We start from the raw sequence: 57,671 nt of genomic DNA on the forward strand, positions 1-57,671 counted from the left end.
CTGGGGGCGGCGTTCGGCCGGGAAGACGTGCATCAGGATGGACATGGTCGCGGGCATGATCAGCGCGGCGCCCGCGCCGGAGATACCGCGACCGGCGATCAGCGTGGCGGAGTTGGTGGCCAGCGCGCTGACCGCGGCCCCGGCGGCGAACACGCCGAGCCCGGCGAGCAGCGCGCCCTTGCGGCCGTAGCGGTCGCCGAGCGCGCCGGCGGGAATCAGCAGGCCGGCGAAGACGATCACGTACGCGTCGACGATCCACAGGATGCTGTCGGCGGACGGATGCAGCCGGGACGCGGCCAGTTGCGGAATGGCCAGGTTGATCGCGGCGACCATGCTCTGCGCGACCAGCACACAGGCGCACATCGCGAGGAGCACGGCGCGCGAGGAGCCGGCGCGTTCGGTTTCGGCACCGTCGGCGCGCCGCGCCGACGTGCCCAGGACGGGCGTGGACATGGGTCCCCCAGGAACTGACTGTCTGCGAAGGAAGGGAGGCACGGGTGGTGCGGGGAACTGCGTGTCCGGACTCCTTCACCGTAGGCTGAGGCGTCGATTTACTCCAATGCATGCATTGCATGGAAAGGATGCGCGTGACGCAATCCGGAATGGACCTCAACCTGCTCGTCGCGCTCGACGCGCTCCTGGAGGAGTGCAGCGTCTCCGGCGCGGCACAGCGGATGCACCTGTCCGAGCCGGCCATGAGCCGCACCCTGGGTCGGATCCGCAAGGCGCTGGGCGACCCGGTCCTGGTCCGGGCCGGGCGGACGATGGTACCCACGCCGCACGCGCTGGCCATCCGATCCGAGGTGCGGGTCGTGCTGGAGCGCGCCCGGACGTTGTTCACCGCGGCCGGCGAGGTGGACCTGCGGACGATGTCCCGCACCTTCACCGTGCTGTCGCACGACGCGTTCACCGCCGCCTGTGCCGCGGAGTTGTTCGCGCGCGCGGCGCGGGAGGCCCCCGGGGTCCGGCTGAAGTTCCTGGCCGAGAGTCACACCGACACCCAGGCGCTCCGCGACGGGATCGCCGACCTGGAGGTGGGCGTGATCGACGCCACCGCGCCGGAGGTGCTGACCGAGCATCTGTTCGATGACCGCATGGTCGGCTGCGTCCGGGCCGGCCACCCGCTCCTGCACGGTCGGTGTACGCCGGAGCGATTCGCCGCCGCCGAGCATCTGATCGTGTCCCGGCGCGGCAAGCTGCACGGCCCGGTCGACACCGCGCTGGCCGAACTCGGGCTCACCCGGCGGGTGGTGGGCGCCGTGCCGACCTACCCGTCCTCGCTGTTCATCCTGCTCGAAGGCGACCTGGTCGGCCTGGTCGCGGCGCAGTTGATCGGTTTGACCGAGTCCCGGGGGTTGCGCACCTTCGAGGTTCCGCTGGCGTTGCCGCCGCTGCCGATGGGGCTGGCCTGGCATCCGCGCCACGACGCCGATCCGGGGCACGCGTGGTTGCGGGAGTGTGTGCGCGACGTGTTGACGGCCGGCCGGATGTGACGGGGCGCTCGCGGCCCCGACCCCGACCGGCCCGCAGCGCGCACCGGTCAGCCGTCGAGGCGCATCAGTTCGATCCGGGTGCCGTCCGGGTCGGCCAGGAACACCAGTTCGGTCGATCCGGTCTCGCTCGGCAGGCTCGCCCGGGTCCCGGTCAGCAGCGTGCCGCCGTGTTCGACCAGCCGGGCGGCGGCCGCGTCCACGTCCTCGACCAGGAAGGACAGGTGGGTCAGGCCGAGCTGATTGCGCCGCCGCGACGGTTCGCCGCACGGTTCGGGCGAGGCGTAACAAAGCAGCTCGACGACCATGCCCTCCTTGGCGATCAGCTGGGAGACCAGGCGTACGTCGCCCTCGACCTCCAGGGTGTGTGCGACCTCGTTGCCCACGTCGTAGCGGGCCACGGGGGCGAAGCCCAGGCCGTCGCGATAGAACCGCAGCGCCCGATCCAGGTCGAAGACGCACACGCCGAGGTGGGACGGGGTGTAGCTGACGGCGTCGGACACGGCGCGACTCCCGGGGTTGCTGACGGTGCGTCAGATCCAGTGGTGCCCGCACGCTAGCAACGACGGGCGCAATGATCCACCACCGCGTCGGGCGGAGAACCCCGCCGCTCGCCCCCGGCTCAGTCGGCGATCAGGTCGCCTTCGAGCACGGTGACCGCCGCGCCGGACAGCCGCACCCGGTCGCCGACCAACTCCACCCCGACCGTGCCGCCGCGCGCCGACAGCTGCCCGCCGGTCATCCGGCGGCGATCCAGACGCGGGGCCCAGTAGGGGCCGAGCACACAGTGCGCCGATCCGGTGACCGGGTCCTCGGCGACGCCGACCGACGGTGCGAACACCCGCGAGACGAAGTCGACCCGCCCCTCCCCCGCGGCGGTGACGATCACCGCCCGATACGGCAGCGTGGCCAGCGACTCCAGATCCGGCGCCACCGTACGCACCGCCGCCGCCGACGCCACCTCCACCAGCAGGTCGTCACCACCGGCGGCCACCAGGATCGGCTCCAGCCCGAGCGCCGCACCCAGTTCGGTCGGGATCGGCACCTCGCGCGGCGGCAGCGCCGGGAAGTCCAGAATGACGCCGGCGCTGTCGAGCGTCGCGGTCAGCACTCCGCTGCGGGTGGCGAAGCGGATCCGCGACGCCGGCGCCGACCCCTGCCCGAACAACACGTGCGCGGTGGCCAGCGTCGCGTGCCCGCACAGGTCCACCTCGGTCTGCGGGGTGAACCAGCGCAGCCCGAAGTCCGTCTCGCCGCCCGTGGCCGGCACCGCGAACGCGGTCTCCGAGTAGCCCAGTTCGGCCGCCACCGACTGCATCCAGGCGACGTCGTCGGCATGCGCCGCGTCGGGCAGGCACACCCCCGCCGGATTGCCCCGGAACGGCCGGTCGGTGAACGCGTCCACGACGTAAATGCGCATGCCCCTCACCGTACCCAACGACGTCGAACACGTGGGCGTACCCAGGACCATCCGAACCACGTCACCCCCGCGACGGCGAGCGTGCCCAGGCCCGCGAGCAGCCACGGCCACCAGCTCACGTCCACCCGCTCGTCGCCTCGGTAGAGCAGTTCCTCGCCCGCGACGTCCGAGCGCGGCGCGAGCCGGGCGTCGGGGAGTTGCTCCTTGATCGTCTCGGCCAGCGGGCTGCGCACCTCCCCCACCACGCGCGCCCGCGCGTCGTAGTGACCGGCGTCCGCCCACATACCGTCGGTGCGATGGGTACGCGCGGCCAGATTGACCGAGAAGTACACCGGCTGCCCGGGAGCCAGCAGCGGCGCGCCGTCCTTGAGGCCGACCACCCCCACGCCGTCCACCCGCAACCGGGTCACCTGGAGCGGCACCCGGGTGGTGTCGGCCACCAGGCGCAGGCACATCTCGCGCCCCGAGGACAGATCGAGTCGCCGGTCCGGCGGAACCGGCCGAAAGGCACGGCAGTCCACCGCGTCCGGCTGCTCCGGGGGCGGCATCAGCCAGGTCGCCCGCACACCCTTGTCCCGGTCCGCGTCGACGAACCGGGCCGCGTGCCGCAGGTACAGCGCGGTCCGGGTCTGGGTCAGCGCGATGCCCGGGTCGGCCGGATCGTCGCGCAGCACCCGCGTGTTCGGCAACACCCGCTGCAGAGCCGGCCCCGCGCTGCTGTCACTGGCCAGCGGGACCGCGAACCCGGCCACCGCGCGGCCCTCCTCGCCGAGCCGGTCGAAGTCCTTGCGCAGGTCCGGGCCCACCGCGTCGCGGGCCGCGTCCGAGATCAGCACGACCCCGTTCACCGAGTCCGCCGTGGAGGTGCGCAACACCACCAGCGCCCGCTCCAGGGCCGCGTGCACATCGCTCGGCGCCTCGGCCCCGGCGGGCGGCGCGCCGGCCGCCGGGCTCCCGTCGGCCGGCTCGCTCGGGCGCGGGAGGGGCAGGCGCGCGGCCATCGCCGCCGGGTCGGTGACCGGTTCCAGGCCGTTGCCGTGCTCGGTCGCCACACCGTCGAAGGTGACCAGCGCGACCCGGTCGCGCGCGGACAGCCGGGCCAGGAACGCGGTCAGCGCGGACCTGGCCGCGGCATAGCGCCCGGTGCGCCGCATCGAGGCCGAGGCGTCCACCAGGATCACGTAGTTCACCCGCTCCCGGTCCGCGCCCAGGGTGGTGATCAGCCGCTCGGCGCCATAGGGGTCGGGCGGTTCGGTGGTCGCGGCCGCGGGCCGCGCGGCCGCGGCTCCGCCCGGCGGCACCGCGGCCAAGAGGGCGATCAGCGCGAGGATCGCCGGTATCGCCAGCACCCGCAGCGCGTCGCCGTGCTTGAGCGCGGCCCGCAACTGCTTCAGGTGGCGGCGGAACGTCTCGAACTCCTCCTGCTCGCGTTCGACGATCGACGACGCGGCGTCCGGCCCCCACGCGTGCGCGGCGATCGACAACCGGATCGCCCGCAGTTCCTCCCGGGCCTGCGCCGGGGTGCCGCCGCGCACGATCAACTCCCGTTCCAGGCTCGGCAGCAGCAGATCGCGTTCGCGATCGGGCGCGGCGTGCCACCAGCGGCCGACCTCGTGCACGTACAGATCGCGCCGCGGGCGGGCCGCGCCGTCCACGATCTCGCCCGCCCACACCCCGGCCGCCGCCCGCGCGTCCACCCCGCGCAGCGCGTTGCGGAACCAACCGCTCGCGGCGCGTCCGGCCAACTCCGGGCGGGCCCGGGCGATCGCCGCCCACCACGCGTCGTCCAGGCCGGGCAACTCGGCGAGCCGCGCGTCGGCGAGCACCGCGTCCGCGATCGCGGCGGTGACCGCCGGGTCGCCGGCGCGCACCAGCTCGCCGAGCAGTTCGGGGGTGACCGCCACCGCCCGCAACAGTGCCGCGATCCACCCGGCGAACCGCCCCTCGGCGACCGGCTCGTGGCGCAGCGCCAGCAGATCGGCCGCCACATAGGGCCCGTCCGTCGGCGCACCGCCGAGCGCCAGCCGCAGGACGTCGGCCCGCACCCGCGCGGCGACCGGTGCCCCGGAGCCCAGCGGCTTCTCCAGGAGCGCCGCCAGTCCGCGCGCGGCGGGGTCGGCGCGCCGCTCGGTGAGCGGGACCAGGGTCGGCCACAGGTCGTGCAGCACCGCGGCGATCGTGGCGGTGTCGGTGTGTCCGGCCACGCGCAGGGTGAACACCGCCTCGGCGGGCGGGATCTCCGCCGGTCGCAACCGTTCGCCCGCAAGCAGCGCGTACGGCGCCAGCCACTCCGGCGCCCGGTCGTCCCAGGGTCGGATCACCTCCAACCACGCGCCCAGGTCGCCGCCCGCGGTGTCCAGAAGGCGGCGCAGCACCACGGGATGGTTCCACAGCGCGTCGTAGAGCGCGGGCACCTCGGTGGTCGGAGTGGGCCCGAGCAGTCGGCACAGGTCGGCGACCAGCGCCTCCGGCGAGACCACGTCGGCGTCGGCCTTCGCCACGCCGTTGACCGAGGGTTCGGGCACCCGCACGGCCCGCACGTCCAGGCCGGCGGGCGGGGTGGAGCCGGCCAGGAGCGGCGGCACCGGGCCGAGCAGGACGTGCACGAGCCGATCCCCGCGCCCGGCCGCCACCGCCGTGTCCCAGCCCAGCGCCAGACTCGCCGGGCGGGCGCGCAGCGCGGCGGCCATGTCCCGGGTCACCTCGTCGCCGTCCTCCGCCCGCCAGCGCTCGGCGATCGGCGCGGCCAGTGCGACGTCGCCGCCGAGCAGCCGCTCCAGCGGCGACGGGGGCGACGCCGGAGACGGGGGCGGCGGCGACGGGCGCGACGGGGCCGGGGGCGACGGGCGGGCCGGCGCCGGCCCCGCCTCGACGCCCGGCGCGCGCGAACTCGGCCCCACCGGGTCGCCGGCGGCGAATCGGGCGGCCGCACGGCCCGGTTCGGGCCCCGGGGCCGGCCCGACCCGCACGCCCGATCCGCCGCCGACCCCCGCCCCCGCGCCCGGTCCGGATCCGGCACCCGCCTCGGCTAGCAGCCCGAGCAGGCGGTCCCCCGCCACCGGTGTGCCCGCCTCGCGCAGCGTCGCGAGCGCGGCCACCAGCGGGTCGAGCCCGATGCGGCGGCGCAGCATGGTCAGTTCGCCCAGGTAGGCGCGGGCGGCGGGGAGGTCGGGCACGGCCGGCACGCCGTCCAGGGCGACCCGGACCGTCCCCGGCGTGGGCACCCGGCCGAAGGCGAGTCGGGGGCGCAGCCGGCCGGTGGGGCCGAGCGAGGTGGCGAAGCGCAGTCCGGCGCGGCAGCCGTACGGGAGCAACGCGGCGATCCGGTCCAGGAGTTCGAGCCGGGCCCGGCTGTCCAGGCGGTCGGCGCCGGTGATCACCACGGGGCCGGCCAGGACCGCCGCGGCGACCCCCGCGAGCCATTCGAAGTCGGCCGGGTGCGGCCCGACGGTCGGCGGCGGCCCCGGCAGCCGCACCCGAAGCGGCCGTTCCCGGTCGGTGGGCAGGTCGATTCCGCGAAAGGCCAGCCACAGCGCGGTGTACGTGGCGCCGGCGGCGGCGATCTCGGCGTAGGGCGCGGTGAAGTAGCGCACCCCCTCCGGATCGCGCAGCGTCATCGCGACGAACGAGTCCTCGCGCCCGGCGCCGGTCACCCCGACCCAGCCGGGCGGCGCGTACTCGTCCAGTGTGGGTCGCACCAACCGCTCGAAATGCTCCCGCCGTTCGGGTCCCGCGCTGCACGCCGGCACCGCGCCGTCGTGGTACCAGGCCCAATGCGCCCGCAAGGTGCCCGCGGTCTCGCGGGGGCGGTCGTGTCGGTCGGTCGCGTCCACGTGAACCTTTCCGTGCGGGATGCCGGTCGAGGTCGGGCCCGGTGCCCGCACACACGATGTCAGCGAGGCGGCCGGGGCGTCGGGGTCGGGGGGATCAATCCTGCCGGTGCTACCGGTGTGTGTTGTTCCCCGGGATCGGGCCGGGTGATCCCCGAGTACCGGCCGTTCTGCGCGGGAGCGTCGATCGGGGCCGGCTCCGCGGTGGTCGACGCCGGGTCGGCGCCGCCGGGCCGCGGTGTCGGCGGCCGGCGCAACACCCGGGCGCGGACGCCGTACAGCATGGTGGCGTCGTCCACGCTCAGCCGCCGTCGGGAGGTGTGGATGCGACCGTCCCGCTCGTGGCGCGCGGTCAACGTCACACCGCGCCCGGAGCGCGGCCGGCGGCCCCGGGCCAGGAAGGACGTGATCGCGCCGGCCGCCGGATCGTGCTCGTGGGTCCAGCGGTGACGCATCCCCAGGGCCGGGTGTGCCGTGCTCTCGGGGAACTCCGATCGTTTCTCCTCCATGCTCAGTTCGATGTACACACCGGCCGGGAACCAGCGCCACGCCGCCGTTCCCCCCGCCGCGACCAGTGCCATCGCCGCAACCAGGAGCGCCCACACCGACCACATGACCGATCCGCGCACCCGGCCCGTGTAGGCCAGTCGGCCGTCGCGCAGGCCGGCGTCGGCGTACGGGCCCTCCACCCGCAGCAGATCGGCGAACTCGCCGGCCCGGGTGGCCGTCACGGTGCCCCGCACCGTCGTCGACGCGGCGTAGCTGCGCGACCGGGCGAACAGGTCGGAGCGGGTGCGCTCGTGCGCCCGCACCTCGATCGGGAAGTGTCGCGGCACCCCGGGTGCCAGGGTGATCGGGTCGCGCGGCAGCGCCCGATCGATCGCCGGATCGCCGGTGTGCAGGTCGGCGACGGTCAACCGGATGCGGTGCGCCGTGGAGACCAGGGTCAGGCAGAGCGTGCCGCGGGTGGACAGGTCGATCGGGTCGACCGGCGGCTCGACGCCGGCGCAGTCGGCTTCGGTGGGGCGGGCGCCGCGCGGGTGTGCGGGCGCCGGGGCGAACCGGGCCCGGACCGTCGCGTCCCGGTCCGCCCGCACCACCGCGGCCCCCTTGCGCACGCGCGCGTCCTGTTCGAGGGCGCGCACCCGGGCCGCCTGCTCGGCGACCGAGCCGCTGAGCGTCTCGGCCCTGGGCAACACCTTCGCGATCAGGTTGACGCCGCGCCCGTTGTCGCCGAGCGGCATCGCGTACGCGGAGATCGGGCCGTGTTCGGCGACCGCCTTCGCGTACTCCAGGCGCAACGCCTCCCACCCCGGCGCCGATTCGTCGGCGAAGCGCGGGTTGTTCGGCGCGTACAGGTCGGCGTCGGTGAGCACCACGATCACGGTGGGCGGCCGATATCCGTCCGCCGACGGGTGGGCCGCGGCGACGATCCCGGACACCGACACCATCGCCGCGCCGAAGTCGCTCTCCACGTCGTTCGGCTTGGGCAACCCCGCGAGGAACGCGGAGACCGCGGCCTCGCCCCGGGGCGCCGCGTCCAGTGGCCGAAAGACGGTGGTGGTCGCGCCGAATCGGATCACCGAGATCCGGTCCCGGGGCTGCATCGCGGTCAACAGGGTGCGCAGCGCCGTCTTCGCCTCGTCGTAGCCGCCGTTCTCCCGCATCGACGTCGACACGTCGAGCACCATGTAGAAGTCGGCCGGCTGGGCGTCGGCGCCCAACTCGTCCAGCAGTCGTGCGGTCGCGTCGGCGGGCGGTTCCCCGTCGGCCCGGCCGACGCCGTGCGCCGGGGACGCGGACGCGCACAGTGCCAGGATCAGCAGCAACACGGGGACCACGAGCCGGGCCCGGGCCCGGGGCCGGTGGGGGTTCGGGGCGATTCGGGACATCGGTCATCCCCTCTTCGCGATGCGCACCGCGCGCATGCCGAGAATGGGTTCCAGCACACCCTGGGGGTGGGGCGGTCCGTCGAGGCGGTTCCCGTGCGGGTCGACGTTGCGGCAACTCTCCGGGTCGATCCGGCCCGCAGAGCGGCGAAAGCCCGCCGCCGAGGTCGCGTAGTAGCGGATCCGGCCGAAACGCCGCTCCAGGATGCCCGGCAATTCGGCGGCGGCCCGGTTCGGGCAGGGCCCGTCGCGCTCGCACAACCGGCGGAAGTACGCCTCGGGGTCGCGCACCCGGACCCGGCCGTCGCGGCCCAACTCGGCCCAGGCACCCAGGCGGGCCTCCCGATACAGCGTCATGTCGTCGATCTTGGTGACGCACACGGCCGGTTCGAAGGGCAACAGGCCGCGGGGGTCGGTGCGCGGTTGGAGGTCGGCGGCGGCTTCGGTGAGCAGGCGCTCCAGCGCGCGTACCGCGTCCTCGCCCGCGCCGCTCGCGTCGGTGGGATCGAACAGCACGATCAGGCCAGTGCAGTCGGCCAGGGTCCGCTTGACCGCGTCGCGCCGGGTGCTCGGGTCCGGCAACTCGGTGATCGTGGCCACGAATCGGGAGTGGTCGGTGAGCCGGTGCAGCGACGCGACGCGCGGGTCGCGCCGGAAGAGGAAGCGGTATCGCGTCGGCTCGGCGGTATCGCGCGTGTCGGGCCCGCCCGGGAACCGGTGTTCGCGCAGCAGCGCGTCGTCGGTGTGCCGAAGGAAGCGCTGGGTGGCGTCGTCCGTTCCGAACACCTTCCACCGGGGCGGGTGGTCTCGGCCGGTGCCGCCGTGCCCGAGTCCGCGTGCGCGCTCCTCGGCGGCCTCGGGGACCATCGCGACGAACGTGGTGCGGCCCGATCCCGGCGCGCCCCACAGGGCAATCCGCTTCTCCAGGACCGCGCCGCCGGTCGGCTCGCCGTCCCCGATCCCGTACGGCCGCGTCATCGGCGCACCCCTTTCCCGCCCGACTCGGCGGCCGACGGCCCGGTGTTCACGTCGAGCAGCAGCGGCGCGCCGGTGGTGCCCGTCAGCGCGGCGTGGCCGAACCGCAGCAGGTCGGCGGGCGTGGTGCGGTCGAGTGTGAAACACCCGTCGGCGCCCAGCAGTCGCCACGCCTTCAGGGTGCGATCGTGCACCCGGGGGTCCGCCGCGCCCGGGTACCCGGGGTCGTCGGTCACCAGCAGGTGGCGATCGCCCGGCCGGGCCGCCCGTCGGGCCGTCAGGTCCGCGTCCCATCGGCCGCCGCCGTACGCCTGCGCCGGGTCGAGGCCCTGCACATAGGGGTGCGGGCCGCGCAGGCCGACGGTCACCACGAGGGTGTGCCGACTCGTCCGCCGACCGAGCGGGTCGGTGCGCAGCAGCGCGCACACCCGCTCCAGAGGTGCGGCGTACGGGTCCACCGCGGGTGTCCCGACCCAGTCGGCGATCGCCGCCCGCGTCGTGTCGGGCGGGGCGAAGTCGACCCGGCGCAGCGGGTCGTGACGGCTGCGCCGGGGACGGGGGTGGTCGTCGTAGCCGAGCACGGCGGCCTGCTCCCAGCGTGTCGACCGGTCCGCGCGGGCCGCCTCGGCGAGCAGCGCGCGGACGAGGGCGAGCCGGGCGGCGGTCTGTTCGGGGGTGCCGCCCAACTCGACCACGCAGAGGAGGTCGTGGGCGGTCGGCGGGGCCGGCTGCCAGAAGGGACGGGGCAGCGCGGCGACGGTGGTCGGCCGCCCCGCCGGCCGAACGTCGGTTCGACCGGCCCCCAGCACCCAGGCGGCCCCGCCGGAGGGGGTGATGTCCACCCGTCCCGGCCCGATCATCCGCACGGTGAGCCGGACTTCGCCGGGCGGCGCGAACACGGTGATCCGTTCCAGTTCGGACCACTCGGCGGGGTCGGCCGTGTCGGCGACCGCCACCGCGACGTCGTGCCCGTCCGGGCCTTCGCCGCGCAGGCCGAGGGTGATCTCGGCGAGCGGGGGGCCGTCGGCCGCACCCGGCGTCGCGCCTCGATCGAGGAGCACGGTCGGGTGGTCCCGGGTCGCGTCCCCCGGTCCCGGGTCGACGCCGACCAGGTGGAGCGGGTGGCGGGCGGGCACGTCGAGGGCCAACAGTTCGATCAGGGCGGGGAGTTCGATGCTCTCGTCCTCGAGGCAACCGCCGCCGAGCACGGCGGCCGGCGGCAACTGCTCCCGCACCACCTCGGTCGCGAGCGCGCACCAGGCCCACGCCGGGCGGCGTTCCACCAGCACCAGGGCCCAGGCCCGCTCCCAGGGGTGGTCCGGCAGCGCGCGCCAGCCGCTCGTGTCGGCCCAGTTCCTCCGCAACGTCGACCGGGCCCGGGCGGCCAGCGCCTCGGGAGCCTCGGCCGTGCCCACGGCGGGTCGTCGACCCACCCCGCCGGCCAGGGTCAGGTCACGGGCCGCGTCGTCCTCGGGCAGCCAGGGCACCACCTCGCGCCAGTCGTGGCGGGTCCGGTTGGCCGAGGGCGCGCTGACGAAGCCGCGTTCGTCGAGCGTCACCCACTGCGCGGCCAGGTACCGGGTCCCGATGTCCACGAACAGCACCAGGTCCAGTTCGCCGGCGGTCAGCGCGGTGAGCAGGGTGAGCGCCGCGGCCCGTCCGGTCCCCGGGACCGGTTCGACGGCGGCCGACGGAGCCTCGACGACCACCGGGCCGAACCTGACCAGATCGGCCAGCGCACGGGGCACCTCGGTCAACCCGCGCGCCGACGCCACCCGGAGCACCGCCGCGTGATCGAAGGCCCGCGCGGCGTCCCGGTAGGCGGTGGGCCCGGGATCGGCCGGCGGCCACGCGCAGGTCCGGCAAGCGCCCACGACCGGAGCCGGACCCCAGCAGACGGGGCACACCGCCTCCGGGAGCGAGTACTCGTCGCCCGGCGCGCGCGGACCCGTCGACGCCGTGCTCACCGGTCACCGGCCCGTCGCTGAACTCCCGGCACGAATCCCCCCGTTCGTCCCTTCCGGAGCGCCCCGCCGACGCCTCACCGGTCGTGGAGCCCCGGGTGCGTCGACACCGCGGGTCGACGAACGACCCTGCGCGCGGTGACGACCACTTACCCGCAGTGGCCGATCGTAGTCCCGCGCATGGCCGAGTCGAAGCGTTTCCCATGGGTTGTGATCAGTCGTCCGCCGGCCCGTGATCCGACCGATGGTCAGTCGACCACCACCGGTCCTTCCAGCGACGTCACCGTGCCGTCGAGCCCGGCGAGGATCAGTCGCCCCCGCGCGGCGACCGCCACGGACACCCCCACCTCGGAACGGATTTCGGCCAGCCGACGACCGGTGGCCAGGTCGTAGGTACGGATGCCCCCGGCCGCGCCGGCCACATGGACCAGCCCGTCCGCCAGGGTCACCCGCAGCCCGGGTTGCGGCACGTCGACGGTGCGCCATGCCCGACGTCCCGACTCGGCGTCGAACGCGTGCAGGAGACCGTCGGTGCTCACCGCCACCACCGACCCGGCGCCGATCCCGGGCGTGCTCAACACCCCGCCCGGCAGTCGCGCCCGCCAGGCGATCCCTCCATCGGCCCAGCGCAGCGCCGCGATCCCGGCGGTGGCGAGCGGGACGTACACGTGCCGTTCGTCGGCCACCGGGGCGGCGTGCACGGCTTCGGACAAGTCCCGCGACCACGAGGCGAATTCCGAGCGCGCACGCCACGCCCTGGCCCGGCCCGCCCGATCCACCACCGCGGTCCGATCCCCCGAGACACACAGTCCGGCCGGTATGCCCGAGCCCGTCCCCGCGAGCTCCGTCGTGGCGTTCGCGCCGTCGAGCCACACGACGCGGCCGTCCAGAGTGACGACGAACAGCCCGTCCGCACCGACCGGCCCCGGCACCAGCGCCACCACGGCGGCGGTGCCGACCCGCACCACCGCGTCCGGCGCGGACCTCCTCGTCGGGTCGTACCGATAGAGCCCACCGTCGTCGTGCCCCGCCCACACCCGCCCCGACGCCACCACCGGCGCACACCGCGACGGCGTGCCCGGGTGAACCGTCCATCGAGCCATCCCCGTCAGCGGATCGAGGACCATCAGCGTCCCCGCCACGTCCTGCACCACGATCAGCCCGTCCGTGACCACCGGCCGTGCCCGGATCCAGTGGCCCATCCGCGCGGTCCACGCCCGGGTCAGCTCGCGCCGGCGCAACATCGGACCGTTCGCCCGGGCCTCCAGGCGTCGGGCCCGGGGCCGGTAGTCGGGTCCGAGGCGATCCAGCAGCGTCGCGCCGACCCGGGCGAGCGGGCGGCTGTGCGGGCCCAGCAGGCCGACCGCGGCGGGCTCGCGCGCGGTGAGCAGGTCCCGGAAGTCGAACTCGGCGTGGCCGTTGCGCTCGTGCAGGAAGTCGGCGACCCGGAAGTACACCTCCAGGGCCGACCGTCGGCTCATCGCGGTCAGCAACGTCTCCCGGACCTGCTCGTCCAGGTCGTACACGACGTCGTCCGGTCGCGCCGCCTCGTCCCGGTCCGGCGACTCGACCAGCAGGCCGCTCAGCATCACCTCGGCGGCGAACGCGGGGTCCTCCTGCGCGAGTACCGCCGATTGCACGACGCGCATCGTGGCCGGGCTGATCGGCGCGGCGGCGAGTTTCCCGAGCAGTTCGACGGCGTCCGGGGAGGCGCCGGCGCGGAATTCGGCGAGCCGTACCGCAGGTGTGCGCCGGTCCTCGGCCGGCACCGGGGTCGGCGCGGGCCCGGCCGCCGGCCCGCGCGGATCGAGCACCCACGCGGGGCCGGCGAACTCGCGACCACGCTCGTCGGTGATCATCCGGGCCCAGCGGGAGAGTTCGCTCCACCGACCGGCTCGGCGATCGGCCGGGTCGTCCGCCCACAGGCCCTCGGGGTGCAGGCCGATCAGCGGGACGGCGACCCGCTCGGGCGGGCCCGTCCAGCGGGTGGTGTGCCGGATCCGAAAGGCCGATCGGCGGGCGGCGCCCGCGCCTCGGCTGCGGAAGACCACCGGGGTGGACGGGATCCGCGCGCGATCCCACCAACGTTTGGGCAGCAGGTTCAGCAGCACCACGGGACACTGCTTCGCCCACGAGGCGAGCATGGCCGAGGTCTGCGGGTGGGACCAGGCGCGGCCGACCCCGTCGGTGATCACCATGATGATCCGCCGTCCGGTGGGGCCGACCGGTGCGGCGGGTTGGGCCGGGGTGCCGAACGGTGTGCGCAGTACCGCACGGCCGGGTACGTCGGTGTCGAGGGACCAGGAACGCACCGCGCGAAACGTGCCGTTCCCGCCCACGAGTCGGGTGAACTCGGCGAGCAATCGTCGCCACGGGGCGATCGAGGGCGCGGTGTCCACGACGAGGGCGAGTTCGAACCAGCGTTCCCGGGCCGGGTCGAGCACCGGCACGATCAGGTCGGTCAGCGCCGCGTGTTCCGCGGTGGCCTCCTCGTCCAGGACCACCGCGTCGGGCGCGGCGCCGTGGTGGCGCAACCTGCGCAGCAGGCCGGCGAGTTCGAGCCGGTCGGGCAGGACCGAGGCGGCCGGCGGCCGGGCCTCGCCGAGCCATGCGGGCAGGCGCGGTGCGGCCGTGCCCGCCGGGCCGGCGCCGATCCGCTCGATCGACTCGACGGAGTCGGGCACGGCGGTGAAGGCGAGGGAGGTCTCCGGGCGGGGGCCGCGCACCGCCGGCGGCGGGCGGCGCGCGATCGGCGCGGGCGGGGACTCCGGTCCGGCCGGGGGCTCCGGTCCGGGCGGGACCGGCGGCGCGGGCCCGGGAGCCGGGGGCGCCGGGCCGGCCGGTGCCGCGGTGTCGGCCGCCGCACCGGGCGGGCTGGCTCTCGTACCGATCACGGCGTTCAACCACGCCCAGTCCAGGACCGCGTCGACGGTGACCCCGGCGGGGTCCTCCTCCGCCATCGCTCATCCCCCGTCCAGGTCGTGGAACAGGAGGGTGGCCAGTGTGTCGTTGGTGGGCAGGTGGTCGGCGGGCTCGACGCGCTCCCGGATCCGGTCGCGGAACTGCATCGCGTTGAGCAGTTGGTCCGGGGAGAGCAGCGGCCCGTCGACGCCGTTCGCCAACTCCAGGTAGTGGTCGAGCAACGACTCGTCGAGGGGCACTCCCTCGGGCAGTCGGCTGCGCACGATGCGCTTGAGCACGTCGCGGTCCGGCGCGCGCAGTTCCAGCGGCACGCAGCGCCGCCGAAACGCGGCCGGGAAGGCGCGTTCGCCGTTGCTGGTGAGGATGACGATCGGGAACGCGGCGCAGCGCACGGTGCCGTCGCGCACCTCGACCCGGTCGCCGAAGTCGCCGTCGTACGGTGTCACCCGCGCGCTGCGCAGCCGGGCCCGGCGCAGTTCGGGGATCTCGAAGCCGCCGGTCTCGAATACGTGCAGCAGGTCGTTGGGCAGGTCGACGTCGCTCTTGTCGATCTCGTCGATCAGCAGCACCCTCGGGTGCGGGCGGCGCAGCAGCGCGTCGCCGAGCGGGCCGAGGGTGATGTAGGCGCCGATGTCGTCGACGTCGGCGCCGACCGGGCCCGCCGCGCCCTTGGCGCGCAGGTTCATGTCGTGCAGGCGGGCCAGCACGTCGTACCCGTACAGCCCCTCGCGCAGGGTGGAGCGGCTGGTGATGCCCCAGTGCAGCACGGGGCCCAGCCGCAGCCGGGTCGCGATGCTGCGGGCCAGGGTGGTCTTGCCGGTGCCGGGGCGGCCGGTGACCAGGAGCGGCCGGCGCAGATAGATCGCGGCGTTGACGAGGTCGTAGACGTGGCGGGTGCCGTGGAACTCGCCCGAGTACGGCTCGCCGGCGCGTTCGCCGGGCAGCGCGGCGGGCGCCGGCACGTGGTCCCCGACGTCGTCGGTGCCGAACAGCCGCCACGGCGGCGGAGTCGGGAGTTCGACCGGGCCGGTCCCGGCGGGGGTCCCGGTCGCGCCGCCGTCGCCGCGGTAGATCCACCACGGCGCGGCGGGCTCCCCCGTGTCGTGGTCCCCGACGGTGCCCGTCGTGGCCTGGCTCATCGCCCGTCCCCCCTGCCCTCCGGGGCGCCGCGCAGCAGTCCCGCCCCCTGCCACGGACGCCAACCGGGATCGTCGAACAACAGCACGACCCGCTCCGGCGGCGTGGCCCTGCGCCCCAGGGTGCGCCGCAGGAGGGTCACGGCGGAAGGCAATTGGGTCAGGTTTCGGTTCTTTCGCTCCAGCATCCGGTACAGGTCCCGCCCCACCGCGGCACCGGAGCAGCCGCCGTGCGCGCCGTTCGTGCCGGCGCACGCGTCGGTACAGGTGGTCCCGTGCGTCCATACCAGGGCCCAGTCGCCGCGGCCGACCGCGGTCTCGACCGTGCCGGGGCGGCCGGGTCGGTACTCCCACCGGTAGTCCTGGAGGAAGCCGACGGCCTCGTCGTCGCAGTCGTGCCCGCCGCCGCCGCACAGGTGCCGATTCAGGTGCCGCACCGCCGGGTTGGCGCGCAGGTTCGCGGATGCGGCCCAGGTGTCGTAGTGCATCGGCCGGGCCACGCCGTGCCGCACGATCGGCCGCAGCACCACCTCGTGGTGTTCGCCGAGCACGATGTGGTCGTCGGCGCCGCCGATCCGGACCGCCTCGAAGGGCTCGTTGAACAGCTCGGTCGGCAGCACCAGTTGCACCCGGGCCTTGGCCAGCGAGGTCCAGCCGGTGCGGATCGTGAGGTAGAAGTCGGCGAGGTGGTCGTCGAGTCGCTCCCGGGGCAGGCCGTTGCCCGAGGGCAGGCCCGGGGGTGCCTCGAAACGTTCGAGGCCGACGTAGAACCGCGGTTCGGCGTCGTAGCGCACCCGGCCCGGCCGGTCGGGCGAGTGTTCGTTCTCCCGAATGAACACCACGAGCGTCAGCGGCTGCCGTTCGCGCACCTCGGTCGGGCGGAACGCGTCGATGTGTCCGGCTTCGCGCAACTGCTCGGCCCATTCGGCGACATGCGTCTGGTGGCATCCGGTGTACAGCCACTCCAGCAGGTGGCGGATCGGATGCCGGCCCGGCGGCCCCGGCAGCGACATCAGCGCCTCTCCCCAGGCGAGGAGGTCGGCGCCGGCGAAGACCCACTCGGGCACGCCCCGTTCGCGCAGGTAGGTGCGCAGCACGGCGGGTTCGCCCGCGCCGATCTCCAGGTCGGCGAGAAGCGCGAGCAGGCGGTGTCGGTACAGGCCGAACTGGTTCTCGGGATCGCGCTCGCCCTCGCGCCAGTCGGCGGCGCCGGGGCCGCGATACATCGGTGACTGGCGCAGCGGCCGGCCCCCGGGGCCGCTCGCCGCGAGTCGGGCGTCGATCTCGTCGAACATCTCGCGAAAGGCCGGCACGGTCAGCGCGTCCGGCCCCCGCAGGGTCAGGTGTTCGATCAGCGCCGTGGTGAACGCGGGCCGCTGCGCCGGGCGGTAGGCGAACTGGCCGTCGTCGGCGGCGAAGACGGCGGAGATCCGGGCCTTGGCCGACTTGTCGCCCGGGCCGGGCGCGGTCAGGTTCAGCGCGATGGCCCCGGACCCACCCCGGCGGTCGGCGCAGGTCTCGAAGACCAGGAACTGGTCGACCCGGCGCGGCACCTCGCCGCATCGGGCCAGGAGTTCGTCGACGCCGATCTCCCGGACCGAGAGCCGGGAGTCGCCCGCCAGGTGGAACGCGGGCAACTCCAGCCACCGCCCACGCGCGTCCAGCCGGCCGTGGCCGGTCCAGTGCAGCAGGAACCGGTCGCCGTCCCGCCAGTTCTCCCCGAGCCCGCCGATCACCCGCTCGAAGTCGACGTGTTGCAGCTCACCGGGGCCGGCCCCCGGCCCGACCAGGATCGAATCCGCCGCGATCAGCTCGCGCAGCCGCTCGGCGGTCGGCTTCGACGCGGCCCGCACCGACGCGAGCACGGTGATCCGCTCGGCACCGGCGGCGCCGCTCGTGTGCAGCCACTCGACCAGTTCCAGGGTCTGCGCGAGCGCGCCCGGCAGATCCCCCGGCCCGTGCTCGTGCGCCGGATAGTGCTCGACGCAGACGAACAGGGCGTGCACCGTCACCGAGCGCCCTCCACCGCGCGCACGATCTCGTCGTAGAGCTCCGGGCAGCGCCAGTAGGCGCCGTGGGACCGGGGGAAGGGTCGGCGCACCCGGATCTCGACGTCGCGCACCGCGGCCCCGAAGACCGGCGCGGCGCGGAACGACAACCAGTCGCGGGCGTTCCACACGTTGGTCCACGGAATCGGCAACCGGCTCGGCGGGTCCGCCTGCGCCGGGTGGGTCGCGAGCGCGCCGACCGCGCCGAGGTAGCCGATCTGCGAGCCGACGGTGATCAGCGCCCGCACGCCCGGGAGCGGATGGCGCCGCCGCTCGGGGATGTCCGGTCCGGCCGTCTCGACCAGCGTCTCGAACGAGGCGATCCCGCCCAGGGAGTGCGCGAGCAGCACCACGGGCCCCTCGATCCGGGCGATCCGCGCCGCGAGGTAGGCGCGCAGCGTCGCGCCGTGCGCCTGGTAGTGGAGGATGTCGCCGATCGCGGGCACGCTGCCGCCCAGGGTGCCGCCGCGCAGCGTGTTCTGCAGCGGCCAACTCGCGTACATCAGGCCGCTCTTGAAGGTCCGGCCGACCCAGGTGCCGCCGGCGGTGGTGCCGCCGCACGCGTCGCGCACGGCGGCGACGAGGGTGTCGCGCCACTCCGGCGACCACGCGCTCGGCGCCCCGGGCCGGGCGGCGAGTGCCTGCTCGAAGCCGGCCACCACGGCCCGGCCGATCACGTCGTAGTCGGCACCGGCGGCCAACGCCTCGACCGCGCCGGTGAATTCGGCCGAGTCGGCGACGTCCCGCGCCGCCGCGGCGAAGACGTCCGGCCACTCGGGCGGCGCGCCGGGCAACACCGCGGCGAGGTCGATCCCGACCACGTCGTGCTCCACCGCCCAGCGCAGGTCCTCGGCCGCCTCGGTCCGCCGCCCGCCGGGCGCCGCTCCCGCGGCCACTTCGAGCAGTTCGTGGCGGGGGTGTCGTTCCAACACCGCCCACAACCGCAGTTCGGCCTCCTCGGGGTCGACCTCGGCGGCCGGTCCGTGCTCGGCGGGGTCGGCGATCCCGATCAGCGCACGCAGTTCGGGCGAGACCTCGACGCCGAACGCCGCGCCCCAGTCCACCGGTTCCACCCGCACCCCCGGCAGCCGCGCGGCGACCCTGGCGGTGATGGTGCGGACCGCGGCCGAGTCGGTCACGTCGCGCACGCCGGTTCCGTGCACGAAGACGAGCGTGGTCATGGGCTCTCCCCCCGGAGTCGATCTCGATCCGCCCCGCCCGCCGTACGCTAGTGATCCAACCGACCCGATGGAGTGCGTTCCGAAGCGCCCCCGCGATCGCTCAACTCGTGCAGGCGGGGATCTGTTTGCTCACGTCGCCGCCGGTGTCCAGGAATATCGCGGGCACGAACCCGGTCCTGCCCTCCGCGTCGATCTGCGCCCAGGTCTTGCTGGAGGAGCCCGCGTAGTAGGCGATCGAGCCCTCCGTGTGGCAGTTCGCGCGCACCTCGCTGCCGGTCTTGATCTGCGCGACCTTCTCCGACTGGTACGACGTGCCCTTGTACATCACCAGCCGGCCGCCGGTGTGCACGGTGGCCGCGACCGAGCCCGGCTTGGGCCCCGCCGCGCTCTGCCCGGGCGCGGTCGTGGCCTTGCCCGTACCGGACTTGCTCGGACTCGGCGAGCCCGACGAACTCTTGTCGCCGGTGGCGTCCGCCGACTTCTTCTTGTCGCCCGAGCCGCCGCCGTCCACCGTGAGCAGCGCCACGAAGAAGACGATCACCAGCAGGATCAGTCCGCCGGCCACCATCAGGATCCGGACCGGGTGTCGACTCAGCGCGTTCAACCCGAACCGCCCGCGCGGCGGCCCGCCGATGGGGTTCGGTGTGGAGAAGAACTCCGCTCGCTTCCGGTTGTCCATACGACCCCCTGCGTCCCCGCGTCGCCCGATATGCGCCTGTCCGCCGGCGAACCCCGCTCGATGGAGGTCTGCCCACAATGCCCATCAGACACCAACGACGCCCACAAGACGTACCCACGAGTCCACAAATCGATCGTCGCGGCCGACCACGACCACGCCGCACGGCCCCGGAATCGGGCCGGCCCGGCCGCCGCTACGCCGTCGGCAGCCAGTCCACCCGGCCGGCCAGCAGCACGTATCCCACGAACGCCACGATGTCGATCAGCGCGTGCGCCACGAGCAGCGGCATCACCCGTCCCCAGCGCCGGTAGAGCAGGCAGAACAGCACGCCCATCACCACGTTGCCGAAGAACCCGCCGATGCCCTGGTACAGGTGGTAGGAGCCGCGTACCACGGAGCTGATCGCCACCGCCTTGACCCACGGCACCCCCAACCGGTCGAGCCGGCACAGCAGATAGCCGAGGACGATCACCTCCTCCAGGGCCGCGTTCTGGATCGCGGACAGGATCAGGACCGGGATCCGCCACCACACGTCGGGCAGCGTGGTGGGCACCACGGTCAGGTTCGCCCCGGCCGCGTGCGCGCCCAGGTACAGCGCCAGGCCGGACCCGCCGATCGCCGCCGCGACCGCCGTCCCGCGCCCCAGGTCCCACCACGGTCGGGTGCGGTCCACCCCGAGTACGCGCAACGAGGAACCCTCGCGCATCAGCAGGTGCGCGACCAGGAAGACCGGCACCAGGGCGGTGGCGATCCCGAACAGCTGCCAGGCCAGGTCCAACCAGGGCCGATCCACCGCGCGCGAGCCGTTCAGCACCGCGGCCTTGTGGCCGAGCCCGCCCGGCGCGGTCAGCGAGCCCAGGAAGGAGATCAGCGAGGAGACCCCGGACGCCCCCAGGGACAGGGCCAGCACCAGCACCACCTCGGAGCGCAGGACGCGGCGCCGGGGCTCGGTGGGCGTCTCGACGGTCTCGGACGCGGGCTCGGTGATCACAGGCACACGGTATCGAGCGCGGATAAACCCGCCGTCAGCCCACGGGCCACGTGTGCACGGGGTCCCCGCCGCGCATGTGCTCGGCGTAGCGCAGGGTCATCGCGCGCAGCGCCTCCAGCCGGTCCATCCCCTTGGCGTCGCGGTAGTGGTGGTACTGCGCGCTCTGCCAGCCGGCCCCGTTGACCCGCAACAGGCAGCGCTGCTCGATGATGCCCAGGTACTCGTCCCGCTCGCGCGGATCGATGCCCCACCGGTCCAGCCCCTCGTACGCGCGCGGCAGCAGGTCGTCCAGGACCAGGCGGGTGACCGGGACGGTGCCGTGGCCGGGCCAGTTCAACTCGGCGTCGATGCCGAAGCGCGCGCCCGCGTGGAAGTTCTCGGTGGCCACCTCGAACGGCATCCGTGCCCACACCGGGTGCTCGTCGTCCACCAGCGAGCGCACCAGGCCGTAGTAGAACGCCGCGTTCGCCATGATGTCGACCACGGTCGGTCCGGCCGGCAACACCCGGTTCTCCACGCGCAGATGCGGTTTTCCGCGCGCGACGTCGTAGACCGGGCGGTTCCACCGGTAGATGGTGCCGTTGTGCAGCTTGAGTTCGCGCAGATGCGGTACGTCGCCCCGATCCAGCGCCTCGATCGGATCCTCGTCGTCGCAGATCGGCAACAACGACGGGAAATACCGCAGGTTCTCCTCGAACAGGTCGACCACCGAATCGATCCAGCGTTCGCCGAACCAGGTCAGCGGCCGAACACCCTGCGCGATCAATTCCTCCGGCCGGGTGTCGCACGCCTGCTCGAACAGGATCGGCCGGGTCTCGCACCACAACTCGCGACCGAACAGGAACGGCGAGTTCGCGCCGATGCCGCACTGCACCCCGGTGATCGACTGTGCCGCGTTCCACAGCGGGGCGAAATTGCGCGGCGTGACCTGGAGATGGAACTGCACGGATGTGCACGCGGCCTCGGAGACGATCGTGGTGGAGGTGGTGTCCAGCCGCTCCACGCCGTCGATGCGCAGCCGGATGTCCTCGCCCCGGGCGTTCAGGATCTGGTCGTTGAGCAGCGTGTAGCGCGCGTTGTCGGATATCGTCTCGAACGCCATGTGCGCGTCGGTGAGGGTCGGCAGAATTCCGATCATGACGATCCGCGCGTCGAGTTCGGCGGCCTTGCGATCCGCGTAGTCCAGACTCGTGCGCAGTTCCTCCACCAATTCGGAGAACACCGGTCCGGTCAGCCGGTGCGGCGGAATGTTGACCTCGATGTTGAAGAGGCCGAGCTCGGTCTGGAAATCGGGGCTGGCTATCCGCCGCAGTACTTCGGCATTGCTCATCCGGGGTCGCCCCGCGGCATCGGCCAGATTGAGTTCGATCTCGACACCCATGAGCTTTCGAGCGCTCTCGAACCGGTTCTCGTCGAGCATGCGCCGGAGTGTTTCCAGACAGCGACGCAATTTGTGCCGGTAACGTTGCCGATCGGACCGGCCGAACTCGGTGACCTCGACCTTTTCGCCCATGAATGCCCCTCACCAGGAACCCGACTCCGGTACGGAGCCGGTCGAGTGGTCGCAATCCGGTACCTGTCGGATCGGGACGTTCCGAACGTTCCCGCCGACGTTCCCCCCAACCGATGCATCGGGCCGACATTGGGAACATTACCGATCGACCGTGACGAATCACAGGGGAACCACGAGGCCGACAACCACGTCACTGATCACATCGAGGAAGCATCCGGTGGTCGATCTTCAAGCCTTGTCGGCGATCACCTAGGGTGGCCTCTTCCCAAGGCGCCGAAGCGAGATCTTTTTGGGGGTTGTCGTGCGGGGGTTGATTCGGGCACTGCCGATACAGGGTCTGCGATTCCAGGCAGTGGTCACGGTCATCGCGATCCTCGTCTGTGGCGCACTCGTGTGGAATGTCGCCGGCGACGGTCGCTGGTCGACGGCCTCGGCCTCGGCCAGGGCCGGCGACGCGCCCAAGGAGATACAGGCTCCGCTGCAGCCGGGCAGTCCGAACGCGCAGGAGCCTGCCACGCCGCCGGCCGCGCAGCAGCCGCCGGTGGACTCCACTCTGGTGAGCAAGGTCAAGGGCGAGGGCAAGGTGGTCGCCCTGACCCTGGACGACGGGCCGTGGCCGGAGTGGACCGACAAGGCCCTGTCGATCCTCGCCCGCAACGACGTCAAGGCCACCTTCTGCATGGTCGGCCAGCAGGCCAAGGACCATCCGGACCTGGTCCGCAAGGTGGTCGCGGCCGGCCACACGCTGTGCAACCACAGCATGACGCACGACATCAACCTGAAGAAGCGCACGCCGCAGGAGATGCACGGTCAGATGCAGGAGACGCTGGACTGGATCCACAAGGCCTCCCCCGGCACGCCCGTGCGCTGGTTCCGCGCGCCGGGCGGCAACTGGTCCGAGGAGGTCCGCCAGACCGCCGCGTCGCTGGGCATGGGCTCACTGCACTGGACGGTGGACACCAACGACTGGCAGAAGGCCGGCGTCCCCAAGATGCTCCAGAACGTCCACGGCCAACTCGGCCCCCGAGGCATCATCCTGTGCCACGACGGCGGCGGCGAACGCAGCCAAACCATGGCCATGCTCGAACAGGTAATCCCCGAACTGAAGTCCAACGGCTACACCTTCGTAACCCCCTGACCCACCCCGTCCCCCATTCGAGCACAACACCCAGCCGCAGCCCACGCGTCCACAACACACACCCGCAACCCCCACACACGCCACCACCAACTCCAGCCCGTCCGGCGCTCAAGCACAACACCAAGCCGCAACCTCCACACACGGCGCCACCAATCCAGCCCGTCCGGCGTTTGAGGACAACACCCAGCCGCAACCCCCACGCACGGCGCCACCAATCCAGCCCGTCCGGCGTTTGAGGACAACACCCAGCCGCAACCTCCACACACGGCGCCACCAACTCCAGCCCGTCCGGCGCTTGAGGACAACACCCAGCCCCAACCTCCACGCACGGCGCCACCAATCCAGCCCGTCCGGCGTTTGAGGACAAGGCCCCCGGATGGGCGGCCGAACGCATACTCCCGCGCCCACCGGGCACGAGCGCACGAGCGCACCAGCACGCGCTCGCTCCCCCGGAGGCCCCCATCGACACCCCCCTCGCCATCGGCCTCCTCCTCGTCCTCATCGCCGGCAACGGCATGTTCGTCGCCGCCGAGTTCTCCCTCGTCACCGTCGAGCGCAGCGACGTCGCCGCCCGAGCCGAAGCCGGCGACCGCGGCGCCCGTCGCGTACTCCACGGCCTGCGCACCCTGTCCTTCCAACTCTCCGGCGCCCAACTCGGCATCACGCTGACCTCGCTGATCGCCGGCTACCTCGCCGAGGCCGCGTTCCGCCTCCCCAGGTTCGCCGCCCTCGTACTGGCCTCCGCGTTGCAGATGGTGCTCGGCGAACTCGTGCCCAAGAACGCCGCGATCGCCCGTCCCCTGGGCGTCGCCCGCGTCGCCGGCCCGTTCCAGATCGGCTTCTCCCGGCTCTGCCGCCCGCTGATCGTCTTCCTCAACGGCTCCGCCAACGTCCTCGTGCGGGGGCTCGGGCTCGAGCCGCAGGAGGAACTCGGCTCGGCCCGCTCCCCCGACGAACTGGCCCAACTGGTCCGGCATTCGGCCCGCGCCGGCGCGCTGCCCGTCGGCACCGCGCGGATCCTGAACCGCGCCCTGCGCTTCGCCGGCAAGCAGGCCGCCGAGGCGATGACCCCGCGCACCGAACTGGTCACCCTGCCCGCGACCGCGTCGGTGACCGAACTCCTCGACACCGCCCACGCGTGCGGCCACAGCCGGATCCCGGTGCGCGGTCAGGACCTGGACGAGATCGTCGGCGTGGCCGTCGTCCGCGACGCGCTGCGGGTGCCCGCCGCGGAGCGCCCGCACACCCCGCTCACCCGGATCGCCCGCGACCCGGTCCTGGTGCCCACCTCGCTCGACCTCCAACGCGCGGTCGAGCGCCTGCGCGAGGGCCGCACCCAGCTGGCCGTCGTGGTCGACGAGTACGGCGGCACCGCCGGCGTCCTGACCGCCGAGGACCTGGCCGAGGAACTGGTCGGCGACCTCGCCGACGAACACGACCCGGCGGACGAGCCGGACGCGCCGCCGCAGCGCCCCCCGAGCACCCACGTGCTGCGCCTGTCCGGTCTGCTGCGCGCCGACGAGGTCGAGGAGGCCTGCGGCTGGCGCATGCCGGTCGGCGACTACAACACGCTGGCCGGCCTGGTCCTGGCGCACCTGGGCCGGCTGCCCCGGGTGGGCGACCACGTGGACGTGGCCGGCAGGCGGCTCACCGTGGTCCGCATGGACCGGCACCGGATCGACGAGGTGGAACTGCGGACGGAGCCCGACGCGTGACGGGCGACCTGCTGCTGTCGCTGGTCCTGCTCGCGGCCAACGCGTTCTTCGTCGGCGCCGAGTTCTCGGTGATCTCCGCCCGCCGGACCCGGATCGCGCCCCGGGCCGAGGCCGGCTCGCGCCGGGCGACGATGGTGCTCACCGCGATGGGCCGGCTGTCCACCATGCTCGCCGCCGCCCAACTCGGCATCACGGTGGCCTCGCTCGGCCTGGGCGCGGTGGCCGAACCGGCGCTCGCGCACCTGCTCGGCGCCCCGATCGAGGCCCTTGGCCTGCCCGCCGGCGCGGTGCACCCGATCGCCTTCGTGGTGGGCCTGGCGGTGGTGGTGTTCTGCCACATGGTGCTCGGCGAGATGGTGCCCAAGAACATCGCGCTGGCCGGGCCCGAGGAGTGCGCGATGTGGCTGACCCCGCCGCTGCTGGTGTTCGCCCGGGCGACCGCGCCGATCCTGTGGCTGTTCAACCACATCGCCAACCTCTGCCTGCGCGTCTTCGGGGTGCGGCAGGTGGACGAGGTGCGCAGCGTGTTCACGGCCGAGGAACTTCCGGCGCTGCTCGCCGAGTCGCGCGAGCACGACCTTCTCGACGTGGACGAGCACGACCGGCTCGCCGGGGCGCTCGCGTTGCACTCCGGTACCGCCGCCGAGGTGCTCCGCCCGTGGTCCGACGTGGTGGCGCTGCCCGCTCCGGTGTCGGCGGCGGCCCTCGAAGAGGTCGCGGTGCGCACCGGCCTGTCCCGCTTTCCCGTCCTGGACCCGGCCGGGCACCCCCAGGGCTACGTCCACGTGCTCGACGTACTGGCGCCCGAAACGGACGGTTCGGTACCGGTCTATCCGCTTGTCACCGTCACCCCCGACACCGCGCTGACCGGCCTGTTGGCCCGCATGCGCGGCTCCCGCGCCCATCTGGCCCTGGTACTGGCGCCGGACTCCGCGCCGCTGGGCCTGGTCACCCTCGACGACGTGATGTCCTCACTTTTCCCCTGATCGAGAGTGTTCCAAAAGGTCTTCAAACGGGTGTCAGTTCGCAATACACCGTTACTTTTCGCAGCCGTTTCGGTACAATGCGCTGACCGGCCCTGCCGGGTCCCTCTGTACGCCGCCGGGTCGTCCCCCGGTCGGATACCCGGTTCCCCACAGCACAGCGCCGCTTTCCCCTCCCCGGATTTTCCGGGTTTCTTGGACTCTGCATCGAAATGAGGCGGTCTCATGGTCCTGCGTGTGCCCGAGGCTCCCGAATCGGCCCGACGAGCGGCGCGAGCCGTGCTCGATTCCCGTGAATCGCTGCCCGCCGACTGCCGCACCGATCAAGCCGCGCTCACGGCCGGATTCCCGCACCGCGTCTTCGAGATCGACCTGCTCGACCTGGTCTCCGAGCGCGGTGTCCGCAGCGCTCGGCAGGTGGGTTGGCGCTGGCTCATGTGGTCCGGCGACACGGTCGTCGGCGGCATCGAGGTCCGCACCGGCCCGACCGGCCACGGCGTCGGCCGATTCGTCGAGGGCCCGTTCACCGTCGCCACCGCGCCCGCCGCCGCAGCGGCCCGCGCGCTGCCGCAGACCCTGCTGCGCCGCGACGAGGCGCGCCTGCTGAACGTCCCCGGGATGTACATGGTCGCGCTCTGGCTGGCGGACGAGGCGGGCGGTGTCGACCTGCTCATCCCGCTCGCCCCGGCGCCCTGCGGGGTGCAGGCGCTGCACGGATACACCGCGGCCGAGTTGGCCGAAGTCCTGGCCGCGCGTACCCGCCGGCCGGCCGCCGTGGGGGCTCCGGACAGCTGATCACACCCCGCCGTTCACACGTGTGGTCACATCTTGGGCGCAGTCGGGTGAGAACCGCGATAAGTCCTGCGCGAGGCGGTTTCAAGGCGGAGACTGTGATCTGCCGGGCAATGGGGCCCGGCGCGCTCCGCGCAGACAGAGAAGGTACGAGGATGTGCCAGCACCGACCGCATTGCCCCCCGGCGGACAGCCCCGATCGTGAGGCCGCCGTCGTCGTGGCCGCTCATTTCGAACAGGGATGGAGCCTGCTGTGCAACGGCGTCGTCCTGTTCGAGGACACGGGCGAACTGCTGCCGGACGGACGCACCATCGCCCCGCACCGACCCCGGGTGGGGTTGGTTTCGGCGGCCTGAACCGTTCGCACGGCCCTGACGAGCCGGAGGTCCCTCGGAACGACCTCCGGCTCTCGTCTGCCCGGAACCCGATCCGACGGCGGCTCGTGACCGGCCCCCGGGTCGACCCGGGGGCCTCGCGCTCGCGGTCCCGATACAGTCCGAGCGGCACCGGCCGCGCGCGACGACTCGGAGTTTTGTCCCCATGGGCATCGGCGACACTGGCGACACCCCTCGGCCCGGTCGCCCGCGCGACCCGCGCACCGACGAGCTGATCCTGGCCGCGGCCCGCGAACTGGTCGCCGAGCAGGGGTACAACCGGGTCAGTATCGACGCGGTCGCCCGCCGCGCGGGGGTGACCAGGCCGACCGTGTACCGCCGCTGGCCCTCGAAGGCGCACCTGGTGCACGAGGCGGTCTATCCGGCCCGCGAGATGAGCTTCCGGCCGCTGCCGCACGAGGACTTCGCCACCGGCGTGTCGCGCTTCGCCGAGGCCGCGCTCGACTCCTTCCGTCGCCCGGAGACCGCGGCCGCGGTGCCGGGGCTGCTCGCCGAGTACCGCGACCAGCCCGAGCTGAAGGATCTGCTCGTGGCCCGGATGGATCCGGTCCGGGCGATCTTCCGGGCCTTCGTCGCGGACGCGATCGCGCGTGGTCAGGCCCGCCCGGACCTGGACGCGGATCTGCTGTTCGAATCGCTCAGCGGCGCGTTGATGTTCGGTGTCCTGGGCAGCGACCTGGCCGCCGAGCCCGGCTTCGCCGCCTCGGTGGCCCGGCTGCTGACACACGGCGCGGCCCGCCCCTGAGCGGTGGCTCGGGGACGGGCCGCGCGGGTCCGCGGATCAGTTGGCGCCGTACGCCTCGATCGGCGGGCACGAGCAGACCAGGTTGCGGTCGCCCTGGGCGCCGTCGATCCGACGCACCGGCGGCCAGTACTTCTCGGCCGGCACCACGCCGGCGGGGAAGACCGCCTCCTCGCGCGTGTAGGCGTGCGCCCACTCGCCGGCCAGCAGCGCGGCGGTGTGCGGAGCGTTGGCCAGCGGGTTGTCGTCGGCCGGCAGATCACCCGAGGCGACCCGGTCGATCTCGCCCTTGATCGCGATCATCGCGTCGCAGAACCGGTCGATCTCGTGCAGGTTCTCGCTCTCGGTCGGCTCGATCATCAGCGTGCCCGGCACCGGGAAGGACATCGTCGGCGCGTGGAACCCGTAGTCGATCAGCCGCTTGGCCACGTCGTCCACGCTGACGCCGGTGGCCTTGGTGATCCCGCGCAGGTCGATGATGCACTCGTGGGCGACCAGGTCGTTCGGGCCGGTGTAGAGCACCGGGAAGTGCGGCGCGAGCCGCTTGGCGATGTAGTTGGCGCCGAGCACGGCCACCTGGGTGGCCTCCTTGAGCCCCTCCGGGCCCATCAGGCGCAGGTAGGTCCACGGGATCGGCAGGATCGCCGCGGAGCCCCACGGGGCCGCCGAGATCGGTCCCACGCCCGTCTCCGGGCCCGCGGTGGGCTGGAGCGGGTGGTTGGGCAGGTACGGCGCCAGGTGCGCGCGCACCGCGACCGGGCCGACGCCCGGACCGCCGCCGCCGTGCGGGATGCAGAAGGTCTTGTGCAGGTTCAGGTGCGACACGTCGGCGCCGATCGCGCCGCCGGGCTGGGCCAGGCCGACCAGCGCGTTCAGGTTCGCCCCGTCCACGTACACCTGGCCGCCGGCCTCGTGGATCGCCGCGCACACCTGCTCGATCCCCTCCTCGAACACGCCGTGCGTGGACGGGTAGGTCACCATCAGCACCGCGAGGGTGTCCCGGTACTGCTCGATCCTCGCGTGCAGGTCCGCCAGGTCCACGTCGCCGTTCTCACCGGTCTTGACCACCACCACGCGCATCCCCGCCATCACCGCGCTGGCCGCGTTGGTGCCGTGCGCGGAGGAGGGGATCAGGCACACGTCGCGCGCGGTGTCGCCGTTGGCGTGGTGGTAGGCGCGCACCGCCAGCAGCCCGGCGAGTTCGCCCTGGGAGCCGGCGTTGGGCTGGAGCGAGACCTTGGCGTAGCCGGTGATCCGGGCCAGCGAGTCGGCCAGGCCGTCGATCAACTCCAGGTAGCCCGCCGCCTGGTCGACCGGCGCGAAGGGGTGCATGTTCGCGAACTCGGGCCAGGTGATCGGCTCCATCTCGACCGTGGCGTTGAGCTTCATCGTGCACGAGCCGAGCGGGATCATGCCCCGGTCGAGCGCGTAGTCCTTGTCCGCGAGCCGGCGCAGGTAGCGCAGCATGTCGGTCTCGGAGCGGTGCGTGTGGAAGACCGGGTGGGTCAGGAACTCGGTGTCGCGCAGCAGCCCCGAGGGCAGCGCGTCGGCGGTCTCGGCGTCGAGCGCGGCCACGTCGCCGCTCACCCCGAACGCGCCCCAGACCGCCTCGACGTGCGCCCGCAGCGTGGTCTCGTCACAGGTGATCGCCACGTGGTCCGCGTCCACCGGCCGCAGGTTGACGCCGGCCGCGCGGGCCGCCGCGAGCACCTGCTCGGCCCGGCCCGGGACCCGGGCGGTGACCGTGTCGAAGAAGTCGCCGTGCACGACCTCGACGCCGCCCGCCCGCAGCCCGCCCGCCAGCACGGCCGCGTAGCGGTGCGTGCGCCGCGCGATCGAGGCGAGCCCGTCCGGCCCGTGGTAGACCGCGTACATCCCGGCCATCACCGCGAGCAGCACCTGCGCGGTGCAGATGTTGCTGGTCGCCTTCTCCCGGCGGATGTGCTGCTCGCGCGTCTGCAGCGCGAGCCGGTACGCGGGCGCGCCGTCGGCGTCCACCGACACCCCCACCAGGCGGCCCGGCATGCTGCGGGTCAGCTTCTCGCGCACCGCCAGGTAGCCCGCGTGCGGGCCGCCGAAGGCCATCGGCACCCCGAACCGCTGGGTGGTGCCGACCGCGATGTCGGCGCCCATCGCGCCGGGCGCGCGCAGCACGGTGAGCGCGAGCAGGTCGGCGGCGACCGCCACCAGGGCGCCCCGCGCGTGCGCGGCCTCGATCACCGGGGTCAGGTCGCGGACCAGACCGTCGGCGCCCGGGTACTGGAGCAACACCCCGAAGCAGCCGCCCTCGGGCAGCCCGTCGGCGGTGTCGGCGACCACGACCTCGATGCCCAGCGCCTCCGCGCGCGTGCGCACCACGGCGACGGTCTGCGGCAGCGTGGCCGCGTCCACGACGAACACGTCGCTCTTGGCCCGGCCGGCGCGGCGGGCCAGCGTCATCGCCTCGGCGGCGGCGGTGGACTCGTCGAGCAGCGAGGCGCCGGCCACGTCCAGGCCGGTCAGGTCGGTGACCACGGTCTGGAAGTTGAGCAGCGCCTCCAACCGGCCCTGCGAGATCTCCGGCTGGTAGGGCGTGTAGGCGGTGTACCAGGCCGGGTTCTCCAGCACGTTGCGGGTGATCACCGGCGGGGTGAAGGTGCCGTGGTAGCCGAGCCCGATCATCGAGGTCAGCACGGTGTTGCGGGAGGCCAGCTCGCGCAGTTCGGCCAGCACCTCGGCCTCGGTGCGCGCGGCCGGCAGCTCGAAGCCCGCGAGCGCGCGGATCGCGGCGGGCACGGCGGCGTCGGTCAGCTCGTCCAGGGACCCGTAGCCGATCGCGGCGAGCATCTTCGCCTGTTCGTCGGTGTCCGGACCGATGTGCCGGCCGGTGAACGGCGACGCGGCCTCCAGGCCGGTCAACGAGCCGGGGCCGGAGGGGAGTACGGCGTGAGCACGCGTCGGGGCAGGGGTGCGCGGTGTCATCGCGAAAGGCCTCCTGGATCGCTCCTGGACGGACACGCGGGTCGCGCGCCCACCGGCCTCCCCCTCTGTCATCGGTACCTGAGAGCTTCACCCCGCCCGGAACACCGGCGGGGCCGGTCCCACGAACGCGATTTGCACCGTCGGCGAGGATCCGACCCGACTCGGCGAGCCACGTGCGGATCCTGCTTTCCAGAGTGCCCACGACCACGCGGTACGGGTGCCTGAGAGATTCCGGGGAGGAGTTGCTCCTTCGGCGCCTCGTGCGGACGACACGAGAACTCTCCCGCGCGAACGTAATGGGCGGCTTCAACGGTATCAGCGTGGCATCGGGTACGGACGGGACGCCAGGCGGGAGGCGAGGGGCTTGTCAGGTCGGCGGGGCCGGCGCACCGGGGTCGGCCGGCCCGGACGGGTGGTCGCCCGCGTCGCCCGTGCCCGGGAGGGGCAGCGGCTCCCCCGGCCGCAGCGCCGGGTCGGCGAGGGCGAAGGTGCGCACCCGGCCCGGTTCTCCGCCCGGGACCTCGAAGCGCACCGTGACGCGGCCGACGCCGCTGCCCTGGACCCAGCCGGGGCCGAAGTCCTCGTGGACCACGTCCTGGCCGGGGGACCAGGAGACCCGCCCGAGGGTGGGCTCGGCGGCCTCGTCCCCCGTCGGCTCCGCGTCGTCCTCCTCCGGCCCCTCCGCAGGCGCGTCGGCGCCGCCGAACAGGTCCTGCTGGGCGAAGTCGGCCAGGCCGCTGACGCCCACCCCGAGCAGTCGCACCCCGCCGGTGACGTCCACCTGGGCGGCCAACCGGCGGATCGTCTCGCGGACCACGCCCGGGTCGTCGGTGGGGCCGCGCAGCGTCTCCGAGCGAGTGAGGGTGCTGAAGTCGTAGCGACGCAGCTTCAACACGATGGTGCGGCCGGAGCGGCCGGCCGCGCGCAGCCGCTCCACGCAGCGGATCGAGAGCCGGTCCAGTTCCCTGGTGATCCGCTCGCGGTCGACCAGGTCGGTGGCGAAGGTGTCCTCGACCGATACCGACTTGGCGTCCCGGTCGGCCACCACCGGGCGCGCGTCCAGGCCCGCGGCCAGTACGTGCAGGCCGTGTCCGTGCGCCTGGCCCAGCAGGCGGACCAGTTCGCTCTCGTCCACGGCGGCCAGTTCGGCGACGGTGTCCAGGCCGGCCCGGCGCAACACGTCGCCGGTGGCCGGTCCGACCCCGGGCAGCGCGCGCACCGGGAGCGGGTCGAGCATCGCCCGCTCGGTGCCGGGCGCCACCACGCACAGCCCGTCGGGCTTGTCCGCCTCGGAGGCGATCTTGGCCAGCAGTTTGGAGGTGGCCGCGCCGACCGAGCAGGTCAGGCCGGTGGCGGCGTGGATGTCGGCGCGCAGGCGCACGGCGATCGTGGTGACCCGGGCGGTGTCCAGTGCGCCGCCGTGCGGGCCCGCCTCCAGGTCGATGAACGCCTCGTCCAGGCTGAGCGGTTCGACCAGCGGGGACAACCGGTGCAGCAGTTCCATCACGGTGTCGCTGACCTGCCGGTACAGGCCGAAGCGGGGGCTGAGGAAGGCCGCGTTGGGGCAGCGCCGGCGGGCCTCGCCGATGGACATCGCGGAGCGTACGCCGAAGACCCGGGCCTCGTAGGAGGCGGTGGCCACCACGCCCCGGGCGCCGATGCCGCCCACGATCACGGCCTTGCCGGCCAGGCTGGGCTTGGCGACCTGCTCGACCGACGCGTAGAACGCGTCCATGTCGAGGTGGAGGATGCCCGGCGCCTGTCTCACACCGCGCAATCATGACGCACCGGTCCGACATCCGCGGTGATCGGGCGTTCGGGCGTGCCGACGCGCGACACCGGGCGGGTGATCGCCCGGCGGTCAGTCCTCCAGGGCGCGCCGGATCGCGTCGTCGGGGCGATCGGTCACCCGGGGGTCCGGCTTGAACACGATCGTTCCGGCCGCCTTGATCGCGGCGAGCACCTCGCGGCCGGTTCCGTACACGGTGGGCCCGATGTGGCCCCACGTCAGCGACCGGTCCGGAACACCGTAGGCGTCGATGCCGGCGGCCTTGCACAACGCCAGCGCACGCCGCAGATGGAAGCTCTGCGTGACCACGATCATCCGCTCGACGCCGTAGACCCGCTTCGCCCGGGCGCAGGACTCCCAGGTGGAGAATCCCGAAGCGTCGCTCACGACGCGCTTGTCCGGGACGCCGCGCTCGACGAGGTAGCGGCGCATCACCCCGGTCTCGTCGTAGCGGTTGCCGCCGCCGTCGCCGCTGACCAGGATCACCCGGGTCTTGCCGGCCCGGTACAGCCGCAGCGCCACGTCGAGTCGGCGGGCCAGCAGATCCGACGGCCGATCGCCCCGCACGCCCGCGCCGAGCACCATCGTGACGTCGCGCGCGGGCACCCGCTCCACCGAGCGCACCCGGTCCCCGGCATACAGATGCAGCCCCGTCACCGGGGCCAACCCGGCCACCGTGAGCAGGACGACGGCCTGGTAGCCGCGCCGTTGGGCACGCCGTGAGCGGGGCAGGGTGGGGCGACGAATGGGCACATCCACGTGGACGTCCCGCCTCGCGCGCCGGTTCCCGTCGGCGGTATCGCCACTCAGACCGCGCGATCTCGACGTCTGCGGGCCAATTCGTCCCCCGGATGGACCTGCGGGGTCGGCTCCCCGGTGTCGGTGTGCTCGCCCTGGAGCTGCGCGAGCGAGCCCTCGACCTCGCGCCACACCGCCCCCACCGCGATGCCGAAGACCCCCTGGCCGCCCTGGACCAGGTCGATGACCTCGTCGTAGGACGTGCACTCGTACACGCTCGCCCCGTCGCTCATCAGGGTCATCCCGGCCAGGTCGCCGATGCCGCGTCCGCGCAGGTGGGCGACCGCGATCCGGATGTTCTGCAGCGAGACGCCGGTGTCCAGGAGCCGCTTGACGATCTTCAGCACGAGGATGTCGCGGAAGCCGTACAACCGCTGCGTGCCCGGGCCGTGGGCCGAGCGCACCGTGGGCTCGACCAGGCCGGTGCGGGCCCAGTAGTCGAGTTGCCGGTAGGTGATGCCGGCCGCCGCGCAGGCGGTCGGGCCGCGGTAGCCCACGTCCTCCGACGGAGTGCCGGGTGGGACGACGTCCGGCCGCCGGAGGCCCGCACCGGGGTCGGTCGCCGGCAGAGGACGTGCCGTGCGGGCGCGCTCCGCCGCCGTGATGTCGCCGGTGCTGCTCACGCCGACCTCCCTTTCGTCCCCGCGCGCCCGGGTACGGCGCGAGGAGTCTCTTTCAGTCCCGGGCCGCAGGCGGCGAGGTGCAACGCGCAGGGCTCATCCCGGAACTGTCGATTTCGACGGTAGGCAGTCACCAACAGCGCGTCAACGACCGGGCCGTTCGGCACGCCGAGTGACGCTGCTCGCACGAGTGGTTTGAACCCGGCGTACCCGGGTAGGTCTGCCGGCTTTGCCACTGATCGCCTCTGCTCGGAAGCGATCGACCCCGATCGGGTCCGAGACGCGAAGAACCGCCGACCGGGACCCGGTCGCCGAGGAGGCGAGGGGGTCGGTCGACGGTTCCGAGGATGCGCCGGGCCGGCCGGCTACTGGCTCGTGGTGCCGAAGTCCTCGGGCGAGATGTCGTTCAGGAACTCCCTGAACTTCTCGATCTCGTCCTCCTGCTCGTTGGGGATCACGATGCCTGCCTCGTCCAGGACCGCGTCGCTGCCCACGATCGACGTCCCGGTGCGCAGCGCGAGCGCGATCGCGTCCGACGGGCGCGCGCTGACCTCCACGCCGCCGGAGAAGACCAGCTCGGCGTAGAACACGCCCTCGCGCAGGTCGGTGATCCGGATCTGGGTCAATTCATGCCCCAACGCCTCCAGCACGTCCCGGAAGAGATCGTGCGTCAGAGGACGCGCGGGTACCACGCCCTGTTGGGCGAACGCGATGGCCGTCGCCTCTACCGGGCCGATCCAGATGGGGAGATAACGATCGCCCCCCGTCTCCCGTAGGAGCACGATCGGCTGGTTAGAGGGCATCTCCACCCGGACGCCCACAACCTCTAGCTCGTTCACATCGCCACACTAGCGCGCCCGACTGTCGGTGACCGATCCCCGGGGCCCGAATAGGTCGGGGATTCGTCGTTTTTTCTTCGTGGCGCCGCGAGGGGCCGGCGCCGGCGGCGTCCGCCGCGCCGACCGTACGCCGGGGTAGGGCGCCGGGGCGGGCGTGCCTGGACGGGGCGCCGGTCAGCGGCCCAGGCGTGGCGCGAGCGCGGTGGTGACCAGGACGGTGTGCAGGCGCGAGGTGAGCGCCAGCAGGTCGCGGACGGTCTCCTCGGCGCCCGCCTTCGCGCGGGCGCCCCTGCGGTGCAGAAGCGGCGCGACGATCTGCTCGACCAGGGCGGCCTCGCGGTCCGCCGCGGCCTTGGCCTGGCGCAGGTGGCGCGGCTCGACCCCGTAGCGGCCGAGCGCGGCCACCAGACGGGCCACCACGAGCGCGTCCCCGTCGTAGACGACGCCCTCCTCGGCCCCGTCCGCACCGGCCTCGTCGGGGCGCGGCCGGTGCGGCTGGATCAGGCCGAACTCCTCGAGGCGGGCCAGATCCGCGTCCTGGATGCCGGCCGCGGCGATCAGCCCCGGCCGGTCGAGGAGCACCGTGCCCCCGTCCCGGCCGGCCGCTCCCGGATCGCCGTCCCCGTCCCCGGAGTACTCGGATTCGGCCGGGGTCGGGCCGGCCGGTTCGAGCCCGCGATCCATCGCGTCGAGCTGGTCCTTGATCACCCGCAGGGGCAGGTAGCGGTCGCGCTGCACGCGCAGCACGTAGCGCAGTCGTTCGATGTCGGCGGGACCGAACTTGCGGTAGCCCGACGGGCTCCGCTGCGGCTCGATGAGCCCCTCCGCCTCGAGGAACCGGATCTTGGAGATGCTGATGTCCGGGAACTCGGGACGCAGCAGGGTCAACACCCCGCCGATGCTCGAGGAGACCGATCCGGCCGCCGCCGGACTCACCCCATCAGCCCCTGCCTGCTCGGGAAGAAGACCAGCCGGTACTTACCGATCTGGACCTCGTCGCCCGGCGCCAGCGGGACCTCGTCGATGCGCTCCCGGCCCACGTAGGTGCCGTTCAGGCTGCCCACGTCGGCGACCGCGAAGCCCCCGGCGGTGCGGCGGAACTCGGCGTGCTTGCGCGAGACCGTCACGTCGTCGAGGAAGATGTCGCTCTGCGGGTGCCGACCGGCCGTGGTGCGGTCCGAGTCGAGCAGGAAGCGGCTGCCGGAGTTGGGGCCCCGACGCACCACCAGGAGCGCGGTCCCCGGCGGCAGCGCGTCCACCGCGGCCTGCGCCTCGGGGGTCAGGATCTCGCGGGGCGCGGGTTCCGCGTCCAGCGCCTCGATGCCGCTGATCGAGATGGTCGAGGTCTGCTCCGACGCCCGCTCGGCGCCGGCGCCCAGACGCGCGCCGCAGTTGGAGCAGAACCGGCCGCCGGGCGGGTTGTGATGCCCACAGGTGCCGCACACGACCACGTCGGCCTCCTGACCCGTCCCGGTCGAACCTCGACCTTCGGTCGAGAGTTGCCCGAAACTTATGCGCGCCGTGTGTTCCTGGTCAACAGCGACATGCCCGGCGGTGGCGTCGGATTCCCCCATCCGGGGGGCGGGGTCGGGAGCGGGCGACGCGCCGGTGGAGGCCCCGTACGGGGACCCCGGCGGCATCGTCGGCGGGGCGGCCGGCGGATTGCCGGACCTTCCCGCATCGGCAGCCGGCGCGTCGCCGGAGCGACGGGAACGACCGAACAATTTCGCGAACAACTTCACGGGCGAACCTCCCCGAGAGAACCTGGCCCGCCCGTGGGGCAGGAGGAGTGGGTCGTGGTGATGGACTGCCTACCGCTTCGCCGGGCCGTCAGGAGCCCAGGCTGTTCTGGTAGGCGGCCGCGTCCAAGAGCGCGGCCGGGGCGGCGGGGTCGTCGAGGCGCACCTCGAACATCCAACCATCGCCGTAGGGATCGGAGTTGACCAACTCCGGTGCGCCGTCGAGCGCGTCGTTGACGGTGGTCACGACGCCGTCGAGCGGCGCGAAGAGGTCGCTGACACTCTTGGTCGATTCCAGTTCGCCGCAGGGCTCTCCGGCCACGACGCGGGTGCCGACCGGCGGCAGCGTGACGTAGACGATGTCACCGAGCGCGTCCTGCGCGTATTCGGTGATGCCGATCCGCACCGTCCCGGAGATCTCTTCCATGACGCGCACCCATTCGTGCTCCGTCGTGTACGCGAGATCTGCGGGGTACATGCGGACAGCCCTGCCCTTCCTGCCTGATGAGTGACGCACCGACGGCGACCGGCGAACTGATTCTGTCAGGTGTGCTCACCCGTTACCGGCGCCCGGTGCCGAGCGAGCGTAACCAGGCTTGTTCGCAGGCCGCAAGGCGTCGATCTGCACGTCCTGCGAGGGGGTGACGATGGCCCCCGCCTGCTTCTTCTCCAGCGTCTTCACCACGCCTCCGGGGATGTTCAGCGCGGGCTGGAGATCCTGCGGATTCCCGATCACCTTGAACACGTACGGCGGCAGCACCTTGACGTCGTCGATCACGATGTCGCCCGGCGGCGTGCCATTGAACCAGGTACCGGCCACCACGCGGACATCGTTGATCTGGATCACCTCCGCGCCCGCCGCACGCAGTTCCTGGAGCGTGTCGAGCAGCACGTCGCCGGTGACCTGGCGCTGCGGGTCGGTGATGGTCAGCGTGATGCCCGGCCCGCTCGCCTTGACGGTGCCCGCCAGCACGCCCAGGGCGTCCGCCTTGGCCGCGTTCTGCTGCCGGGCCTCCTGGACCCGGTCGTTGCTGCTCTGGAGCTGTGTGCGGCTGTTCTCGAGGCGGTGCTTCTCGTCCTCCAACCGCCGTGTGCGCGCGTTGAGTTCGTCCAGCACCCGGACCAGGTCCTCCTGCCGCGCGCCGCGCAGCGGGTCCGACTCGTTGTTCGATCTGACCTGGATGGCCAGCCCGGCGCCGAGCGCGAACAGCAGCACGGCGCCCACGAGTTGGGCCCGACTCACGCGCGGCGGCCAGAACGCCTCGATCAGCCGGCGTCGACCCGGCTGGTCGTCGACCGACTCGACGGAGTGCGACGCGACCGGGTGCGGATCGTCGTGGTCGGCCCCGTCGGGCGGCGCGGCCTCGATCGAACCCGATTCCGGCCCGGGCGTGTCGCGCGCCTCCGCGCGCGCCCCCGCGTGCGGGAGTCCGGACGGGTCGCCCGGTTCGGGTGTTTCACGCGGTTCGCGCGCCGGGAGCGTGTGCCGTATCTCGTGCGCGGACTCGCGCACCGGCGCGGTGATCGGCGCGATCTCCGAGGTCACCTCGGCGGCCTGCTCGCGGATCCGCTCCCGGATGTGCCGACCCTCGTGGTAGAGGTCGACCGGGCGCCGGGTCTCGATCGTGGGTTTGCGGGCGGACGGCGCCTCCGGCTCCGGCTCGATCCCGGGTGCCGGATCCGACACCGGATCCGACACCGGATCCGACACCGGTTCCGATTCCGGATCCGGTTCCGGCTCCGGCGCCTGCGGGCGTTGCGGCTCCTCCGGTGGGCGCGGGATCCCCAACTCCCGGGGGTCCTCGTCGTGGCGGGCGTGTCGCCCGCGCGTCTCGTCCGTTTCGTCGGCCATGTGTGACTCCCCGTCAGGCCCGGAAGACGTGCCGCCGGATGGCCGCCGCGTTGGAGAAGATCCGGATGCCGAGCACGACCACCACGCCGGTGGACAACTGCGCGCCGACGCCCAGCTTGTCGCCGAGGAAGACGATCAGGGCCGCGACGACCACGTTCGACAGGAACGAGACCACGAAGACCTTGTCGTCGAAGATGCCGTCGAGCAGTGCGCGCAGGCCGCCGAAGACCGCGTCGAGGGCGGCCACGACCGCGATGGGCAGGTACGGCTCCAGCTCGTGCGGGATCACGGGTCGGGCGAGATACCCGACCACGACCCCGAGGACCAGGCCGAGGACCGCGATCACTGTTTACCCTTTCGTTCGGTCGCCTTCTGCGACGATGTCGGCGTGCCGGTCGGCCGGGCCGAACCACTCGGCGGTCCGCCGGTGCCCGGGGGCGTGGCGGGCGGTGTGCTCGGGGCCGGCTTGGCCGGGGTGCTCGGCGGCGGGGCCGGCGGCGGTGCGCCCGCCGGGTTCGCGTAGCGCAGCGAGGTGCCCAGGGCGGCGGGCAGCTTCATCTTCTTCTGCGCGCTCAGGTTGACCCGGATCCCCCAGTTCTCCTGGAGCTGGCGCAGGTAGCGCCCGTCCGCGCCGACCATGAACTCCACCTGCATCGGCTTCGCGTTGCCGATCGCCAGGATCGTATAGGGCGGCGCCAGCGGGCGGTTGTCGACCAGGATCGAGGCACCGGCCGCGCGGATCGCGGACAGCGCGGTCAGTCGCTGGTTGTTGATCGAGATGGCCTCGGCGCCGGCCTTCCACAGGCCGTTGACCAGCCGCTGGAGGTCCCGGTCCAGGATCCGGCCGTTGGCCGCGGCCTCGGCCTGGCGCGGGTCGCTGGTGCCGTTGGTGTTGTCCGAGCCCTTGGCGTCGTCGGCGACCACCTTCAGCCCCGGTCCCTCGACCGGTTCGGATCCGGTGAGCAGCGCGAGCAGTTCGACCCGGTCCTTGGCTCCCTTGGGCAGGGAGACCTCCTGGATCGCGTCCACCTCGTCGCGCAACCGTTCCACGGTGGACTGGAGGCCGTCCACCTCGGCCTCGTCGGCGTGGATGCGGTCGACCAGCTGGTGCCGCTCGCGCTCGGCCTGCGGCGCGGCGGCGTGCACCTTCATCGCGGCGACCATCAGGATCATCGCGATCAGCGCGACTCCGACGACCGCGAGTATCCGGGCCAGCGGGCCCTTGTTCATGCCGGTGTCGCCGCGCACCGCACGCCGCGCGGTGGCCTCCGCGTAGCCGGCGTCGAGGCTGTTGGTCATCATGTCCACGAGCAGGGACATCGAGGCGTCCGGCCGCCTGTACCGGCTTGTTCCCGGTGTCTCCCGCGATGACATGCGCCCCATCGTTCCATGTCGGTCGGAGTGCCGGCTGCAGGGTCCGAAACGGGATCCGGCCGCGAATCGCGTGCGGCGATCCACGGCCGGAAAAGACCCTACAAGACACTCCCGGCCACCGCCGACGGCGACGGCCGGCGAAGCGGGATCGGATCGATGGGGAACGGGCGTCAGTCGCCCGCGTGCTCCACCACCCGGCTCCACTCGTCGAGGAGTTCGTCCGCGGCGGCGTCGTCAGGACCCTCGGCCCACACGTGCGTGACCGCCTCCGCCGGGTCCGGCAGCACCAGCGCCCAGCGGCCGTCGGTCTCCACCACGCGCACGCCGTCGGTGGTGTCGATCTCCCGCTCGCCCGCGGCCTCGACCACGCGGCGCATCACCATGCCCTTGGCCGCCCACGGCGTGGCCACGTCCCGCCGGCGCACGTGTGCGCGCGGGATGCGCGCGTCGATCTGGCTCAGCGTCAGCTGGGTGCGCGCGACCAGGCCGATCAGCCGGACGAACGCGGCGGTGCCGTCGAAGACGGTGCTGAACTCGGGGATGACGAACCCGCCGCGCCCGTCGCCGCCGAAGATCGTGTCGTCGGACTGGGCGACCCGCGCCAGGTCGTCGGGCGAGGTGGTGGTCCACTGCACCTGGACGCCGTGATAGGCCGCGACCTGCTCGGCGATCCGGGTCGTGGTCACCGGCAGCGCGATCTTGCCGCCGCCGCGCTCCGCCGCCACGCAGTCGAGCAGTACGAGCAGCGCGCGGTGGTCGTCGATGATCCGGCCGCGCTCGTCCACCAGCGACATGCGCTCGCCGACCGGGTCGAAGCGCACGCCGAAGCCGGACTTCGAGGAGGCCACGATCTCGCCGAGCCGCAGCAGCCCCTCGTGCCGCTCGTCGGCGGTCTCGGTGGGCCGGGCGTCGTCGAGCCCGGAGTTGACGGTGAGCGCGTCGATGCCCAGCCGGCCCAGGATGCTGGGCAGCAGCAGGGCGGCGTTGCCGTGCGCGGCGTCCACCACCACCTTGAGCCCGGACTCGGGCACCCCGGTGATGTCCAGGGCCTTCAGCAGCGACCCGGAGTAGCTGTCGAACGGCCGCGCGGGGAAGGTGAGTTCGCCGATCTCGCCGGGGAAGGCCCGGCGGTACTCCTGGCGCGAGAAGACCCGGTCGAGCTTGCGCTGCGCGGCCTGGGAGAGGTCCGCTCCGCGCTCGTCGAAGAACATGATGTCCACCGAGTCCGGCACCCCGGGCGTGGTCCGGATCATGATCCCGCCGGCCGAGCCGCGCGCGGTCTCCTGACGGGCCACCGGCATCGGCACGTTCTCCAGGTCGCGCACGTTGATCGCGCTGGCCTGGAGCGCGGAGATCACCGCCCGCTTGAGCGCCCGGGCACCGCGCGAGTGGTCGCGCGCGGTGGTGACGGTGGCGCCCTTCTTGAGGGTGGTGGCATAGGCGCCGGCCAGCCGGACGGCGAGTTCGGGGGTGATCTCGACGTTGAGGATGCCGGAGACCCCGCGCGGGCCGAACAGGTACTTCTGGCCGCGCGACTCCCAGATCACCGAGGTGTTGACGACCGCGCCGGCCTCGATCGTCTTGAACGGGTAGATCCGCACATCGCCGGCGACCAGCGACTCCTCCTCGATCAGGCACTCGTCGCCGATGACCGCGCCCTCCTCGATCCGGGCGGCGCGCATCACGTCGGTGTTCTTGCCGATCACACAGCCGCGCAGATTGGTCTGCGGGCCGATGTAGACGTTGTCGTGCACCACCGCCTTATGCAGGAAGGCGCCGCGCTTGACCACCACGTTGGAGCCGAGCACGGTGTGCTCGCGCAGTTCCACGCCGCCCTCGACCTTGGCGTAGTCGCCGACGTAGAGCGGGCCCTTGAGGATCGCCTCGCGGTCCACCTCGGCGCCCTCGGCGACCCACACGCCCGGGGACAGCTCGAAGCCGTCGATGTCCACGTCGACCTTGCCGGTGAGCACGTCGGCCTGGGCCTTGAGGTAGCTCTCGTGGGTACCGACGTCCTCCCAATAACCCTCGGCGACATAGCCGTAGATCGGCTTGCCCTCCTTGAGCAGTTTGGGGAACACGTCGCCCGACCAGTCCACCGACACACCCGCGGCGACGTAGTCGAAGACCTCGGGTTCCATCACGTAGATGCCGGTGTTGACGGTGTCCGAGAAGACCTGACCCCAGGTCGGCTTCTCCAGGAACCGGTCCACCCGGCCCTCGTCGTCGATGATCGTGATGCCGAATTCGAGGGGGTCGGGCACCCGGGTCAGACAGACGGTGACCAGGGCCCCCTTGGCCCGGTGGTACTCGACCAGTGCCGTGAGGTCGAAGTCGGTGAGTGCGTCGCCGGAGATGACCAGGAACGTGTCGTCCTTGAGCGCCTCCTCGGCGTTCTTGACGCTGCCCGCGGTACCGAGCGGGGTCTCCTCGTTCGCGTACGTCAGGTTCATGCCGAGTTCTTCGCCGTCGCCGAAGTAGTTGCGTACGAGCGACGCGAGGAACTGGACGGTGACGACGGTGTCGGAAAGCCCGTGGCGCTTGAGGAGCCGTAGCACGTGCTCCATGATCGGTCGGTTGACCACCGGCAGCAGCGGCTTGGGCATGCTGGAGGTCATCGGGCGCAGGCGGGTGCCTTCGCCTCCGGCCATGACGACGGCCTTCATCGGTCTCGTCCTCCTATCGCGTCACACCACCCGCACCCACGGCTGAATTGCCGGGGCCGGGTGGCGTGGCTTGAGTATCTCGTGATCGCCGCGTTGTCCGGCGATCCCTTCGCTACCCGGCGGTCGCTGTGCGACTCGCCTTGTCCGCGGCCACGAGCCGTTTGGCCTGGGCTGCGTAGAGGACTCCTGCCCACCAGTACAGCGCGGTACCCCACCACGCGAACGCCCATCCGAAGATCGCGGCGAGAGTTGCGACACGTCCGGTGCCGTCGCTGAGCAGCAGGAGCGGGAAGGCGTACATGAGATTGAAGGTCGCGGCCTTGCCGACGAAGCTGACCGAGAGCGCGCCGTAGCGGTGCCGGCGCAGGATCAACAGCACCACGCCCATGAACAACTCGCGACCCAGGATGATCGCGGTCAGCCAGATCGGCAGGATCTCGCGCCAGGTCAGGCCGACCAGGGTGGCGAGGATGTAGAGCCGGTCGGCGGCCGGGTCCAGGATCGCGCCGACCTTGCTGACCTGGTTCCAGCGGCGGGCCAGTTTGCCGTCGAGGTAGTCGCTGATCCCGCTGAGCATGAGCAGCGCGAGTGCCCACAGGTCGTGTTTGGGGCCGCCGAACTCGGGCGCCAGGATGAGCCACAGGAAGACCGGGACACCGAGCAGGCGGGCGAAGCTGAGCAGGTTGGGGATCGTCACGATCCGGTCGCTGGGAGCGTCGACGCCGCCTTCCCGGGTAGGCGGCGACGCCGCGTCCACGTGGGCGTCCACGGGTCCTCTGCTTTCTGCCGGTGGGTCTTCGTTCGAGGTCAGCCTATGTCGCGCCGGACGGGCTCAGCGACGCCCGGAGCCGCCGGAGACCGGGTCCGGGGCGGGACTCTCGGGCGTGGCGGTCTCGGCCGCGCCCTCGCCGGCGCTCGCGGTCGCGGCGCTCTCGGCGGCGGGTGCGGCGAGCGTCGGCAACGCGGTGCGATCGCGCAGGATGTGCAGGACCAGGATCAGCGTGAGCACGATGCCGGCGATCAGGTAGCCGTTGCCGATCACGAACTCGATCGGCGTCCAGTGCCGTTCCTGGTTGTGGTCCCGGGGGGCGAGCCAGATCAGGCCCCAGGGCTGGAGCGTCTGCCCGCCGTCCCAGTGCCCGTTCACGTTCAGTCGCAGGGGCCATGTGGCGAAGAACGCGAAGAAGGTGCCGGTGAGCCACCACCACAGCGGTCTCGCCCGGGTCAGCGCGGTGTGCGTGAGCAGGACGAACACGGGCACCACCCACACCCAGTGGTGCGACCACGAGATGGGTGAGACGAACAGCGACAGACCGCCGGTGATCACCACGCCGACCAGTTCGTTGCCGTACAGCGAGGCGCGCGCGGCGGCCAGCAGGCCGAGCGCCCCGATGACCAGGCAGAGCAGGAGCCACAGCCCCTTGGCCGCCCCGCCGTCGCCGAGCATCCGGGTGAACATGCCCTGCACGGACTGGTTGTTGAGGGTGCCGACGCTGAGCTTGGAATTGACCTTGCCGCTGATCGACACCAGGTGCGCCCAGTAGTACGCGGACGCCGACGGCGCGGTGACCAGGCCCACCAGGACGGTGCCGACGAACGCGCCGGAGGCCACCGCGGCGGCCCGGAACCGGCGGGTGATCAGCAGGTACACGACGAAGATCGCGGGGGTGAGCTTGAGGCCGGCCGCGACGCCGACCCCGATGCCCTTGTAGCGGCGGTCGTCGGGCAGCGCCAGGTCGAGCACGATCAGCGCCAGGAGCAGCAGGTTGATCTGCCCCCACACCAGCGTCCATTCCACCGGCTCCAGCCACAGGACCACCGCGAACGTGGCCGCGCTGATCCCGAGTCGGCCCAGGCCGCGGCGGTAGCCGAGCATCCCCCACGAGGCCCAGACCACGGCGAACAGCGACAGCAGGTTGACGACCGCCATGAACCACTTGAGGCCGGCGAAGCCCAGCGGCAGCAGGATGTAGAAGAGCAGCCCCGAGAACGGCGGGTAGATGAACGGCAGTTTGTCGCTCCACTTGCCGTAGTTCTCGGTGTAGATGTCGTCGCCGTCGCGGAACGCGTGCGCGGCTTCGTGGTAGACGCTCAGGTCGAGCATGTGCCACATGTCGCGGCTGCCGAGGGAGGTCCACAGCGCCCACAGGCCGAGCGAGAGCACCATCAGGGCGCCGCCGACGAGCGCGACGCGTCCCGGCCGACGGGGTTCCCGGCTGTGCTCGTGCCCGAACGGGACGCGGGGCGCGAGCGTCAACAACTCGCGGCAGGAGGTGACGAGCACGCGGGGCAAGGACATGTCGGTCGGGGACTCCACAACTGCACGGTTCAATGGGCGCCAGGCCGGGTGGCGCCGGGTCAGGATATCCACACGGTCGAAACGGCCCGGCGTCCAGTGCCGCGGACGGGAACCGCGGACCGTGACCCCGCGTCCGTCCCGGACGGGGGCTACACCCCGGCCGGGGTGGGCGTGGAACTCCCCGGGGACGGTCGGCCCACCGGTTCCGGCGGATCGAGCGTAACGGCTTCCACCGACCTGCTCGCGCACTTTCGCCGGCTCGCGACCGGACCCGCCGCGATCGTGATCAGCGCGGCCAGCCCGGCGAGAGTGTACGCGTCGGCCAGCACCAGGTCCCATCCGGCGAGCCGCAGTTCGCGGCCGTCGCGGTAGGGCACCTGCCAGATCAGCCCGGTCGGCACCGGCACCGGCAGTTCCACCCGCCGTCCCGGCAGCGCGGCGGTGAGCGCGACCAGGGCGAGCGCGGCGATCCCGGCCCGGATCCGGAACGGACCGGCCCGCCGGGCCGCGTCGACCAGGAGCACACCTGCGGGCACGATCCACACCCAGTGGTGGGTCCACGAGATCGGCGACACCAGCAGTCCGGTCAGCGCGGTGACGCACAGTCCGGCCAGGTCGCGGCGCGGGTCGTGGGGTCGGCCCCGGCCGATCACCGCGGCCAGGGCGAGGCCGCCGACGCCGACCACGCCCGCGATCGCGAACCACAGCGGGCCCGGCGGGGGCGCCTCGTGGGTGAGGCGGATCAGTATCCCGCGCAGCGACTGGTTGCCCGGGATCTGGACCGGGCCGACCCGGGTGTCGTCGAAGAACAGGCCGCCCCAGTAGCGCAGCGACTCGCGCGGCAGCACGGCGAAGGCGACGAACAGCCCGGCCCCGAGCGCGAGGACGGCGTTGCGCCCCTCGCGCACCCGGCCGGTCAGGAACAGGTAGGGGATCAGGATCGCCGGGGTGAGCTTGAGCCCGGCCGCCAGGCCCACCCCGCAGCCGCGCAGCCGGGCGCCGGGGGCCCGGGAGAGGTCGGCCAGGATCAGCACCAGCAGGAGCAGGTTGATCTGGCCGAACCGCAGCGTCTCCTGGACGGGTTCGCTCCACAGCAGGACGGCGGCGGTGATCGCCGCCGCCGGCAGTCGGCGCGGGCGGCGCACGCCGACCATGCCCCAGGCCAGGTGCGCGGCCAGGGTGAGCAGCGCGAGGTTGCCCGCGACCGACACCCAGCGCAGCACGCCCCACGGCACCCAGGCCAGCGGGGTGAACAGCAGCGCGGCGCACGGGGTGTAGGTGAACGGCAGGTGCGCCATCCCGACCGACATCGAGTAGAGCCGCCCTCGACCGTCCAGGATGGCCCGCCCGCCGGCCTGGTAGACCCGCAGGTCGCCGAGCCACCACATGGTCGCCGGTCGGGTCAGCGCGAGCGCGACGTAGGCGGTGACCGACCCCGCGATCAGGGTCGCGGCCAGCACCGGGAGACGTCCGAGGAAGCGCTGGGTGCGACGTGACGTCTCGGGCATGCACCTGATCGTGCCACCGCCGACGCCCGTTTGCGCCACACTGCTCCGTGCGCGTCACAGTGTTGTGTTCATCGGATGTTCCGGGCTGTTCCGAACCGATCCGGCCGATTCCACCGCCTACGTCCGCTTCTCGACCTACTTGTCTCCGGGCTTGTCCTCCGGCTTGTCGGCCGGCTTGTCGGCCTGCCTGCTCTCCTGCGCCCGGGCCCGCGAGCGGCCCACCTCGGCGTAGAAGCGCAGCACCTCGAGGTCGTCGACGGAGCCGGGGTTGACCGCGTCCTCCAGGGCACGTCCCTGGAGCAGCTTCTTCACCGGGATCTCGATCCGCTTCCCGGTGAGGGTGTGCGGCACGCCCGGCGCGGCGATGATCTCGTCCGGCACGTGCCGGGGTGAGACCTCCTCGCGGATCACCGTGCGGATCCGGGCCTGGAGCGCCTCGTCGAGCGTGTGGCCGGGCGCGGGGACCACGAACAGCGGCATCCAGTAGCCGCCGTCGGGCAGTTCCAGGCCCACCACCAGCGACTCGCGCACCTCGGGGAGGCGTTCGACGGCCTCGTAGATGTCGCTCGACCCCATCCGCACGCCCTGCCGGTTCAGCGTCGAGTCGGAGCGGCCGTGCACCACGACCGTGCCGCGCTCGGTGAGCGTGATCCAGTCGCCGTGCCGCCACACGCCCGGGTAGGTGTCGAAGTAGCTGGCCCGGTAGCGCGCGTCGTCGGGGTCGTTCCAGAAGTGGATCGGCATCGAGGGCATCGGCTGGGTGATCACCAGCTCGCCGACCTCGTCGACCACCGGCCGACCCTGCTCGTCCCACGCCTCGACCGCGCAGCCCAGGGCCCGGCACTGGATCTCGCCGAGGTACACCGGCAGGTCGGGGCTGCCGCCGACGAAGGCGCTGCACACGTCGGTGCCACCGCTGACCGAGGCCAGCCACGTGTCGGCGCCCACCGCGTCGTAGACCCAGCGGAAACCGTCGGGCGGGAGCGGCGAGCCGGTGGTGCCCAGCGCCCGCACCCGGCTCAGGTCGTGCGAGGCGCGCGGGGTCAGCCCCTTCTTGCGGCAGGCCATCACGTAGGCGGCGGAGGTGCCGAACCAGGTCACCTCGGCCCGCTCCACCACGGTCCACTGGGCCTCGGGGCCCGGGTAGCCGGGGCTGCCGTCGTAGAGCACGATCGTGCTGCCCGCGAGCAGGCCGCCGACCAGCATGTTCCACATCATCCAGCCGGTGGAGGTGTACCAGAAGAAGCGGTCGCTCGGGCCCAGGTCGAGCTGGAACGCGGCCTGCTTGAGGTGTTCGAGCACGATCCCGCCGTGGCCCTGGACGATCGCCTTGGGCAGGCCGGTGGTGCCGGACGAGTACAGGATCCACAGCGGGTGGTCGAAGCCGACCGACTCGAAGTCGAGCCCGTCGGCGGGCAGGTCGCGCCCGATCACCTCGGCCCACGGCAGCACGTCGGCGGGCGTCGGCTCGTCCAGCAGCGGCACATGCAACACGTGTCGCACGGTCGGCAGGCCCTCGCGCAGTTCGGCGACCACGTCGGCGCGGCGGACCTCCTTGCCGCCGTAGCGGTAGCCGTCCACCGCGAGCAGCACCACCGGCTCGATCTGCTGGAACCGGTCGAGCACGCTGCGCGCGCCGAAGTCGGGCGCGCAGGCCGACCACACCGCGCCGATCGAGGCGCAGGCGAGCAGCCCGATCACCGCGTGCGGGGTGTTCGGCACGTAGGCCGCGACCCGGTCGCCGGGGCGCACGCCCAGCTCGCGCAGGGTGGCCGCGCAGGACGCCACCTGGCGGCGCAGCTCGACCCAGGAGATCTCGCGCGGGGTCAGCTCCTCGTCCAGGTGGACGATGGCGGGGCGCTCGGGGTCGCCGTCGTCCGCGTGTCGCAGCACCTGCTGCGCGTAGTTCAGCCGGGCGTTCGGGAACCAGCGGGCACCGGGCATGGTCCGGTCCGCCAGCACCACCTCACGATCGCCCAGGTCGAGGTCGAACCAGTCGCACAGCGAGGCCCAGAACGCCTCGGGTTCGGTGGTCGACCATTCCCACAATCGGGCGTAGTCCTCGGCGTGGACGCCGCGCTCGGCGGCGAGCCATGCGCGATAGCGGGTGACCGCGGCCGCGGCGACCCGCTCGGCCGACGGCTGCCACAGCAGCTCGGCCCGCTCGCTCGATTCCGTCATCTTTGTTGCCCCCTCCACGCGGTGTGCCCCCCGACCCTGCCATCTCGCGCCCGCGCGCGCATCCCCCGGGCGAGTCGGAAAGGATCTTCGGGCGGACTCTGGACGCGGCGGAGTGAACGCGGGATGTTACCGACGGGAAACAAGTCCGGCGGCACGTCCGGCGAAGGAGGCCCCGCATGCCCACCCCCCACCCCACCGTCAGCGACTCCGGCACCGACCGCGAACGGGTCGCGGAACGGCTGCTGACCGCGTCCCACGCGCACGCGTTCGACCCGATCACCGACGTCGACTGGGACGCCCCGCTGGTCGACGGCGCCTACTTCCTGCCCGCGCATCGGGTCAGTCTGTACGGCACGCCCCTCTGGGAGCGGATGAGCGAGCGGCAGCGCGTCGACCTGTCCCGGCACGAGGTCGCCTCGATGGCCGGTGTCGGCATCTGGTTCGAGGTCGTGCTGATGCAACTGCTCATCCGGCACGTCTACGATCGGCCGCTGACCTCGCGGCACGTGCAGTACGCGTTCATGGAGATCGCCGAGGAGTGCCGGCACTCGACCATGTTCGGCCGGTTGATCGACAAGCTGGAGTGCCCGGAGTACGGACCCGGCCCCTACGCGCACATGGCGGCGCGGGCGCTGAAGACGTTCGGCTCGGGCGTGCAGGCCTTCGCGATGGCGCTGATCGCCGAGGAGGTCCTGGACACGATGCAGCGCGAGATGATGGCCGACGAGTCGCTGCAGCCGATCACCCGGCGGACCGCCCGGATCCACGTGGTGGAGGAGGCCCGGCACGTGCGCTACGCGCGCGACGAGGTGGCCCGGGGCGCGCCGCACCTGTCCCGGGCGGAGCGGGCCATCACCCGGCTGGCCCTGGCCCGGGCCGCGCACATCATCGCCACCCGTCTGGTGCATCCCGGGGTGTACGCGGCGGTGGGTCTGGATCCGGCCGAGGCGTATCGCACCGCGCGGGCCAATCCGCACCGGCTGGACACGCTCGCCCACTGGTCGCGGCGGCTGATCGTGTTCTACGACGAGCAGGGTCTGCTCGGCGGGCCGGGCCTGCGACTGTGGCGGGCGTCGGGCCTGATGGGACGTCGGACGCCGTCCCCGGCGGGTCGGGGGGTGTGACCGTAAATACCCCCGGTCGGGTTGGCGCCCGGAACTGACGATCCGTCAGAATGTGGTCCGGACACACATCGGACGAGACGGCCAGACGAGTTGGAGGGCCCCGTGACGAAGGACCACAAGCCCGTGGTCCCCGGTTGGTTCACCACGTCCGGGGAGGATTTCTCCCTCCTCGGCACCCGGTGTACCGCCTGTGGGACCGTGTTCTTCCCGCGCCGGGAGACGTTCTGCGGCAACCCGGCGTGCTCCGGCACCGAGTTCGCCGAGGTGCCGCTGTCCAGGCGCGGCACCGTGTGGTCGTACACGAACGCCGGCTACCGCCCGCCGGCGCCGTTCGTGTCCGATCCGGACGTCGAGTGGCGGCCGTACACGATCGTCGCGGTGCGTCTGGAGGCCGAGGGCCTGATCGTGCTCGGCCAGGGCGCGCCCGGGGTGGGCGTGGACGACCTGAAGGTCGGCGACACGGTGGAGATCGTGCCCGGCGTGCTGTACGAGGACGACGAGTACGTGCACACCACGTGGAACGTGCGGCCGGTGGAGGTTCGGGCATGAGCAACGACCGCGAGATCGTCGTCCTGGGCGCGGGCATGCACCCGTGGGGCAAGTGGGGCCGCAACTTCGTCGAATACGGCGTCAAGGCCGCCCAGGACGCGCTGAAGGACGCCGGGCTGGCGTGGCAGGACGTCCAGTTCGTGGCGGGCGCGGACACCATCCGCAACGGCTACCCCGGCTTCGTCGCCGGTGCCACCTTCGCCCAGGCGCTCGGCTGGACCGGGGCGCGCATCTCCAGCTCGTACGCGGCCTGCGCGTCCGGCTCGCACGCCATCGCGAGCGCTCGCGCGCAGATCCTCGCCGGCCTGTGCGACGTGGCCCTCGTGGTCGGCGCCGACGCGGCCCCCAAGGGCTTCTTCGCGCCGGTCGGCGGGGACCGCCCCGACGACCCGGACTGGGTGCGCTTCCACCTGCTCGGCGCCACCAACCCGGCCTATTTCGGGATGTACGCCCGGCGCCGGATCGACCTGTACGGCGCCTCGGTCGAGGACTTCGCCAGGGTCAAGGTCAAGAACGCGCGCAACGGCCTGGCCAACCCGAACGCCCGCTACCGCAAGGCCTTCACCGCCGAGGACGTGGCCGCCTCGCCGATCGTGTGCGACCCGCTGCGGTTGATGGACATCTGCGCCACCTCCGACGGCGCGGCGGCCGTGGTGCTGTGCAGCAAGGAGTTCGCCGCCCGGCACACCACCGACCCGGTGCGCATCTCGGCGGTCTCCACGGTCACCCCGACCTTCCCGAGCGCGCTGATCGAGCTGCCCGACATCGCGACCGACTCCTCGGCGGCGGTCGCCCCGCAGGAGTCGTCCTTCCGCGCCTCGCTCGCGCACGCCGCGTACGAGGAGGCCGGCATCGGGCCCGAGGACCTGAGCCTGGCCGAGGTCTACGACCTGTCCACCGCCCTGGAGTTGGACTGGATCGAGGACCTGGGCATCTGCGCGCGCGGCGAGGCGGAGAAGCTGCTGCGCGACGGCGCGACGGAGATCGGCGGGCGGATCCCGGTCAACGCCTCCGGCGGCCTGGCCTCGTTCGGCGAGGCGGTCCCCGCGCAGGCGATCGCCCAGGTCTGCGAGCTGACCTGGCAACTGCGCGGCGAGGCCGGCGCCCGCCAGGTGCCGGGCGCGCGCGTGGGCATCACCGCCAACCAGGGCCTGTTCGGGCACGGTTCGTCGATCGTGGTCACCCGCTAGAAGCCCGCGGGGAACGAACCGACAAGTCACCGAAACGATCCCGGAGTCCCGGCCGCGAGGGCCCGGGCCGGCTCCGGGATCGTTTCCGTTGTACGGAGGTGTGCATGGGTATTCCGGACGGCATCGGCGTGGTCGACCTGCTGATGGGCCTGCCGAATCGGGACCGGCGCTGGTGGGCGACCGCGATGGCGGGCACCCTGCGGGACGAGGACAGCCGGACCGGGATGACCCACCCGGCCGGCTACATGTTCAAGGACCTGCCCGAGATGGAGCGCACCGATTCCTCGGCCGAGGATCTGCTGCGCGAGATGGACCGGTTCGGCGTGGAGAAGGCGCTGATCCCGGTCTCGTTCGAGGACCCGGACACACTCGACGCGGTGCGCCGGCACCCGGATCGGCTGCTCGGCAGCTTCCAGGTGGACCCGACCGACGTGATGGCGGGCGTGCGCGGGTTGCGCCGGGCACGCGAGGACGCGGGCGTGCTGGCCGCGACCTTCTTCCCGTGCGGCTGCACGCCCCCGGTGCCGATCGACGACCGACTGGCGTATCCGCTCTACGCGACCTGCGTGGACCTGGGCCTGCCGGTGTTCGTCAACGCGGGCATCCCCGGGCCCCGGGTGCCGGCCGCCGCGCAGGAGGTGATGCGCTTCGACCGGGTCTGCTACGACTTCCCCGAGCTGACCGTGGTGCTGCGCCACGGCGGCGAGCCGTGGTGCGACCTGGCGGTCAAGCTGATGCTCAAGTGGCCGGGCCTGCACTGGTCCTCGTCGGCGTTCGCGCCCAAGCACTACCCGCGCGCGATCGTGGACTACGCGAACACGCGCGGGGCGGACAAGATCATGTACGCGGGCTACTTCCCGTACGGGCTGACCCTGGACCGGATCTTCGCCGAGTTGCCCGGGGTCGGCTTCAAGGACGAGGTGTGGCCGAAGTTCCTGCGGACCAACGCCCTGCGGGTGCTCGGGCTCTGATCGGCCGCCGGCGCTCAGCCCGCCGTCGGGGCCAGGGCGAGTGCCGCCTCGATCGGGTCGGCGCCGGGGCGGGGGTCGATGACGGCCAGGACCGGGACGGTGACGCCCGCCGCGACGTAGCGGGCGATCCGCGCCCGGCACCGGGCCGGTTCGCCGTGCACGATCAACTCGTCGAGCACCGTGTCCGGGACCAGGTCGAGGGCCCGCTTGCGGTCGCCCTCGGCCCACGCCTCCCACATCGGCGCCAACTGCTCCTCGCGCCCGAGCCACCGGTGGAAGTCGGCGTAGACCGGGACCGTGAGATAGGCGGTGATCATTCGTCGGCCGATCGCCCGCGCGGTGTCCCGGTCCCCCGTCGGCACGACGAAGATCCGCGCGACGATCTCCCGGTCCGGGCCGCCCTCGCGCACGTACGGCACCACACGCTCGACGTCCTCGGCGGAGAGCCAGTTCAGGATCGCGCCGTCGGCCTCCCGGCCGGCGAGCCGCAACATGCCCGGGCGCAGCGCGGCGACCAGGATCGGCGGCGGGCTCTGCGGCGGCCGGGACAGCCGGAAGCCGCGCACCGCGAAGGTCTCGTACTCCCGGGTGACCCGCTCCCCCGCGAACGCCGCGCGCAGGAACCGCACGGTGTCCCGCACCCGCTGATAGGGCCGGTCGAACTCGGCCCCGTTCCAGCCCTCGACGATCGGCGCGGAGCCGGCGCCGAGGCCCAGGTGGAAGCGGCCGGGGGCAACCTCGGCGAGCGCCGCCGCGGTCATCGCCAGGGTGGCGGGGCCGCGTGTGTACGGCGAGACGATCGCGGTGCCCAGGCGTACGTCCGGGTCGGCGAGGGCCGCAACGGTCAGCGGGGTGAAGCCGTCCGAGCCGTCCACCTCGGCCGACCAGACGTCGGTGTAGCCGGCCTTGCGCAACTCGCGGATCAGGCGGGGGTGTTCGGCGAGCGGGGCGGTCAGCGGAACGGTGATCCCGAAGCGGGCCTGATCCATGCGTGCTCCTCCGCGTACTCCCGAGACGGTCGTGGTGGTCGATCAGGACTACCACAGCGCGGGCGTGCGCACGACGCGCCGCTCAGGCTTCGCGCGCGTCGGCGGCCGGGCGGTCGGGTGGGAGGCGTACGAACAGCGTGCCGACGCCCGCGCTCGCGAACAGGGCCGCCATTACGCCCCATCCGACGCCGCCCACCGCCTGGAGCAGTCCGGTGATCAGGACCGGGCCGAGCACGTGGCGTCCGACCGAGCGGCCCATGCCGAACGCGGCCAGGTATTCGGCCCGGCGGTCGTCCGGCGCGACGGCGTAGGACAACGTCCAGGCGGCCGACACCGCGATCACCTCGCCGCAGGACAGCAGCAGCACGCCGATCGGGAACACCACGGCGGCGGGGGCCCGTTCGGCCGACCACAGCAGTACGCACGCCGCCGCGAGCAGCGCGCCCGCCGCCACCTGGCAGCGCCGCGCGGCCCGCACCGACACCGCGAGCCGGGCGGCCGGCAGCTGGCACACCACGCCGAACACGGTGTTGACGGCGTACAGCGCGCCGAGCCAGGACGCGGACAACCCGCCGCGTGTGGTCAGCCACAGCGGGATGCCCAGATTGAGCACCGGCAGCCAGAGTTGGAGCAGCGTGTCGATCGAGGCCAACCCCCACACCCGCCGATCGCGCAGCGCGCCCCACCCGGACACCCGCGTCGCCGCGCCCCGGGCCGGCGGCACCGGGATGGTCGCGAGCAGCCCGGCGACCAGGACGAACGCGGCGGCGTTGACGAGCACGACCGCGCGGAACGCCGCGGCGTCGTCCAGGCCGATGGCCAGGCCGCCGAGCGGGGCGCCGAGGCTGATCCCGAGGTTGGCCACCGTGCGGTAGGCGGCCAGGGTGCGCACCCGGTCGGCGCCGTCGGCGAGTTCGGCCACGAACGCCTGGGTGAGCGCGGACACGCTCTGGTCGGCCGTGGTGACCACGGCGACCGCGACGAGGAAGCCCCACCATTCGCCGACGGCCGCGTAGCCGGCGGTGCCGGCCGCGCGGGCCAGGTGCAGGGCGACCAGGGTGTTGCGTACCCCCACGAGGTCGGCGAGCCGGCCGATCGGCACCGCCGTGCCGAGGGCGATCAGTCCGGCCAGGCCGAGACCGAGGCCCACGCCGCCGGTGGACAGGCCGACGATCCGGGTGAAGTAGACGGCGGAGAACGCGACGAACAACCCCACGCCCAGGTAGTCGACCAGCCCCACCCCGAGCAACCGCCGCACCGGACGCCGGCTCCGGGGATCGCCGCGACCCTCGTGCCCCCGGCCCCCGACCCCGCCCGCGCTCGCGCCCGCCGCCGCCTCGCCGCCGGGTGTGCTCCGTGCCGCGCCGCCTCCGGCCCGGTTCGGTCCGACTTCTCGCCCCGGAACATTATCCTGTGTCATGGACACAGTATTTTGGACCCGAGGACACAATCACGCCATGACCGATCCCGCCGAAGCCGTCGGCTACACCCTCGCCGCCAATCTGCGCGCCGCCCGGCAGGCCCGGGGCTGGCGGCTGGACGAACTCGCCGGCCGCTCCGGGGTGAGCCGCAACATGCTCCAGCAGATCGAGACCTGCCGGACCAATCCGAGCATCGCCACACTGGCCCGGATCTCCGCCACCCTCGGCATCCCGATCGGCCGGCTGGTCGAGCCGCCCGAGGAACTGGGCCACGTGGCCCGCGGCGACGACGCGCCGACCCGCCCCGGCGGCCGGGAGAGCGTGTTCCGCCTGCTGATCAACGACACCACCGCGCCGTTCACCGAGTTGTGGGAAGCGCGCCTGGCGGCACACGACGAGGTGTCCGCCGACGCGCACCCGACCGGTACGCGCGAGCTTCTGCACGTGCACGAGGGCACGGTCACCGTCGAGGTGGGCGGCGCGACGTTCACCGTCGGCCCCGGCGACGCGCTGCGGATGCGCGGCGATCGGCCGCACGTGTACCGCAACGCCCGCGCCGAGCCGGTCCGGCTGACCATGACCGTGGTCTACGCGGGCGTGCCCGACCCCCGCTACCGGGAGGCCGGCGCCGCCGCGTCCCGGGGCACCGTGGCCTGGTAGCCCGCGAACAGCGGGACGTAGCCGGTGGGATCCGTCACCACGCACGCGAACGGCCGGTCGAGGCACACCGAACGCGGCTCGGGCGTCCAGCTCACGGGGGTGAGCGTGACGGCGCCCACCGCCGCCGCCTCGACGCCCTCCTCGGTGACCCGCAGCAGCGACTCCTGGACCATCGCGTCGATCCGCACCGGTTCGTCGGTCGCCCAGCGAAAGTCCGCGGCGTCGCCCAGCGGCGTCGCCACGCCCAGCGCCCGCAACCGGGGCACCACGTCGAGCCGCGTACGCAACTCGAAGCGCGGCACGGCCACCTCCACCGCCGCGCCCTCGTACGGTTTCCCGGTCTCACGCGGCGCCCACCCGGCGGTGATCACCGACGCGGGCGGGGCCTGCGGCGGACCGAGCGCGAAGCGCACCCGTGCGGGCCGCTCCCCCACGCACGGCAGCTCCACCACGGTGACCTCGCCGTCGCGGCCGTCGATCGTCCACACGTCGGCCGCGGGCACCTCCCGATGCATCATCGGGACCGGCTCCCGGGTGCCGTCGGCGGCGTGGAACGGCCGATCGCGGGTCCGCGCGGGATCGAACCCGTCCCGCCAGCGGGCACGCAGCGCGAGCACGCCGACCACCAGCAGCCGCGTCGCCCGGGAAATCCGCACGGGTATGCGATCGATCAGCCCGTCGGTGGCCCGCGCGACCCACCGGTCCAGCGCGGCCGGATCCACCGGCGACCCGAATTCCACCTCCGCCAGCGCGGCCCGGAAGTCGGCCCGCAGCGGCGCCGCGCTCCACACCCCGGTGGCCACCGCGAGCGCCTCGATCCCGGCCAGCTCGCGCGCCACCGCGTCCACCGCGGGCGCCGCCTCCGGCCAGGCGAGACCGACCACGTCGGCCAACTCCTCTGCGGTGTCCCCGTCCGCGCCGACGGCCGGCACCGCGAGCGCCAGCCACAGGCCGGTCGGCGAGCACACCACGTCGCCACCGGCCGCCCGCACCCCGGCGTCGCTCAGCAACGCGTCGAGCAGGCGCGAGGCCAGCTCCCGTACGGCGCCCGCGTGTTCGCGCAGAGCCGGTTCCATCCGATCACCCTTGTCGTCGCCATGTCGTCGCTGCCCGGAGGTGTTCGGTGTCCCCCGGCCGAGGAGATGTATGCCTCCCGACCGTAGTGTCGTGCGTCATGGACGACTTCGGCGGGGACGTGGAGCTGCGCAGACTCATCGACCGTCAGGCGATCCGCGACGTGGTGTCGCGGTACTGCCGGGGCATCGATCGCATGGACCTCGACGCCGTCCGCGCGTGCTACCACCCCGACGCCACCGACGAACACGGCAGCTTCACCGGGACCGTGGACGAATACCTCGCGTGGATCGGGCGATTGCTCCCCCGATACACCTCGACCATGCATCTGACCGGCAACCACCTGGTGGACTTCCGCGACGACACGCCCGATCTCGCCCGTTCGGAGACCTACGGGATCGCTTTCCACCGCAGCGCCGACCCGGCGCCGCGCGGCAATCTGACCACCGGCTTCCGCTACATCGACGACTTCGCCCGGCGCGACGGCGTGTGGCGGATCGCCCGCCGGGTGGCCACCACCGAGTGGGTCCGGGTCGACGACGCGGCCGGGTGGTGGCCGGTACCCGAGGGGCTGCGCACGGGTCGGCGGGATCGCACCGACGCGGTGTACGCGCCGTTCCCCGCCGACCCGGACCCGTCGGCCTGATCGATCTCCCTACCCGATCGGCTCCACCGCGGTCTCCGCCGGCTCGACCGGCTCGACCGGCCGGCCGGGATCGACCGGCTTGCGGAACACCCGTGTCGCGTGGATCTCGCCGACGATCTGCGGCGCGTCCGGCTCCTGCGGTACCGGCAATCCGGGCCGCAGGTGCTCCTCGACCGAGATGTACTTGAGCCCCGCCCGCAGGTCGGCGTCGTTGCGCAGCCGCACCACCAGCGGGAACTCGGCCAGCGCCGTGGTGTCGAACAGCCCCGTGGTGTACACCAGTTGCACCCCGAGCGCGTCCGCCACCGCACGCTGGAGCTCCAGCAGATACGACGCGTTGGCCCGGCCGATCGGGTTGTCCAGGAACAACGTCCCGGCGTGCCGGTGCCGGGCCCGGCCGCGGTCGTTGCTGCGCAGCGCCGCCATCGTGCAGTAGAGCGCGATCGCGGCGGTGAGCAGCTGGCCGCCGGAGAACACGTCGCCCATCTGCCCCACCGGCACCCGTTCGGCCCGCAACACCGAGTCGGGCTTCAGGATCTCCACCTGCACCCCGCGCGGCCGCAACGCCGCGTGCACCCCGCGCAGCAGCAGCGTCATCCCGTCCCGCCGCACCCCGCC

Annotated in this window: 47 protein-coding genes and 1 riboswitch (2 of these 48 only partly in view); of the genes, 13 read left to right on the forward strand and 34 right to left on the reverse strand. The window is 73.0% G+C overall.

Going from position 1 to position 57,671, the window contains the following annotated elements:
• On the reverse strand, positions 1-453 hold the beginning of the coding sequence (locus EMA17_RS32030; RefSeq protein ID WP_126640655.1) for an MFS transporter. The gene continues 1,050 nt to the left of window position 1, outside the view; only the first 453 of its 1,503 coding nucleotides appear in the window; the start codon lies at positions 451-453; the stop codon falls past the left edge of the window.
• A 128-nt stretch (positions 454-581) separates the two neighbouring features.
• Here EMA17_RS32030 and EMA17_RS32035 point away from each other — a divergent pair, with 128 nt between their 5' ends.
• Positions 582-1,493, forward strand: a complete 912-nt coding sequence (locus tag EMA17_RS32035) for a LysR family transcriptional regulator (protein ID WP_126640656.1) — start codon at positions 582-584, stop codon at positions 1,491-1,493.
• A 47-nt stretch (positions 1,494-1,540) separates the two neighbouring features.
• On the opposite strand, the gene EMA17_RS32040 is transcribed toward EMA17_RS32035, so the two are convergent.
• From EMA17_RS32040 to EMA17_RS32100, 13 genes are all read right to left on the reverse strand, one after another.
• Positions 1,541-1,993 carry a VOC family protein gene (locus EMA17_RS32040; RefSeq protein ID WP_126640657.1) on the reverse strand — a complete coding sequence of 151 codons (453 nt, stop codon included), beginning with the start codon at positions 1,991-1,993 and terminating at the stop codon, positions 1,541-1,543.
• 119 nt (positions 1,994-2,112) lie between these two features.
• A complete protein-coding gene (locus EMA17_RS32045; protein WP_170222281.1) occupies positions 2,113-2,910 on the reverse strand; it encodes a PhzF family phenazine biosynthesis protein in 798 nt (265 codons plus the stop codon).
• A 5-nt stretch (positions 2,911-2,915) separates the two neighbouring features.
• Positions 2,916-6,743: a vWA domain-containing protein gene (locus tag EMA17_RS55490; protein ID WP_126640659.1), complete on the reverse strand. Its 3,828-nt coding sequence runs from the start codon at positions 6,741-6,743 to the stop codon at positions 2,916-2,918.
• Positions 6,744-6,802: 59 nt separating this feature from the next.
• Positions 6,803-8,632, reverse strand: coding sequence for a vWA domain-containing protein (locus tag EMA17_RS32055; protein WP_126640660.1), 1,830 nt, complete (start codon positions 8,630-8,632; stop codon positions 6,803-6,805).
• Positions 8,633-8,635: 3 nt separating this feature from the next.
• The gene (locus EMA17_RS32060; protein WP_126640661.1) at positions 8,636-9,607 is read right to left on the reverse strand and encodes a hypothetical protein; all 972 of its coding nucleotides are present in this window, start codon (positions 9,605-9,607) and stop codon (positions 8,636-8,638) included.
• On the reverse strand, positions 9,604-11,571 hold the full coding sequence (locus tag EMA17_RS32065; RefSeq protein WP_126640662.1) for a hypothetical protein: 1,968 nt from the start codon (positions 11,569-11,571) through the stop codon (positions 9,604-9,606). Before EMA17_RS32065 ends, EMA17_RS32060 begins: the two co-directional genes overlap by 4 nt.
• A gap of 245 nt (positions 11,572-11,816) precedes the next feature.
• Positions 11,817-14,528 (reverse strand): SAV_2336 N-terminal domain-related protein, encoded by a 2,712-nt coding sequence (locus tag EMA17_RS32070; RefSeq protein ID WP_126640663.1) that lies wholly within the window; start codon positions 14,526-14,528, stop codon positions 11,817-11,819.
• A 3-nt stretch (positions 14,529-14,531) separates the two neighbouring features.
• Positions 14,532-15,629 carry an AAA family ATPase gene (locus tag EMA17_RS32075; protein WP_126640664.1) on the reverse strand — a complete coding sequence of 366 codons (1,098 nt, stop codon included), beginning with the start codon at positions 15,627-15,629 and terminating at the stop codon, positions 14,532-14,534.
• Positions 15,626-17,638, reverse strand: coding sequence for a VMAP-C domain-containing protein (locus EMA17_RS32080; protein ID WP_126640665.1), 2,013 nt, complete (start codon positions 17,636-17,638; stop codon positions 15,626-15,628). Before EMA17_RS32080 ends, EMA17_RS32075 begins: the two co-directional genes overlap by 4 nt.
• The gene (locus EMA17_RS32085) at positions 17,635-18,855 is read right to left on the reverse strand and encodes a hypothetical protein (protein WP_126640666.1); all 1,221 of its coding nucleotides are present in this window, start codon (positions 18,853-18,855) and stop codon (positions 17,635-17,637) included. The genes EMA17_RS32080 and EMA17_RS32085 overlap by 4 nt, the downstream gene beginning before the upstream one ends.
• A gap of 100 nt (positions 18,856-18,955) precedes the next feature.
• Positions 18,956-19,534 carry an SH3 domain-containing protein gene (locus tag EMA17_RS32090; RefSeq protein ID WP_126640667.1) on the reverse strand — a complete coding sequence of 193 codons (579 nt, stop codon included), beginning with the start codon at positions 19,532-19,534 and terminating at the stop codon, positions 18,956-18,958.
• Between the two features lie 193 nt (positions 19,535-19,727).
• Positions 19,728-20,531: a CPBP family intramembrane glutamic endopeptidase gene (locus EMA17_RS32095; RefSeq protein WP_126640668.1), complete on the reverse strand. Its 804-nt coding sequence runs from the start codon at positions 20,529-20,531 to the stop codon at positions 19,728-19,730.
• Positions 20,532-20,559: 28 nt separating this feature from the next.
• Positions 20,560-22,038 carry a glutamate-cysteine ligase family protein gene (locus tag EMA17_RS32100; protein WP_126640669.1) on the reverse strand — a complete coding sequence of 493 codons (1,479 nt, stop codon included), beginning with the start codon at positions 22,036-22,038 and terminating at the stop codon, positions 20,560-20,562.
• 352 nt (positions 22,039-22,390) lie between these two features.
• On the opposite strand from EMA17_RS32100, the gene EMA17_RS32105 reads away from it, so the two are divergent.
• From EMA17_RS32105 to EMA17_RS32125, 6 genes are all read left to right on the forward strand, one after another.
• A complete protein-coding gene (locus EMA17_RS32105) occupies positions 22,391-23,176 on the forward strand; it encodes a polysaccharide deacetylase family protein (RefSeq protein WP_246127031.1) in 786 nt (261 codons plus the stop codon).
• 500 nt (positions 23,177-23,676) lie between these two features.
• Positions 23,677-24,891 (forward strand): hemolysin family protein, encoded by a 1,215-nt coding sequence (locus tag EMA17_RS53410; protein WP_371863070.1) that lies wholly within the window; start codon positions 23,677-23,679, stop codon positions 24,889-24,891.
• Positions 24,888-25,877, forward strand: coding sequence for a hemolysin family protein (locus tag EMA17_RS53415; RefSeq protein ID WP_218043120.1), 990 nt, complete (start codon positions 24,888-24,890; stop codon positions 25,875-25,877). The genes EMA17_RS53410 and EMA17_RS53415 overlap by 4 nt, the downstream gene beginning before the upstream one ends.
• 222 nt (positions 25,878-26,099) lie before the next feature.
• Entirely contained in the window at positions 26,100-26,669 is a 570-nt protein-coding gene (locus EMA17_RS32115) for a hypothetical protein (RefSeq protein WP_126640670.1), read from the forward strand.
• 152 nt (positions 26,670-26,821) lie between these two features.
• Entirely contained in the window at positions 26,822-27,022 is a 201-nt protein-coding gene (locus EMA17_RS32120) for a DUF5999 family protein (RefSeq protein ID WP_126640671.1), read from the forward strand.
• A gap of 184 nt (positions 27,023-27,206) precedes the next feature.
• Entirely contained in the window at positions 27,207-27,806 is a 600-nt protein-coding gene (locus EMA17_RS32125) for a TetR/AcrR family transcriptional regulator (protein ID WP_126640672.1), read from the forward strand.
• Positions 27,807-27,842: 36 nt separating this feature from the next.
• Here the strand turns inward: EMA17_RS32125 and gcvP are convergent, their stop codons facing one another.
• The 16 genes from gcvP to EMA17_RS32205 all read right to left on the reverse strand — a co-directional run bounded on the left by gcvP (position 27,843) and on the right by EMA17_RS32205 (position 48,429).
• A complete protein-coding gene (gene gcvP, locus EMA17_RS32130) occupies positions 27,843-30,764 on the reverse strand; it encodes an aminomethyl-transferring glycine dehydrogenase (protein ID WP_246127032.1) in 2,922 nt (973 codons plus the stop codon).
• A gap of 199 nt (positions 30,765-30,963) precedes the next feature.
• Positions 30,964-31,060, reverse strand: a riboswitch (glycine riboswitch).
• A 71-nt stretch (positions 31,061-31,131) separates the two neighbouring features.
• Positions 31,132-32,532, reverse strand: coding sequence for a DNA polymerase IV (locus tag EMA17_RS32135; RefSeq protein ID WP_170222282.1), 1,401 nt, complete (start codon positions 32,530-32,532; stop codon positions 31,132-31,134).
• Positions 32,533-32,625: 93 nt separating this feature from the next.
• Positions 32,626-33,312, reverse strand: a complete 687-nt coding sequence (locus tag EMA17_RS32140; RefSeq protein WP_126640673.1) for a SanA/YdcF family protein — start codon at positions 33,310-33,312, stop codon at positions 32,626-32,628.
• Between the two features lie 47 nt (positions 33,313-33,359).
• A complete protein-coding gene (locus EMA17_RS32145; RefSeq protein WP_174861464.1) occupies positions 33,360-33,974 on the reverse strand; it encodes a MerR family transcriptional regulator in 615 nt (204 codons plus the stop codon).
• A 362-nt stretch (positions 33,975-34,336) separates the two neighbouring features.
• Positions 34,337-34,810 (reverse strand): bifunctional nuclease family protein, encoded by a 474-nt coding sequence (locus EMA17_RS32150; RefSeq protein WP_126640674.1) that lies wholly within the window; start codon positions 34,808-34,810, stop codon positions 34,337-34,339.
• Between the two features lie 174 nt (positions 34,811-34,984).
• Positions 34,985-35,746 (reverse strand): transcriptional regulator FtsR, encoded by a 762-nt coding sequence (ftsR, locus tag EMA17_RS32155; RefSeq protein ID WP_126640675.1) that lies wholly within the window; start codon positions 35,744-35,746, stop codon positions 34,985-34,987.
• The gene (locus tag EMA17_RS55815; RefSeq protein WP_126640676.1) at positions 35,743-36,261 is read right to left on the reverse strand and encodes a double zinc ribbon and FHA domain-containing protein; all 519 of its coding nucleotides are present in this window, start codon (positions 36,259-36,261) and stop codon (positions 35,743-35,745) included. Before EMA17_RS55815 ends, ftsR begins: the two co-directional genes overlap by 4 nt.
• Positions 36,262-36,640: 379 nt before the next feature.
• Positions 36,641-37,027, reverse strand: coding sequence for a glycine cleavage system protein GcvH (gene gcvH, locus EMA17_RS32165; RefSeq protein WP_126640677.1), 387 nt, complete (start codon positions 37,025-37,027; stop codon positions 36,641-36,643).
• A 75-nt stretch (positions 37,028-37,102) separates the two neighbouring features.
• Positions 37,103-37,918 carry a DUF881 domain-containing protein gene (locus tag EMA17_RS32170; protein WP_371863071.1) on the reverse strand — a complete coding sequence of 272 codons (816 nt, stop codon included), beginning with the start codon at positions 37,916-37,918 and terminating at the stop codon, positions 37,103-37,105.
• A 496-nt stretch (positions 37,919-38,414) separates the two neighbouring features.
• On the reverse strand, positions 38,415-38,747 hold the full coding sequence (locus tag EMA17_RS32175) for a small basic family protein (protein ID WP_020548716.1): 333 nt from the start codon (positions 38,745-38,747) through the stop codon (positions 38,415-38,417).
• The gene (locus EMA17_RS32180; protein WP_126640679.1) at positions 38,744-39,721 is read right to left on the reverse strand and encodes a DUF881 domain-containing protein; all 978 of its coding nucleotides are present in this window, start codon (positions 39,719-39,721) and stop codon (positions 38,744-38,746) included. Before EMA17_RS32180 ends, EMA17_RS32175 begins: the two co-directional genes overlap by 4 nt.
• A 224-nt stretch (positions 39,722-39,945) precedes the next feature.
• Positions 39,946-42,441: a mannose-1-phosphate guanyltransferase gene (locus tag EMA17_RS32185; RefSeq protein WP_126640680.1), complete on the reverse strand. Its 2,496-nt coding sequence runs from the start codon at positions 42,439-42,441 to the stop codon at positions 39,946-39,948.
• A 112-nt stretch (positions 42,442-42,553) separates the two neighbouring features.
• The gene (gene clsA, locus EMA17_RS32190) at positions 42,554-43,210 is read right to left on the reverse strand and encodes a cardiolipin synthase ClsA (protein ID WP_174861465.1); all 657 of its coding nucleotides are present in this window, start codon (positions 43,208-43,210) and stop codon (positions 42,554-42,556) included.
• Positions 43,211-43,273: 63 nt separating this feature from the next.
• Complete coding sequence (locus EMA17_RS32195; protein ID WP_160161637.1) at positions 43,274-44,740, reverse strand: glycosyltransferase 87 family protein; 1,467 nt, start codon at positions 44,738-44,740, stop codon at positions 43,274-43,276.
• A 149-nt stretch (positions 44,741-44,889) separates the two neighbouring features.
• On the reverse strand, positions 44,890-46,248 hold the full coding sequence (locus tag EMA17_RS32200; protein WP_126640682.1) for a glycosyltransferase 87 family protein: 1,359 nt from the start codon (positions 46,246-46,248) through the stop codon (positions 44,890-44,892).
• Positions 46,249-46,383: 135 nt separating this feature from the next.
• Entirely contained in the window at positions 46,384-48,429 is a 2,046-nt protein-coding gene (locus EMA17_RS32205; RefSeq protein ID WP_126640683.1) for an acetoacetate--CoA ligase, read from the reverse strand.
• 176 nt (positions 48,430-48,605) lie between these two features.
• Between EMA17_RS32205 and EMA17_RS32210 the strand changes: the two genes are divergently transcribed.
• From EMA17_RS32210 to EMA17_RS32225, 4 genes are all read left to right on the forward strand, one after another.
• On the forward strand, positions 48,606-49,553 hold the full coding sequence (locus tag EMA17_RS32210; protein ID WP_126640684.1) for an AurF N-oxygenase family protein: 948 nt from the start codon (positions 48,606-48,608) through the stop codon (positions 49,551-49,553).
• A gap of 102 nt (positions 49,554-49,655) precedes the next feature.
• Positions 49,656-50,102, forward strand: coding sequence for a Zn-ribbon domain-containing OB-fold protein (locus EMA17_RS32215; protein WP_126640685.1), 447 nt, complete (start codon positions 49,656-49,658; stop codon positions 50,100-50,102).
• Positions 50,099-51,292, forward strand: coding sequence for a lipid-transfer protein (locus EMA17_RS32220; RefSeq protein WP_126640686.1), 1,194 nt, complete (start codon positions 50,099-50,101; stop codon positions 51,290-51,292). The genes EMA17_RS32215 and EMA17_RS32220 overlap by 4 nt, the downstream gene beginning before the upstream one ends.
• Before the next feature lie 104 nt (positions 51,293-51,396).
• Positions 51,397-52,263 carry an amidohydrolase family protein gene (locus tag EMA17_RS32225; protein ID WP_126640687.1) on the forward strand — a complete coding sequence of 289 codons (867 nt, stop codon included), beginning with the start codon at positions 51,397-51,399 and terminating at the stop codon, positions 52,261-52,263.
• A 14-nt stretch (positions 52,264-52,277) separates the two neighbouring features.
• On the opposite strand, the gene EMA17_RS32230 is transcribed toward EMA17_RS32225, so the two are convergent.
• Both EMA17_RS32230 and EMA17_RS32235 read right to left on the reverse strand, forming a co-directional pair.
• A complete protein-coding gene (locus tag EMA17_RS32230; RefSeq protein ID WP_126640688.1) occupies positions 52,278-53,252 on the reverse strand; it encodes an LLM class F420-dependent oxidoreductase in 975 nt (324 codons plus the stop codon).
• An 82-nt stretch (positions 53,253-53,334) separates the two neighbouring features.
• Complete coding sequence (locus EMA17_RS32235) at positions 53,335-54,672, reverse strand: MFS transporter (RefSeq protein WP_126640689.1); 1,338 nt, start codon at positions 54,670-54,672, stop codon at positions 53,335-53,337.
• A gap of 37 nt (positions 54,673-54,709) precedes the next feature.
• On the opposite strand from EMA17_RS32235, the gene EMA17_RS32240 reads away from it, so the two are divergent.
• On the forward strand, positions 54,710-55,333 hold the full coding sequence (locus EMA17_RS32240; RefSeq protein WP_160161638.1) for a helix-turn-helix domain-containing protein: 624 nt from the start codon (positions 54,710-54,712) through the stop codon (positions 55,331-55,333).
• Here EMA17_RS32240 and EMA17_RS32245 read toward each other — a convergent pair.
• Positions 55,285-56,409 (reverse strand): serpin family protein, encoded by a 1,125-nt coding sequence (locus EMA17_RS32245; protein ID WP_126640691.1) that lies wholly within the window; start codon positions 56,407-56,409, stop codon positions 55,285-55,287. The genes EMA17_RS32240 and EMA17_RS32245 overlap by 49 nt on opposite strands.
• A 98-nt stretch (positions 56,410-56,507) precedes the next feature.
• On the opposite strand from EMA17_RS32245, the gene EMA17_RS32250 reads away from it, so the two are divergent.
• Positions 56,508-57,053, forward strand: coding sequence for a nuclear transport factor 2 family protein (locus tag EMA17_RS32250; RefSeq protein ID WP_126640692.1), 546 nt, complete (start codon positions 56,508-56,510; stop codon positions 57,051-57,053).
• Positions 57,054-57,062: 9 nt separating this feature from the next.
• On the opposite strand, the gene EMA17_RS32255 is transcribed toward EMA17_RS32250, so the two are convergent.
• A protein-coding gene (locus tag EMA17_RS32255; RefSeq protein WP_126640693.1) for a hypothetical protein crosses the window boundary here: on the reverse strand, positions 57,063-57,671 show its end. The gene runs 3,978 nt beyond the window's last position; the window shows 609 of its 4,587 coding nt (coding positions 3,979-4,587); its start codon lies beyond the right edge, outside the window; the stop codon is at positions 57,063-57,065.

Source organism: Embleya hyalina, assembly GCF_003967355.1.
GTDB lineage: Bacteria > Actinomycetota > Actinomycetes > Streptomycetales > Streptomycetaceae > Embleya > Embleya hyalina.

Excerpts from the sequence above, each read along its gene's own strand:
- EMA17_RS32035 (WP_126640656.1), top strand. The coding sequence starts at position 582 with ATGCGCGTGACGCAATCCGGAATGGACCTCAACCTGCTCGTCGCGCTC.
- EMA17_RS32045 (WP_170222281.1), bottom strand. The coding sequence starts at position 2,910 with ATGCGCATTTACGTCGTGGACGCGTTCACCGACCGGCCGTTCCGGGGC.
- EMA17_RS32055 (WP_126640660.1), bottom strand. The coding sequence starts at position 8,632 with ATGTCCCGAATCGCCCCGAACCCCCACCGGCCCCGGGCCCGGGCCCGG.
- EMA17_RS32060 (WP_126640661.1), bottom strand. The coding sequence starts at position 9,607 with ATGACGCGGCCGTACGGGATCGGGGACGGCGAGCCGACCGGCGGCGCG.
- EMA17_RS32070 (WP_126640663.1), bottom strand. The coding sequence starts at position 14,528 with ATGGCGGAGGAGGACCCCGCCGGGGTCACCGTCGACGCGGTCCTGGAC.
- EMA17_RS32075 (WP_126640664.1), bottom strand. The coding sequence starts at position 15,629 with ATGAGCCAGGCCACGACGGGCACCGTCGGGGACCACGACACGGGGGAG.
- EMA17_RS32085 (WP_126640666.1), bottom strand. The coding sequence starts at position 18,855 with ATGACCACGCTCGTCTTCGTGCACGGAACCGGCGTGCGCGACGTGACC.
- EMA17_RS32090 (WP_126640667.1), bottom strand. The coding sequence starts at position 19,534 with ATGGACAACCGGAAGCGAGCGGAGTTCTTCTCCACACCGAACCCCATC.
- EMA17_RS32100 (WP_126640669.1), bottom strand. The coding sequence starts at position 22,038 with ATGGGCGAAAAGGTCGAGGTCACCGAGTTCGGCCGGTCCGATCGGCAA.
- EMA17_RS32115 (WP_126640670.1), top strand. The coding sequence starts at position 26,100 with ATGGTCCTGCGTGTGCCCGAGGCTCCCGAATCGGCCCGACGAGCGGCG.
- EMA17_RS32120 (WP_126640671.1), top strand. The coding sequence starts at position 26,822 with ATGTGCCAGCACCGACCGCATTGCCCCCCGGCGGACAGCCCCGATCGT.
- EMA17_RS32125 (WP_126640672.1), top strand. The coding sequence starts at position 27,207 with ATGGGCATCGGCGACACTGGCGACACCCCTCGGCCCGGTCGCCCGCGC.
- gcvP (WP_246127032.1), bottom strand. The coding sequence starts at position 30,764 with ATGACACCGCGCACCCCTGCCCCGACGCGTGCTCACGCCGTACTCCCC.
- gcvH (WP_126640677.1), bottom strand. The coding sequence starts at position 37,027 with ATGTACCCCGCAGATCTCGCGTACACGACGGAGCACGAATGGGTGCGC.
- EMA17_RS32180 (WP_126640679.1), bottom strand. The coding sequence starts at position 39,721 with ATGTCCCTGCTCGTGGACATGATGACCAACAGCCTCGACGCCGGCTAC.
- EMA17_RS32185 (WP_126640680.1), bottom strand. The coding sequence starts at position 42,441 with ATGAAGGCCGTCGTCATGGCCGGAGGCGAAGGCACCCGCCTGCGCCCG.
- EMA17_RS32195 (WP_160161637.1), bottom strand. The coding sequence starts at position 44,740 with ATGTCCTTGCCCCGCGTGCTCGTCACCTCCTGCCGCGAGTTGTTGACG.
- EMA17_RS32200 (WP_126640682.1), bottom strand. The coding sequence starts at position 46,248 with ATGCCCGAGACGTCACGTCGCACCCAGCGCTTCCTCGGACGTCTCCCG.
- EMA17_RS32205 (WP_126640683.1), bottom strand. The coding sequence starts at position 48,429 with ATGACGGAATCGAGCGAGCGGGCCGAGCTGCTGTGGCAGCCGTCGGCC.
- EMA17_RS32210 (WP_126640684.1), top strand. The coding sequence starts at position 48,606 with ATGCCCACCCCCCACCCCACCGTCAGCGACTCCGGCACCGACCGCGAA.
- EMA17_RS32220 (WP_126640686.1), top strand. The coding sequence starts at position 50,099 with ATGAGCAACGACCGCGAGATCGTCGTCCTGGGCGCGGGCATGCACCCG.
- EMA17_RS32225 (WP_126640687.1), top strand. The coding sequence starts at position 51,397 with ATGGGTATTCCGGACGGCATCGGCGTGGTCGACCTGCTGATGGGCCTG.
- EMA17_RS32230 (WP_126640688.1), bottom strand. The coding sequence starts at position 53,252 with ATGGATCAGGCCCGCTTCGGGATCACCGTTCCGCTGACCGCCCCGCTC.
- EMA17_RS32235 (WP_126640689.1), bottom strand. The coding sequence starts at position 54,672 with ATGACACAGGATAATGTTCCGGGGCGAGAAGTCGGACCGAACCGGGCC.
- EMA17_RS32240 (WP_160161638.1), top strand. The coding sequence starts at position 54,710 with ATGACCGATCCCGCCGAAGCCGTCGGCTACACCCTCGCCGCCAATCTG.
- EMA17_RS32245 (WP_126640691.1), bottom strand. The coding sequence starts at position 56,409 with ATGGAACCGGCTCTGCGCGAACACGCGGGCGCCGTACGGGAGCTGGCC.
- EMA17_RS32250 (WP_126640692.1), top strand. The coding sequence starts at position 56,508 with ATGGACGACTTCGGCGGGGACGTGGAGCTGCGCAGACTCATCGACCGT.